Raw genomic sequence first — 56,417 nt, 5'->3', positions numbered from 1 at the left:
GTAACTGAAAATAAAGAGAAGTTACTCAGTGAAAAACCTGTAGCTTGGGACATGGGGCCAGTTTTTCCCTCTCTTTATTCAGACCTAAAAAGGAATTATACAGATTTCAATATTAAAACTAAAATCCCTACTCCAGTTAAAGAGCATGTTTCTGAAAGGGATGCTAAGTTTTTAGATAGGATATGGAATATATATGGTAGGTATGATGGCGTCTATTTGAGTGCATTAACCCATCAAGAAAATACTCCTTGGCAAGAGGTTTATTGTAAAGGGTGTAATTCTATTTTAGATGATGATACAATTTATAACCACTATAAAGAAAAATTAGATAAATCGAAAGATAATAAATAGATGAGTAGTTTTGACGAAAACTTAGCTGCAATACCGTTTCAAATTGAAGATGCTCCTACTCAAGGGGAAATTCGCAAAAGCGAATATGATAGCAAGATAATGAAAGCGGATTTTGAAGCATCGAAAAAGAATAGGTTTGATACAAATACAACACTAAGAAAGCAAATGTCTTATTGGGCAGCTGTTATTGTATCACTATGGCTAGGTTTTGTCGCTGTCGTTCTTTTATATAATAACACTCGTCTATGTTTTAGCGATGGTGTACTAAACACGCTCATTACAACAACCACAATTAACGTTATAGGTATTATTTTGATTTGTTTCAGAGACTTGTTTAACGGTAAATCAGAAGATTTAATGAAACCTGCACCAAAGAAGCTAAGAAAGGTGAAGAAAAGAACATTACTGTAACAAATCGTTTAAGAAAAAAGACGGAGTGAATATATCGCCCCGTCTTAAAACTATTGCAACCACACCTTACCTTAATTGCAATCGGTGTGCAAATTTAATAATAAATGTTTAACCGCCCTATAAGGGCATTTTTAATTTTTGAAATTATGGAAAATGATATATTAGACTTAAAAGTAAGCGAGTTATTAACTCATTTAAAAGGAATGTCTTACTTTGAAATCCGGCAAATAATTAAAAAGATAAGCGATGAGGCTGAAAAAATCTGTAAGTATTAATTCTTTTCTAATCTTCCTATTGCTGATTCGATATAAACTAATCTTGTACAAATATCACTCATTGTATAAGGAGTTTCTAAACTTTCAGTTTGTAAAACTATTTTCTCTAATAGTTCAATAATTCTTTCTGCTTGTTCTTCTGTCATATTAATTGGTTTTAGTTGATTTACTTTTAGCTTCACAGGCTGTCTTTTTTCTATGCTCGGCTATAGTCAATAATTGCATATTATCAGGACAGTCTGTGCCACCTTGCGATAAGGGGATTATATGGTCTATCTCATACCCTTTTGGGGTGTGGGTTAGATTGTGTAATTTAAGAAATTCCTTTTTATTCTGATAGCTTCTTTTTACCATATTTCCGCCATGAGAATAACAACGGTTAATGTAATAAGTGGTACAGTCAACTGTGAAAGTATCAGCTTGAGCGAAGCATGAAAGAGAAAGCGATATAAAAAGGATTAGGAGTTTCATATTCTATCCTTTAAGTAATAAAAATATGATTGACCAGAAAGATGTATTAAATAATCTATAACATTGTCGGTTCCTTCTACGTATACTACCACTTTACTCAAGTCAGGATTTTTATAATCACTATATTCTGACTGAATTATGTAGTCTTCGTATTTCGTACCTTCAATTAGTCCATAGTAAGTTGTATGTTTAAAAGCTCGATTGTTTGAGGCTTCAATCTCACGTCTTTGCAAGTCTATTTTTTCTTTATAGTACCATTCATCTATTTGTGTTGAAGTAACTTTTTCATCTAAAGATTTTTCTAAGTCGTCTACTTTTGAACTTAACTCATTTAATTGATAATATAGGTCATCTACACTATCTGTTAAATCTTTAACTTGAATATTTAGATAAATTATATATCCAATAGAACCAATTAATAGAACAAAGAATATTGATTGTTTATATGTAAAATCTTTGAACAACATAAGACGTTAAATTATTATAGACACCATTAAAATAGTTTTCATAAATTTCAATTATAGCCATATTATAATCTGAATTACTAACATAAATAAGAAACTTACAGCCATGAGGTGTTAGATATTCATATATTGAAACTTCGTTTGTTTGGTTTACTCTACTTCGAGAATTGACTTTGTAAGTAGTTGTTGTTTTATAATCTTTACCTAACCAACCATCATTAAGCATAAGGATTGTATATTGAGAAATTTTGAAAGCTTTTTCTCCAGTGCGCGTTTCAATAGACCCCATTCCTTCAAATCTTTTAGTTTGATAGTTGTAAGTTGATTTTTCAACGGAAAGAGTTAGAAACATACCTGCTTCTGGGCTTTGAGAGTAAACCCAATAAAATTGGAAGATAGTTAATATTAATAAGAACTTTTTCATAATTGTAAGGTTTAAAAATTTTTCAAATATAACTATTTCAGACGCATATATGCTTCCAGTCTAAAAAATATTTGTAGTGACCTTTGGAATATGAATATTTCAGAGGAGAAATACTTAATCGAACTCGGTAATAAAATAAAGCATTTCAGAGAGGAAAATAATCTTTCACAAGAAGATTTAGCCAATGATTGTAATATTCCTAAATCTCAAATCGGACGAATAGAAAGAGCTGAAATAAATACTACTATCCGTACATTGATTAAAATAGCTTCTGCATTAAATATACCTGTAAAGGATTTAATAGACTTCTAATTATAAATATAAATTTTATCTTTTTGTATTAGTGAAAATTGAATAGTATTTTTGCATAAAACATTATAAATGAAGATAAAAGAATATGTTACCGAATATTATATAGACGGGGAATTATATGGAGCGAGTGTTTTTAGTACCTCGTTTGAAGAAGCTCAAAAATTAGCAGACCAAAATAAAAGAGGTGAAATTGTGGTGGGTTTTATTCCGTAAAACCATTTAAACCTGCATTTCTTTTTGCACTATATTTAGTAGTGAAGCCCTGACCTGATGAACCTACAATTTTACCGTTAGCCTTAGAATTAGCTCTCCACCTCCACTTTTTATCAGAGTCGCTTTGATAAATGGTTAAAATATATTTTGCCATAACTTATTGATTTATGTAAATATAAGTGAAAATTTAACACAATTTACATAGTAGATAGTTGCACTAAATTGAAATATTATTCTTATATTTAAAGTGTAATTCATAACCGTTTAAATGTCATGTTTAACACCAACATTAAATCAATTCTCGACTTATTACAGGCTTTCCCAACGGAACAGCATTGTATAGATTATTTAGAAAATCTTATGTGGTCGGGCACTCCTGTCAGTCCTTATAATGCAGAACATAAGGTTTATAAATGTGCTAATAACTATTATAAAGACAGTGTACTTAACAAGAGGTTCAATATTCTAACTGGTACTTTTATGGAGGGTACAAAAATACCTTTACAAAAGTGGTTTATTGGGGTGTGGCTTTTGACCTCTTCAAAGAAAGGGTTGTCCTCTGTAAATTTAGCACAGCAGTTAGGAATAACACAAAAGTCGGCTTGGTTTTTAGCACATAGAATAAGGGCAGCTTTTAACATAGAGAACACCACCGATGAAAAGTTTTCTGACATCTCTATATGTGAAACGGACGAAACATTTTTTGGAGGTAAGAATAAAAACCGACACAAGGATAAAAAGGTACAGGCATCACAAGGCAGAAGCTGGAAGGATAAAACAGCAGTGACAGGGGTGTTACAAAGAGGCGAAACAGAAATAATAAACGGCAAGAAAGTACAGATAACAAACAGCAAAGTAAAATTAAGAGTAACTGTAAATACTAAAAGAGAAGTTATACAACCATTCTTAAAAGAAGTTGTAGAAAAACATGCCACTTTAATTTCTGATGAATGGCACGGGTATAAAGGATTGGATAATTATTTTGACCACCATGTAGTAGACCACGGCAAAAAGCAATATGTAGACTATGACAACCCCGAAATACATTCAAATTCAATGGAGAGTTTTTGGGGAATTATGAAACGCGGATTTAATGGGATTTACAATTGGTGGTCAAGGAAGCACATACATAGATATTGTGACGAATTTGCATTTAGGTTTAACACTAGAGCAAAATCTAATTCAGAAAGATTTGAATACCTATTACGAAATATAAAAGTAAGATTGAAATACAAACAATTAGTTTTAAATGATTGAATATTTAGAAAATGAAATCTGGAGAGATGTTTTAAATTATGAAGGGTGTTACCAAATAAGTAATTTAGGACGAGTTAAAAGCGTAGAGAGAAAAGTTAAATCCTCACGGTCAAAGACAGGATATAGGACAATCAAAGAGAAATTAATGACCCCCTTATTATCAAAATATGGATATTACAGAGTGCATTTAATGAAAGAAGGTAAGTCGTTTATAGCCATGGTGCATAGATTAATTGCTGAAGCATTTATTCCGAATCCTAATAATAAACCACAAGTGAATCATATAAACCTTATCAGAACGGATAATAGAATAGAAAATCTTGAATGGATGACTAATAAGGAAAACATGAGACATGCTTGGGATAACAATTCAGCAAATAAAGAAGCAATCAAAAAAGCTACTATTATAGCACAAGAGAGAAACAAAAAAGCAGTTATACAATACAATGTTAATATGGAGATTGTTAAAACATTCCTGTCTATAAAAGATGCATCTGAGGAGTGTAATATCAGGCACAGTAATATAGGAATGTGTTGCAGCGGCAAAATAAAAACAGCAGGAGGTTTTATATGGAAATATGTGGCTTAATTTACAATTGGTGGAGCAGAAAACATTTATTCAGATACTGTGACGAGCATGTTTATCGTTTCAATTTAAGAGGAATGACAAACAACGAACGCTTTAATTACTTATTTTTGAACTCAACAGTAAGATTAAAGTACAAAGACTTAATAGCATGAAATTAAAATCATCACAATTAATAAAACTCAACGTGAGATATGCGGTACATGAGAACGAGCTTTATTTTGATGTACTTGAAATAAAAGACTTGTTCCCCGAAAAGAAATTTCCACCCGATAAAATAAAAAGTCTTCCTATAGGCGGGGTTTATGTAAATACAATTCGGGCAGAAGATATAGAAGACATGACAGATTTTGACAAAACAATGGTTCAGTTTATGAAAGCTAAACCAAAATAAGAAAGGGGCGTATCGCCACACCCCTTAATAATCCTCCTACTTACACTTTCGTTTAGTAGGCATACTTCTCATGTAATAATCTCGACCTTGTGAAAGGTTTTGACGATAAACACGTGTGAATTTCTTTTGTTTGTTTCCTGTTGCAGCCATTTTTCTGTTAATTTTAGGCGATTAATAATAAAAGGTGATTCAGGTTCACCACTTGACCTTCTTCGTTTATCAAGTGTTGGGCAACAGAAAGCAAATTAAAGATAAGTAAAAAAGTAATCCCTCTTTAACAGGAGGGATTTTTAATTTAAAACTTAGTGCAATATTGTATATAGTTACCAAAATTTAATAGAGTTTGATTTCAAAATATCTTGCAATCTTTTTACTTCATCTATCAATTCAGGAATTACATTTCGAGCCATAGCTATAAAATCCTGATCTTCTTCTCTCATCATATCAAGTTCAATATCATATCCTCTTTCACCATCAACTCCAGTCATTATAAAACTACTTCCGCTAGTATGATCCCTTCCTTCTCTAAAAGATTTCCAGGGTCCTTTAGTAGCTTTGTTGGTTATTTCCTCTATTTTATTTAAATCAAGTTTTTCCATCAATTTATAACTTACATTTTACTGGAGGTGTGAGCATTGAGATATCATTTATCATAAAAAAGGCAGCCAAACAGACTGCCTTTTATTATAGTTAGTTGTTTTTATAAATTAAACGAAGCCCCTATTTGCCATATAAACTGATTGTTGTATTTATCAAAACCTTCTGGACTGCTTTTGTAAGTCGCAATTGGTATAGATGATTCAGTGTAAAGTCCGAATCCGTCAGTAAAGAAATAACGGAAACCTAAATGAGCCCCAAAATTATGGATGCCAAGGTTAAGCCCCGGATAAACATCAAGCTGCTCTAAACCTATTACGTCGCTTAAGTTAGCATTAAGGCGCACTTTAGCATCTACCCTGTCTACAAAATCGGCTTTCTCTCCCAGTATCTCATCGGCACCCAGCATATAACCCGCCTGAAAACCAAAAGAAAGATTATCGCCAAGACCAAAATCTACAGTGCCGGCAATACCGCTTCCGCCATCCTGAAGTGTGGCCCCTATTTGCAGTTTAGTATCTCCTTTTCCGTTAAATGCCTGTGCACTTAAAAAATTAGCCGCAAACAATGCAGCCACTACAATAATTTTCTTCATGGTATAAATTTGAGATGATTACCCTGTAAATATAAGGGAAAATCAAATTAGCCGCAATCTAAAATTAACAGGAAAAATAAGCCCTCAATAAAAAACAGTACTTTTAAGGTGATATTTTTTTTGGCCAACTGTAACAATTTAAAAAGCTATCAGTCATTATAATAAACCGGGCAACAAAAGTTGGAAAGAACAACCTCTGATATCAACCATCTGATTACACTATGCAGGGCGGGCAACCGTAATGCGCAGTTTGAGGTCTATAATATGTATTATAGGGCCATGTACAATACTGCACTTCGCATAGTAAAGGATGAACATTGGGCCGAAGATGTAATGCAGGAGTCGTTCTTAAAAGCTTTTACAAAGCTCGATTCGTTTAAAGGTGAAGTAGCCTTTGGCGCCTGGCTTAAAAAGATTGTAGTTAATCACAGCCTCGATAACTACAAGAAACTTAACCGGGATGCTATGGACCCTATAGATAATGTGTTATATAAACTTGAAGACAATGATGACGGCGAAGAGGCAAAACTGGATTTTCAGCAGCTGCAGCTGCAACAGGTAATGGGCGCCATACAGTCTTTAAACGAAAATTACCGGTTAGTACTAACCCTGCTTTTTATAGAAGGGTACGATAATGAAGAGATAAGTGAGATAATGCAGATAACGCCCGGCAATTGCCGGACAACCATAAGCAGGGCTAAGGAAAGTCTGCTTAAAAAATTACAACACCATGAATGAGGATAAAAATTTAAACGAACTCTTTAAACGCCTGGAAGGCCAGTGGGACAACCACGAGCCTGTACTGGGACACCAACAGCGTTTTTTAGACAGGCTTGACGGTAAAAAGAAAAAGCATTCGCCTATTCTTATACTGCTGCCTATTGCCGCTGCCGTACTTATATTGTTCGGGATTTTTAATGTGTACAACGAAGATGCAAACGGTAACAACAATCAGCAGGTGGCTACTGTATCGCCTAAGGTACAGGAAACCCAAACCTACTTTGCCGCCATTATTGAAAAAGAACTGGCTAAGGTAGAAAAGGAAAAAAGCCCCGAAACCCAAATGATTGTACAGGATGCCTTAGTGCAGATGAAAAAACTCGAGCAGGACTATGATAAGCTTACGCAGGAACTTATACAAAAAGGTGAAAGCAAACAGCTTATACATGCTATGATTACCAATTTACAAACACGTATTTCGTTTTTAGAAGATGTGCTTACCCGTATAGAAAATATCAAAAAAATTAAAGAAGACTACCATGAAAACGCTACCACTTAAATTGATGGCTGTACTCCTTATTATCCCTCTTTGCAGTTTTGTTACACGAGAAGTTAAAGGGAAGTACACCAAGGAAAAAAAAATACAGAAGGTATACCTTGTTAATGCAGATGCCGGACTTGAAGTAAACAACCAATACGGAAATATATATGTTACCACCTGGGACGAAAACAAAACCAGTGTAGATGTTGTTATAAAAGTATCGGGCAATAACGAAGACAAGGTAAACAAAAGGCTTAACGGTATTGATGTAGCCCTTAATGCCACAAAAGGCCTGGTTTCGTGCAAAACCCAAATAGAGGGTTCAGGATCTGGAACCAGTATAGAAATTAACTATACCATTAAAATACCACGTAAAGGTGCTATAACGCTTAAAAACCAGTATGGTGGCATAACACTGGGTACCATTAACGGAGCCTCTCAGCTTAAATGCCAGTACGGCAATATTAATGCAGGCGAACTTAACAACGGTTCAAACTATATTAACATGGAGTATTGCGACGGCAGTAGCATAACCTATATCAATAACGTTGATATTAAATGTGAATACTCAGGAGTAAACATTGCCAAGGCCAATACGGTTAATGCAAAAAGCTCTTATACCAATTTTAGTATTGACGATGTAAAAGATATTTCACTTAACGCTGAATATGGTGATGTAAAAATCAAGTCAGCAAACAGGGTGAATGTTTCAGGAGATTATGTAGGATTGCGTTTTGGCACCATTAACAAGTCTCTGTATCTTAATTCTAATTATGGCAATGTAGATATCAAGAACATTGCAGCAAGCGTCGAGACAGTTACCATAAACAGTACGTATACCAATGTAAATATCAACATGAGTGAAAACTTTAGTTTTGACTTTGATTTTTCTCTCGAATACGGTAACCTTAACGGGTACAAAGGGCTCAACTTTACCCAAAAGAATATAAAGAATACCAGTGCCCAGTATAAAGGGTATTGTAAGAAGAGTGGAACTAACAAAGTATCCATAAACTGTGAATACGGAAATATCAATCTAGGAAGTAATTAAAAAAAGTAAGTAATCTAAAACAACCATTTATGGAACAAAATCGTCTTACATTATAAGACAATCAATCATCATCATCAATCAAAAAATCAATCATCATGAAAAAACAGTTATTATTGTTAGTGGGGCTATTCACCCTGCTAACAAGTGCCGCACAGGCACAGGAGCCAATATATGGCAACGGGAAAAAAGTTAAAGAACAAAGAACAGTTACTGAATTTACATCGCTTAGGGTAGACGGGCCTTTTGAGGTACAGTTAGTATCGGGCACTACAGGCTCTATTACCCTTGAAGGATGTGAAAACATACTACAGCTTGTTGAAACTGATGTTACCGACAGGACACTTACCATACATTTACCTAAAGGCATCAATTTCAAGGCACACAAAAACAATAAGGTAAAAATTAAAATACCTTATTATACCTCACTAAACGAAGTTTATCTAAAAGGATCGGGTACCATTACTGCAAACCCTACACTTAAAACCAATATGAAGGTTATGCTTGAAGGAGCGGGAAGTATAGATCTTGACCTATATGCCGCTCAGGGAGAAGCCTGCGTACTGGGATCGGGTACTATTAAGCTTACGGGTGCCATACAGGACTTTCAGTGTAAAGTTATAGGTTCGGGCAGCCTGGAAGCTAAAAAACTTGAATGCGCTAATGTAGATGTTACCGTATCAGGTTCAGGTAATGCCGATATAGTTTGCAATAAAGCCATTACAGGAAAAATAAGCGGTTCCGGCAACGTGATTGTTGACGGTAACCCTAAAACGCAGGATTTAAAGCGTCAGGGAGGCGGTGAATTCCGAGCAGCTGCGTTTTAACCTTTTTATACTTACTTTTCATTCACTTCGAAAACCATCCCCTGAGCCGGGATGGTTTTTTTAAACCTAAGCGTTACTCAAAATCATAATATACCGGATAGCATTATCCGTATACCTGCATCCAACAAAAAAAGCCATCCTTAATAGGATGGCTTTTTAATATCGTTGGTACAAATCTATTACTTAATAAATTCTATTTTTTGAGTTTCTTCAACATTAACACTGTCAAAAAAGCCCTGCTCATTCATCCACTCATCACTAAATACTTTGCTCATATAGCGCGATCCGTGATCAGGGAATATCATGATAACGTTGCTGTTCTCATCAAACTCGCCTGCTTCAGCATATTGCTTAACAGCCTGTAATGCAGCTCCGCTGGTATACCCAACAAAAAGGCCTTCTGTTTTTGCAATGTGCCTTGCGGTGTGCGCACTGTCTTCGTCAGATACCTTAATGAATTTGTCTATTACGTCAAAATCAGTAGCAGTTGGGATAAGGTTTTTACCTAAACCTTCTATTCTGTAAGGATAAATCTCCTCGTTATCAAATTCTTTAGTTTCGTGGTATTTTTTAAGTACCGAACCAAAAGCATCAACACCTAAAATCTTGATGTTTGGATTTTGTTCCTTAAGGAAACGGGCAGCACCCGAAATAGTTCCGCCGGTACCGCTACAGGCAACAAGGTGGGTAATTTTACCGTTTGTTTGTTCCCATATTTCCGGTCCTGTAGAGTTATAGTGAGCGTCTACATTTAAGTCGTTAAAGTACTGGTTAATGTAAACAGACCCTTTAATTTCTTCGTGAAGCCTTTTAGCAACATTGTAGTAAGATCTCGGGTCATCAGCAGATACGTTAGCAGGGCAAACATAAACTTTTGCTCCCATAGCGCGTAACATATCAATTTTGTCTCTTGATGATTTAGAGCTTACTGCCAGTATGCAGTCATAACCTTTAATAATGCTAACCATAGCAACACTAAAGCCGGTATTACCCGAAGTAGTCTCGATAATAGTGTCTCCAGGTTTAAGGATACCTTTTCTCTCGGCTTCTTCAATGATGTATAATGCAATCCTGTCTTTAGTTGAATGGCCCGGATTAAATGCCTCTACTTTTGCGTAAAAATTTCCTTTTAACCCTTGTGTAACTTTATTGAGTTTAATTAGTGGTGTATTCCCAATTAATTCCAATACATTATTATAGGCTTTTATTTCTTCTTTCATAAAAAATAAGTTAGTAAGGTAAACTATATACAAAGTTTAATTGACCTCAAAACCTTGCAAATCTAACAAAAAAAATTTAATTACTCCTGAATTCCTTCCAAATCTAGTAAAAAACTATACTCTTTGGCGACCTCTTTTAAGGCTTCAAATCGGCCCGAAGCCCCGCCGTGTCCTGCATCCATATTGGTGTCAAGATACAGCTTATTGCTGTCGGTTTTTGTTGCCCTTAATTTGGCTACCCATTTGGCCGGCTCCCAGTACTGAACCTGAGAGTCGTGTAGTCCTGTTGTAACAAGCATGTTAGGATAATCCTGTGCTGTTACGTTGTCATAAGGTGAATACGACTTCATGTAATCATAATACTCTTTTTCATTCGGATTACCCCACTCGTCATACTCTCCCGTTGTTAATGGGATAGAATCGTCTAGCATAGTGGTAACAACATCCACAAAAGCTACCTGTGCGATAACTCCGTGGTACAGCTGCGGTGCCATATTTACAACAGCACCCATAAGCAGCCCTCCTGCCGATCCGCCCTCGGCATATAAGTGCTCCGGCGATGTATATTTTTGCTCTATTACATATTTAGAGCAGTCAATAAAGTCTGTAAATGTATTTTTCTTTTTAAGAAGTTTACCGTTTTCATACCATTCCCTGCCCAGGTCTTCCCCGCCCCTTATGTGTGCAATGGCATAAATAAAGCCTCTGTCTAAAAGACTAAGCCTTATGGATGAGAAATACGGGTCCATACTGGCACCGTAAGAACCATAAGCATATAACAGTAACGGATTACTGCCATCCTGCTTAATGCCTTTGCGGTAAACCATAGAGATAGGCACTTTGGTACCATCTTCTGCGGTAGCCCATACCCTTTTCTCCTCATAATTATTTTTATCAAACTTACCTCCCAGTACTTCCTGCTCTTTCCTAACGGTTTTTTCGCGGGTTTTCATATTAAAGTCGATAACCGAACTTGGCGTAGCCATAGACTGGTAGCCGTAACGCAGCACATCGGTATCAAAATCAACATTAGTAGTAGTGTAAGCTGTATAGGTTTCTATATCAAACGGAAGATAGTACTCATCTGCACCACTCCACGGGCGGATACGTATTTTATTTAGTCCGTTAGAACGTTCGCTAACCACAAGGTAGTTTTTAAAAATGTCTATACCTTCCACAAGTACATCCTCACGATGCTCAAGCACATCGGTCCAGTTTTCCATACCGGTCTTATCTTCCGGCGTTACCATAAGCCTAAAGTTAGTAGCCTTATCCTTATTGGTAACTATATAGAACTTATCGCCGTAGTGGCTAATGTCATATTCAAGGCCGCGTGTCCTTTTCTGGAAAATCTTAAATTCTCCTTCAGGCTTTTTGGCATCCAGTATCCTGTACTCGCTGGTAAGGGTACTGCTTGAACCTATTACAATATATTTTTTAGATTTCTCTTTATAAACAAAAGTGCTAAAGGTATCGTCTTTCTCATGGAAAACAAGTTCGTCTTTAGCCGTATCGTTACCCATTATATGTTTGTATATCTTTTCCGAACGAAGGGTAACAGCATCTTTTCTTGTATAGAAAAGCGTTTTATTGTCGCCGGCCCATGTAGAACCGCCTGTAGTATTTTCTATTTTAAACGGAAGCACCTCTCCGGTCGTAAGGTTTTTTACCTGAATGGTATACTGCCTTCTCGAAACGGTATCTACACCAAAAGCGGCCCATTTATTGTCTTCGCTTATGTTGATTCCGTTTAGCTGAAAGTAACTGTGGCCTTCTGCCATCTTGTTACAGTCAAACATAATTTCTTCGGGTGCATCAAGGCTTCCTTTTTTGCGGGCATAAATTGGGTAATCTTTGCCTTTTTCATAACGGGTAATATAGTAGTAGCCGTTATACAGGTAAGGGACAGAAGAGTCGTCTTCCTTAATCCTGCCTTTCATTTCCTCAAAAAGCTCTTTTTGAAACTCTTTAGTATGGGCAGTGGCATGTTGGTAATATTCATTCTCTTTATTAAGATAATCAATTACCTCCGGGTTTTCCCTCTCGTTTAGCCAGTAGTAATTATCTATCCTAACATCGCCGTGTTTTTCCAGTTTATGGGGTTTAATTGCAGCCACGGGTGCTGCTTCGGTTTCTGTCATTTTAGATTTTTTAGTTTGGTCGCATGCAAAAATAACACAAACACAACTTAAAAGTAAGTGTTTTTTCATTCTTTTAAATGATTAGCATTTAACTACGCAATTTAATATTTTTAGGTAATATTTTTTATAAATTCAAAAAAATGTTTGCACAATAATCGGTTAATAACTATATTATAGTGCATAGTATGCAAAAACACATTTAGCAATATGTGTGAACAAACTGTTAACCTCCTCCCTCTTTCTGCGTGTAAGCGTTAAAGAAGGATTAAGGCGGTGTAAAACATTTTCATTTTTTAATATTTTTGCGAACTAATTAAAAACAAAAAACAATGTTTGGAGATATTATGGGTATGATGGGTAAACTTAAGGAGACCCAGCAAAAAATGGAAGAAACAAAAAAAAGGCTTGATACCGTACTGGTAGACGAGCAAAGCAGTGACGGACTATTAAAAGTTACGCTTACGGCTAACCGCGAAATAAAATCGGTTACTGTGGCAGATGAACTGTTAGAAGATAAAGAACAACTTGAAGATTACCTGGTACTGGTTATGAACAAAGCCATTGCAAAGGCAACATCGGTAAACGAAGCCGAGCTTGGTGCTGTAGCTAAAGACGGCATGCCTAACATACCGGGTATGGACATGTTTAAATAATAACTATTATTAAAGATTTTAAAAAAAGCGCGGATTAATTATCCGCGCTTTTTTATTATACTTGCTTAACCAATAAACCATACCTATGTACCGTATAGAAACCAAAAACAATAAAACCTCTATTGAGTTTACCGTTAAGCCTGCTAATTTTTTCTATAGATTTATATTGCTGTTTTTTGCTTTAGCACCGCTGCTTACAGTAATAAGTTTTAATAGAAGAATAGCGAGTCCGTTTGCGCTTTTTATCATATTTGTAGCTTTTGGCATGTTATCTCTCTTCCTCTTCAGGCTGTTGTTATGGAATATTTATGGCAAACAACTCTACACCATAAGCAAAGCAGAATTTACTTCGATTAACGATTACGGTTGGTTTAAAGACAATCCAAAAACTATTACACCCATAACCGAATTTAATGCGGTTTTTATCGATTTAAACAAATCTTCTGAACTTTTAGAGTTCAACGAAACTAACCTGAGTACTGTTTCCAAAAAGAGTGAATGTGTTATTGCCTTTGTGGTAAATCAGGAAATACATCAGTCGGTAATAAAACAAAACCCGGAAAGCCTTAAGAAGTTTGGTTCTGTTATATCCGAAATCAAACGTGACATAATGAACCTGGAAATTTCTTTGAGTTAGATGAGAAAGAAAGTAAAATTATATATAGTAGGCTTTGTAATCCTTCTCATAATAACCGACAGATACATATGGATGCATAATAGAACCAAAGAAACATGGTTGTATGAGTCCGGGACTTATTTAGGCGATCCTATAGCAAACAATCAGGATTTTGAAATAACAGGTTCTACCGTGATATTTAAACAAAATCCTCAAAAACCTGCAGATGCAAACCTTAATCGCAAAAACAGCTTTTACTTTTCCGGCTGTTATTTTGGAAGGCTTTTTCTATATGATAAAACTAATGAAGAACTTGTAGTTTATTCACGTAAAAGTATATAACCTAAAGAAGACGAGATTGCCACGTCGTTCCTCCTCGCAATGACAACCTAAAGCCGAAACCCCAAACTATAAAGTAAGCTTCTGCAACGTTTCCATTACATAGTCGTGCATTACGCCTTTGTAATCTAAATGAGTTACAATACGCAGTTTACCTTTACCCAGCGAACTTATAAAAATGCTTTTCTGTTTTAGCTTTTCCATCAGTGTAGCCTCACTGTATTGGGGCTTTATAGAGAAAATAAGAATATTGGTTTCTACCGGCTCTACTTTTTCAACCCACGGTAATTGCTGTAAAAGATTACCTATGTCTTTTGCCTTTTTATGGTCTTCCTCAAGTCGGCCTACGTTGTGCTGTAAAGCATAAAGCCCTGCCGCTGCAAGATATCCAGCCTGGCGCATACCGCCTCCCAATATTTTTCTTACACGCAGTGCCCTGTTCATGTCTTCTTTACTCCCCAACAGTATAGAGCCCACCGGAGCACCAAGTCCCTTACTAAGGCAAACCGAAATGGTATCAAACAAATCGCCAAATTGTTTTGGGTGTTGCCTTCTTGCCACAAGGGCATTCCAAAGCCTTGCACCGTCAAGATGGTATTTAAGGTTATGAGCAACACAAACTTCTTTTATCTGCGCTAGGGTCTCAATATCATAACAGGCGCCACCGCCTTTATTTGTAGTATTTTCTAAACTAACCAAACTCGTTAACGGACTATGGTAAAAATCGGGCGGGTTAATGGCCTCCGCCACCTGCCCTGCCGTTATCATGCCCCTGTCTCCGTCAATAAGCCTGCACGATACTCCGCTGTTAAACGATGCTCCTCCTCCTTCATAGTTATATATGTGTGCATATTTATCGCATATTACCTGCTCCCCGGGGTTAGTGTGCAGTTTAATGGCTGTTTGGTTTGCCATAGTGCCCGAAGGAAAAAATAAAGCTGCCTCCATGCCAAATAAATCGGCTACGGATTGCTCCAGTTCGTTAACGGTAGGGTCCTGCTTATAAACATCATCGCCTACCCGCGCCCTAAACATATGCTGCAACATATCGTGAGATGGCTTCGTTACCGTGTCACTTACTAAATTTATTTCCATATTATGAAAAGTATAGCTTATTTTTGCAATACAAAACTACATTTATTTATGACAAATACCGAACAAATTAAAGGTATTATGGAGCGCCTTGGTGCGCTGAGGAGGTATCTTTGACATCGACAGGAAACTGATTGAGATAACCAACGAAGAAGAAAAAACCTTTGCACCCGACTTTTGGAACAACGCCAAAGAAGCCGAAATTGTTGTAAGAAACCTGCGCTCTAAAAAGAAGTGGGTAGAAGATTATGAAAAAGGCATGGCGATGGCCGAAGAGCTACAGGTGATTTACGAGTTTTTTAAAGAAGGTGACGCGACCGAAGCAGAACTGGACGAGCAGTACCAGCTTACTACAAGCCACATAGAAAACCTTGAGTTTAAAAACATGCTTAGCGACGAGGGAGATTCCCTTAGTGCCGTATTGCAGATTACAGCCGGTGCCGGTGGTACCGAAAGCTGTGACTGGGCATCTATGCTTATGCGTATGTATATTATGTGGGGAGAAAAAGAAGGCTACAAAATACGCGAGCTTAACTTCCAGGAAGGTGAGGTTGCCGGTGTAAAAACCGTTACACTGGAGTTTGAAGGCGAATATTCCTTTGGATACCTGAAGGGTGAAAACGGTGTACACAGGCTTGTGCGTATTTCTCCGTTTGACAGTAATGCCAAAAGGCATACCTCATTCGCATCGGTATACGTATACCCACTGGCAGATGACACTATCGAAATTGATATCAGCCCGGCAGACATTTCCTGGGAAACAATGCGTTCCAGTGGTGCGGGAGGACAAAACGTAAATAAGGTAGAAACTGCAGTACGCCTTCGCCACCACCCTACCGGAATTATCATTGAAAACTCAGAGACGCGTTCACAGCTTGACAATAAAACAAAAGCTATGCAATTGTTAAAATCACAGCTTTATGAAATTGAGCTTAAAAAACGTCAGGCAGTTCGTGATGAAATTGAGGCCAACAAGATGAAAATCGAATGGGGCTCACAAATACGCAATTACGTGATGCACCCTTACAAACTGGTTAAAGACGTGCGTACATCATACGAAACCAGCGACGTAGATGGCGTGATGAACGGTAACATAGATGAGTTCCTTAAAGCCTATTTAATGATGATGGGACAAAAAGGCGACGAATAGCAGGATTTATCTGTAAACTTCAAAATTAACATCCTTTCTTACAATAGGTTTACAAAATTTATTGTAAATTAGGGTGTTTTTTGTTTACAACTGTTTAATGTTGTATAACCAATAAATCCTCCCACAAATGAATCATATAGCTGACTTTTTTATACCCGAAAATGACAGCCTCAGGTTGCAAAAGCTGTATGAGTACCAAATACTTGATACCCACCCCGAGGATACTTTTGACAAGATTGCCCACCTGGCAGCTAAAATATTCAAGACCCCTTATGCCTTTGTTACTTTTGTAGACGAAGACAGGGTGTTTATAAAAGCAAATGTTAGTCCATTTGAAGGTAATGTGGTTCCGCGTGAAAAGTCGCTTTGTGGCATGGCTATCATGGATGAGGATTGCACCATTATTTATGATGCACTGGAAAACGAACAGTTAAAAGACAGCCTGCTGGTTAAAAAGAAAAACGGAGTACGCTTTTATGTAGGAGCACCACTTCGCAGCCCCGAAGGTTATTTGTTAGGAACCGTTTGTGTAGCCGACAAAAAGCCCCGCACAGCAAAAGTGAGTGCCAAAAAGCAGGAAATGCTTAAAAACCTTGCCGATATAGTGGTTAACAAGCTGGAACTTCGCCTGCGCTATAAGAACCTTTTAAAGGCACAAAACGAACTGATGAACATTACGCTTCATGAGATAAAGAATCCGTTGGCGTCCATTAAACTTGCTAACGACGTAATTAAAAAAGACCCTACCCGATGCGATAGTATGTACAACATGGTTAGGGAAAGCGTTACCCGTATACAAACCAAACTGTCTGATTTACTTAAACACAGTGAAGAGGAAGAAGTTCAGCAAAAACTAAGCATTGAAGAAACCAATTTAAGAGAGATATTTGATTCTCTGCTGGAAAGTTTTCAGCTACAGGCAAACAAAAAAAGACAAACTATTTTCCTGCATTACGGCAGCGGCATACCCCCTGTTTATATTGATCGAAAAAAGATTACTGATGTCTTTCACAACCTGTTAAGTAATGCGTTAAAATATTCCTATTACGACTCAGAAATTAACATATCCGTTAAAAGAGAAAAAGATACGGTGGAGATTGAATTTCACGATAACGGACAAGGACTCAATCAAGAAGACATAAGCAAGCTTTTTACCAAATTTGCAAAGCTAAGCGCAAAACCTACAGGCAAGGAAACCTCAAACGGACTGGGGCTTTCCATATGCAAAACAATGGTAGAAATGCATCATGGCAAAATACATGCTACAAGCCCCGGAAAAGAAATGGGAACCAGCTTTTTTGTATCGCTTCCACTTATTTATGAGGTGGAAAACGAGCCTTTTTTACCATAATTTTATACTTTACTACACTATCCGTTATAACATTTCGCTAAAGTTTTATTTGTACGAAATTTAAACTTACCTTCGAAGAAGAAAGAAGTAGAAAAAGGAGTTTATCCCCACACAAAAAACTCTTTTAGGAGGCAAAATGATTTATACCAGACCAACATCCATAATCCCGTTAAACGACGCACAAAGGTTGGAAAAACTTTATGAGTACAGGATACTTGATACTCATAGTGAAGAGGCGTTTGACAAGATTGCATTGCTGGCGGCACAAATTTTTAACACGACAAGTGCGTTTATATCGTTTGTGGACGAAGACAGGGTGTTTTTAAAGTCTAACCTGAGCCTTCTTCGTAATAATATTATAGACCGTAGGGACAGCTTATGCTCGCTTGCCATACTTGAGGATAATGTTACGGTATTTAATGATACCCATACATCTCCTGATTTAATGGAAAGCCCATATGTTGCAGGTGAAGACGGCATTCGTTTTTATGCAGGAGCGCCATTAAAATCTCCGGAAGGCTATACAGTAGGTACCGTTTGCGTGGTAGATACTGTTCCGCGTGAGGTTACCGATTCTCAGCTTGACATGCTTAAAACACTGTCTAAAATTATAGTGAATAAGCTGGAAAGCCGCATGCGCTACCGCAAAAGCATAGAGTCGCAAATAGACCTTATGAATATTGCATTGCACGAAATTAAAAACCCGTTGGCATCTATTAAGCTTGCTAATGAGATTTTAACCAAAGACACCACAAAGGTAGAAAGGATGAGCGGCATGATAAAAGCATGTGTGCTGCGTATTCAGTCAAAACTTAGTGACCTGCTAAAACAGGCCGAAGAAGACGAACACAGGCTTACATTAAATATTGAAGAAGTAGACTTAAATGAGATTTTCAATAAGCTGCTTATAAGTTTTGAATTACTGGCAAACAGGAAAAACCAGGCCATACAGCTTGAGCACGATCCTAAGCTGCCAAAAATATATGCCGACAAGGTAAAAATTGGAGATATTTTACACAATCTGGTTAGCAACGCACTAAAATATTCTTATGCAGGCACTACCATAAGGATAATTGCAACACTAGAGGATAATTTTATCCGTATAGAAGTTCAGGATGAAGGACAGGGATTAAGCCCTGCAGATATAAGCAAGCTGTACACTAAGTTTGCAAAATTAAGCTCTAAGCCAACAGGCAAAGAAAACTCAAACGGACTGGGATTATCTATCACCAAATCGTTTGTAGAGCTGCACCATGGCACTATTGAGGCAAAAAGTGCCGGAAAGGATAAAGGATCTTCCTTTATTGTTTCACTTCCGCTTAAATATGAAAAAGAAGACCTGCAGGAATATTTTGGATAGGTATCCTGCATTATAATTCAATATCTATATTCTTAAACCGAAAAGCCCGTAGGTTGGTGATTAACTACGGGCTTTTTTACTATTTATGATTTTCTATTTTTCATCTTTCTTTGCGATATATTGCATTATATCTCCCGGATTCATGATTGGAGCTGATGTTGACGAATAAACCGGACTAAAGATTAAAAGATAAACACTATCATCTTTCCTGAAAAAAGCAATATCAGACCTAAGTTTACCACTTTTCTTTTCTTCAACGTACATCCTTACATTTGGCTTATCATTAAAATATGTAGTTAGATAATTATACTCTGTACTATAAACACTAAGGGTATCATTTGAAAATATTTTTTCCATTTCACCATTTGAAGAAAAATGTATTGAATTCTTTTCCTTTATTTTAGATAACCCGGCCAGATTATATTTTAATTCATAGTATCCTCCTTCAAGAATATTATATGAAGAATTAGAGCTGTTAAAACCTTTATTTCTCTCAATTATCAGTTCACACTTTCTGTCTGCTTCACTTATTTTAATGATATGAAGTTTATACTTATCATCTATAATATAATCTCCTATAATACCTTTACCATTATAACTATAACTACCTAATAATTGATATTGAAAGCTTTCTTTTTTAAAAAACCGTTTTATTCCAATTACATCCTGTTCACTATTATAATCAAAAAACTCTACAGGCTCCATGCATGAAATAAAAAGTAATGGAATAGACAGCAATAGCAAAAAGCACTTTTTCATTGTTTAAGGTGTTTGGTTAATTCATGTAAAAATAAAAAAAAGCATACACCCTTTACAGATATATGCTTTTCAAAAAATATTATAATTATAAAACTATCCTTTAGAAAATACTGACTACATAGTAAATTATAGCAGCAAGTATAGCCGATACAGGTATGGTTAATATCCAAGCCCAAAGCAGGCTAATGGTTACCCCCCACCTTACGGCCGATACCCTTTTTGTTACACCCACACCTATAATAGAACCTGTAATAGTGTGTGTGGTAGAAACCGGAATACCAAAATGTTCGGTCGTATATAGTGTAATGGCACCTGCAGTTTCGGCAGCAACACCCTCCAGTGAGTTTACCTTAGTAATTTTAGATCCCATTGTCTTAACGATTTTCCAACCGCCGCTCATAGTACCCAAACCTATCATAACAAAACTCACAAGCGGCACCCAGCTCCAGTGATCTACAAAATAGGCAAATTTATTTTCAGCAGCTATATACGCCACTTCATGCTTTATGTTAACCTGATAATAAATAACCGCAGCACCTATAATACCCATAACCTTTTGTGCATCGTTAGCACCGTGCCCAAGGCTAAACAATGCCGATGATACCAACTGTAACCTCCTGAACCATTTATCGGCTTTAGAAGGGTTTGCTTTTCTACATATATTGAGTATGAGTATCGTTATAAAATAGGCCACCACCATACCTAATAGCGGAGCCATAAAAATAAACAGTATAATAGGTATAACCTTAGCATAGTTAACCACAGTGTTTATGTCTGCTCCCGGTATGGTAAAAGCATGCGCAAGCGCAGCACCCATAAAACCACCTATCAGCGTGTGTGAAGACGACGACGGTATACCCAGTTTCCAGGTAAGCAGGTTCCATGTTATGGCTGCAATAAGCCCGGCAAGTATAACCTCCAGTGTAATAAAATCTTCGCTAACTGTTTTTGCAATGGTGTTACCAATTTTAAACTCCCCTATCCAGTACTTAGAAATAAAGTAAGCCAGAAAGTTAAAAAAGGCCGCCCACAGCACCGCCTGAAAAGGCGTTAATACCTTAGTGGCAACGATAGTGGCGATGGAGTTTGCCGCATCGTGAAAACCATTAATGTAATCAAATATTAATGCTAAAACTATAATGATAATAAGTAGCGTCATGGTAAATCAGTTAGGGGTTTGCGGTTTATGAATGTTTTACAGCGATAGACTCTAAAACGTTCGCCACACCCTTACATTTATCTGAAGCCGATTCAAGCGCAGCAAGAACCTCTTTATACTTAATTACATTTATAGCATCAGTCTCGTTTTCAAAAATATCGGCAACTGCCTTATCAAAAACGCTGTCAGATTTGTTTTCAAGCTTGTTTATCTTCTTACAGGCATCTGCAATGCCTTTAAGGTTTTTCATGTCTTTAAGGTCGGCAACTGCACCCTGTATAAGCTGACAGGCTTCAAGGTTAATTTCGGTCATCTTTCTTATTGACTTAGTAATCTTCTCTACCTGATACAGTCTCATTCTGCTTGCTGCACCATACATATAGTCGGCCACATCATCAATTGCAGTAATAAGCGAGTAGATATCTTCCCTGTCAAAAGGTGTGATAAAGTTCTTGCTTAGTTCAAGGTTAGTCCTGTGGGCTATACCTTCAATTATGCCTTCTAACTCTTCTACTTTAGTAAAGTATTCGTCCCTTTTATTCTTAGGGGCGTTAACCGCTTCGTGCAGTGTTTCGGCAAGATGTACAAGGTTTTGTGTTGCCTGCTCAAATAGCGGGAAAAATTTCTTATCCTTCGGAACAAGAAACTGGAAGATACTGTTTATTGACATGAATAATATTTTGCGGCAAATGTACCTAACTAATGTTAAGAAATCGTTAAGTTATAATCAACCGAGTGTTATTAAAACAATACAGAAGTTACCCTTACTTTTTGCATTATTTTAAAAATCAGGAAAATAATTTTTTGGAAGATGCAAATAAACTACTGAAAATGAATTAAAAAATAGTTAACTTCAAATTTAATTTTAAGTTAGAGATTAATTAACAATAACTTAAAACTGGACATCGCAGGCAGCTTTTTTAAGTAAGTACTTTTGCAACGATTTTTAAAACTACCCCTAGTATGAAAATGAAATACAAAAAAAAGTCGATTCCTCCATTAAGTTTAATTGAGAGATTTTCTAACGAAAAGATCTTCCTAATCATTATCTTCTGCATTTTCATATTTAGTGCGCTGTTTTACAACCAGCCGCAAATTGCCATGTGGATTGGTTTCCTTACCGCTGCCTATGCAACTGTTTCTAACGACAGTATCCAGTCACTTGGTACTTTTATAGAAAGTAACAAACACCGCAAATGGTATGTACTTTGGCTATATATTGGCGCCATATTTTTAGTAACCATTGCAATTAGCTGGTTTACATTAAACGGAGACGTTACTTACGGTAGGCTTATTGATGCCGAAGATGTAAGTAAGTACCCGCACCCTGAGAACTTCTCGTTCTTTATGCTTATGGCTCCACTTGTACTGCTTATACTTACCAGGTTAAGAATGCCGGTATCTACCACATTCCTTATGCTAAGTGTATTCAGCTCAAGCTCAAGCGGTATCACATCTATGATAACAAAGAGTTTATCTGGTTATGTAATTGCTTTTGTATTATCTGTTCTTATATGGTTCTTTGGTTACAACTACATCCGCAGGAAATTTAAAGGCCGTAAAGTTCACCCTTCATGGATGGTAGCTCAGTGGATTGTGAGCGGTATCCTTTGGTCGGTTTGGGTGATGCAGGATGGTGCAAACGTTGCAGTATTCCTTCCAAGAAGGCTTGATGTAACCCAGTTTGTTATCTTCTGTGTTGTTATCTTCTTAGGTTTAGGTATATTATTCTACCTGCGTGGTGACAGGATTCAGAAAGTAGTTAGCGAAAAATCGCGTGTTAGCGATGTTAGGGCTGCTACCCTTATAGACCTTTCTTATGCACTTATCCTTATCTATAAGTTATTTATAAGTACTGTACCAATGAGTACAACATGGGTTTTCCTTGGTTTAATTGGCGGACGTGAAATAGCCATTAACCTTGCCCGTCTTAAAAAAGGCAAAAAACACAAGAACAAAGCACTTAAGATGATTGGTAAAGATTTCTCTTTTGCTGCTATAGGCCTTATCATTTCGGTTATGCTTGCAGCTACCGTTAATGAGGCTATTAAAACAGACTTACTAAACTTCTTTGGTTTATAAAATATAGTTTTGGTTAATCAATAAAAAAAGGACAGCTTTAAAGCTGTCCTTTTTTTTTATTTTTAACTTTTAAAAATTTGTAACACATTAGCTGTTTTCACTGCTAATATCAAACGTTTTCGTATTTTAGCAGCACTTAAATTACAACTATCACAAAAAAAGACATAAGTTCCATGGATATTAACTTCAATAAGAATGAAGACCACAACAAGCTTTTACTTTCCCAACTGAAACAAAAGCTGGCTAAAGTAAAGCTTGGCGGCGGAGAAAAAAGAATTGCCAAACTTCACGGCGAAGGCAAAATGACCGCACGCGAACGTATAGAGTACCTTTTAGATAAAAATACCGAAAGCATAGAAATAGGCGCCTTTGCCGGAGACGGTATGTATGCCGAACACGGTGGCTGCCCTTCTGGCGGTGTGGTAGTAAAAATTGGCTATGTAAGCGGAAAACAATGTATAGTAGTTGCTAACGATGCTACCGTAAAAGCCGGAGCATGGTTCCCTATTACAGGAAAGAAAAACCTGCGTGCTCAGGAAATTGCCATAGAGAACAAACTTCCTATTATTTATCTTGTAGACAGTGCAGGTGTGTACCTGCCAATGCAAGATGAGATTTTCCCGGATAAGGAACACTTTGGTCGTATCTTCCGTAACAATGCGGTTATGAGCAGCATGGGTATTACACAAATTGCTGCCGTTATGGGTAGTTGTGTTGCCGGTGGTGCTTACCTGCCTATTATGAGCGACGAAGCACTTATTGTAGACAAAACAGGAAGTATTTTCCTTGCAGGAAGCTACCTTGTTAAGGCCGCGATAGGCGAAAACATTGATAATGAAACACTGGGCGGGGCTACTACACACTGCGAAATATCTGGCGTTACCGATTATAAGGCAAAAGACGATAAGGATGCCCTAAACACCATAAGAAATATAGTAGATAAGATAGGCGATTTTGAAAAGGCAGGATACAGCCGTACACAACCTCAAAAGCCTGCCCTTGACCCTAACGAGATATACGGTATACTGCCTAAGCAACGTTCTGAGCAGTATGACATGATGGAAATTATTAAAAGGCTTGTTGACAACAGCGAGTTTGAAGAATACAAAGCCGGCTACGGACAAACCATCATTACAGGCTATGCCCGTATAGATGGCTGGGCTGTAGGTATTGTGGCCAACCAGCGTAAAGTGGTTAAGTCTAAAAAAGGCGAAATGCAGTTTGGTGGTGTTATCTATTCAGACAGTGCCGATAAGGCCACAAGGTTTATTGCCAACTGTAACCAAAAGAAAATACCGCTTGTATTCCTTCAGGATGTTACAGGCTTTATGGTAGGTTCTAAGAGTGAGCATGGCGGTATAATTAAAGACGGGGCTAAAATGGTAAATGCCGTGAGTAACTCGGTTGTGCCTAAGTTTACTGTAGTTGTGGGTAACTCTTATGGTGCCGGTAACTATGCAATGTGCGGTAAGGCATATGACCCTCGTCTTATTTTTGCCTGGCCAAGTGCTGAGCTTGCCGTTATGGGCGGTACTCAGGCAGCTAAGGTATTACTGCAAATTGAGGCTTCTTCGCTAAAAGCAAGAGGAGAAGAAATTACTCCGGAGAAAGAAGAGGAAATGTTTAACAAGATCAAGGCAAAGTATGATGCTCAGGTATCTCCTTACTATGCCGCTTCAAGGATATGGACAGATGCTATTATAGACCCTCTTGAAACCCGTACATGGATATCTATGGGTATAGAAGCTGCTAACCACGCTCCTATAGAAAAACCGTTTAATCTTGGCGTGATACAGGTATAATTTTTATATTTACGTCACAACCCTAAACAAAAATTATGAAACGATCTCTTATAAAAGCTGCTTTATGCTTTTTAGCACTTACTCCTGTAGTCAATGCTCAGGATGTACGTACGTTAGAACACTTTGAGTCAGAATATGTAGATGCAAGACAGGTAGATGTCTGGCTTCCGCCAAACTATGAAACCGATAAGAACATGAGCTACCCTGTACTATACATGCAGGACGGACAAAATGTACTTAACGACGAGACAGCTATGGATAACACTTCATGGCAGGCCGGGCGTACTGCACTCGATTTGATAAAGCAGGATAAGATAGGTCCGGTTATTATAGTTGCCATATGGAATACTCCAGACAGGTTTTTAGAGTATTTCCCTGAGAATGCAGCTCAATATCTTACCGATAGTGAGAAAAAACAGGTTATGGAGCTTGCGCAAAAGGATGGCTCAAATAAAAAACAGTTTTTAGGGGACGAATATCTTAAGTTTCTTGTAGCGGAATTAAAACCATATATAGATTCTCATTTCAGGACTTTAAAGGATGCTAAGAATACTGCTATATGCGGAAGTTCTATGGGCGGACTTATATCTATGTATGCCGCTTTTGAATATCCTGAGGTATTTAGTAAGGCAGCAGGCCTTTCTACACACTGGCCTGTATTTTTTGATAATAACGACACTAACCCTGCCGAAGCTATCAGAAAGTATATGGAAATGCATGTACCCGCTCCTAAATCACACCGATTCTATTTTGACCTGGGTACTGCCTCTTTAGACCAGTATTATGAAGACCATCAGCAGCAGGTTGATGCAATTATGGAAAGAAGTGGTTATGCCCAAAACGACAATTACCTTTCTCAGGTTTTTGAAGGAGAAGAGCACAATGAAAAAGCATGGCGCAATCGCTTTGATAAAGCACTATTGTTTTTATACAAATCAGATCAGTAATAAAATCTGAATATTTATCAAACCGGCTTTAAAAAGCCGGTTTTTTTTTGCTAAATTTATTGGAAACTAAGCTAAAAAACCCCCGCCATGAAACTAACTGAAAATCAGCTACAGCAACTGGCTCGCCAGTTAAGCCACCCTGAAGGAGAAACAGGTTTGGAAGTGGCTGAAATGATGAACTTTACAAACGGTAACCTAATCAATAAGGTTATAGATTCCCTTCAAATTAAGGAAGGTGATGCCGTTTTGGAAATTGGTCCCGGTAACGGAGCCCATGTAAGTTCTATCACCAAAACTCCCGATACTCTTTATTACGGAGCTGATATTTCGGAAACAATGATACATCAGGCACAAAAACTTAACGCCAGTCAGGTTAATGCCTCTTTTATACTTACAAATGGCGACACCCTGCCCTTTGAAACAGAATTCTTTAAGAAAGCATTTACAGTTAACACCATTTATTTTTGGAAAGATCCTCAGGCTTATGCTGCCGAAATAGCACGTGTTATGCAGCCCGGAGGTACACTATCTATAGGTTTTATCCCCAAAAGCACTATGATAAAAATTCCGTTTGCTAAGTATGGCTTTACAATGTATGAAGCCGCCGATGTAGAAAAATTATTAAAAGATACAGGTTTTAAAATACTCGATACCATAGAAGATACTGAGCAGGTTTTGAGTAATAATGTAGAGTATATAGATCGCGAGATCACTATTGTTACTGCGGTTTTAAAATAATCTGAAAAAAATCAGTTTTTTTAAAACCAACCGTAAACACGTTTCGTATATACTTTCATTACCAACCAAACCTTATCTTTATGAAAAAGCTAATTATCGATGTTAGCTGCGACGACGAACTTAAAAACGTTGTAGCCATAGACAAAGTAACAAACTACCTTGAGTACTATTTTGTTGCTGAGCTTTTAACCCGTAAAGGCATTGCCGTTAATGCCAAACTCAATACTGTTGTACAGGTTAGCATTACCGTTATAGAAGACGGCCTTTACATAACCTCCCTACCTCCTTTTGTATGCGATAGCGATAATGCAAGGATTTATCCTGTACTTATATCTATGGGCGAAAGCATTAAAAATGCGGGCGACCTGCACATACAGCTTTCACTGGTGCTTTTTGATGCCATGAAAGAGTTTTTACTTGAAAACTTCAAGAAGATAAACAGAAAGGAACTGGAGGAAATGAAACTTCGCATAGATCTTGATTACCTTAACAAGGTAGCCTGTGCCGTTAACGGAGACAACAGTATTCCGTTACCTGTACTGCACCCCTAAGCTGTAAACCAAAATATAGCTTAACGGGTATCCTGTTTTTTTATTGGTAACAATTTCTTACATTTCATGACTAATAGTTTATAAAACTGTTTATCATGAAAAACACCTTAATAATTGCGTTAGCCGTACTGGGCATTAACAGCCTTAGTGCACAAAACTATACCCGCAGGGACAGCCTTCAGGGCGGGCTTCGTCATGAACGTACCAGCTTTGATGTACAACGTTATGACCTTAATATAACCATAGACCCTGACAAAAGGTATATAAACGGCTATAACGACATTACTTTTAAGGTAACCGATGATACCGACAGGATTCAGCTTGACCTTTTTGAGAACATGAAAATTGAAAGCATTGTTCTAAACGGGCAGACTTTACAATACAAACGCGATAACGATGCCGTTTTCATTAGCTTCCCTGCACCGCTTAAACAAGGCAGTGAGCAAAAAATACGATTTAATTATTCCGGTAAGCCTAAAGTAGCGGCAAATGCCCCTTGGGACGGCGGTTTTGTTTTCACTAAAGATAAAACAGGCAAACCGTGGATAGGTGTTGCGGTACAGGGTACGGGTGCCAGCCTTTGGTATCCGGTAAAAGACCACCAGAGCGACGAACCCGATAATGGTGCAACCATAAAAGTCGCAGTACCTAACGGACTTATGAATGTTTCTAACGGGCGTTTTACAGGCAGCGAAGATCTTAAAAACGGTTATACCCGCTGGGACTGGGAAGTTAAAAACCCTATCAACAACTACGACATTACGGTAAACATTGCCGATTATGCCCATATACACGATAATCTTGACGGACTGGACCTGGATTATTATGTATTAAAGTACAACGAAGAAAAAGCCAAAAAACAATTTGAACAGGTTAAACCTATGATGGAATGTTTTCAGGCAAAGTTTGGCGAATATCCTTTTAAGGAAGACGGTTACAAACTTGTAGAGACTCCGTATCTGGGCATGGAACATCAAAGTGCCGTGGCATACGGTAACGGTTACCGCATGGGGTACCGTGGCGGAGACCTTTCGTTTACGGGTGTGGGGTTACTGTTTGATTATATAATAATCCATGAAACGGGACACGAGTGGTTTGGTAACAGCATTACCTCTAAGGATATTGCCGATATGTGGATTCATGAAAGCTTTACCACTTATAGTGAGACCGTGTATCTGGAATGCCTTCACGGCTACGACCAGGCTATGAAATATGTGTACGGCCAGCGTATGAGCGTTATGAACGATAAACCCGTAATAGGTGTTTTTGGTGTAAATAAGGAAGGATCAGGCGATATGTACTTTAAGGGTGCGCTTATGCTAAACACTATCAGGCATATCGTAAACGACGATGCCAAATGGTGGGCAATCCTACTTAAATATTCCGAAACCTATAAAAAACAGGTAATAGACGGACAAACGGTAATTGACTTCTTTAGTAGGGAAAGTGGTATCGACCTTCAGCCTGTATTTAACCAATACCTTCGCTATAGGAACATTCCGGAACTTGAACTAAAGCTTGAGGGCAATAAGCTACAGTACCGCTGGAAAGCCGATGAACCCGCTTTTGCCATGCCAGTTGCTGTAGATATAAACGGTAAGGAAATACGCTTACAGGGTACCGATAAATGGCAGACTCTAAAAGTGGATACAAAATCTATTAACGATATAAAACCAAAAGTAACTGAGTTTTATATTAAAGTGGATAAGGAATAAAGGAATTGTAGCCCCACAATACCAGTACGCACCTAACACACAGCCAGGGACATACAAGGTTACTGTTAATCCTGAAAAAAGGAAAGCAATAAAGAGATATTGATAATTTGGGGTTGGATAAAATTCAATATGATAATAAAGGAAAAGGGAAATTAGGTACATTAACAAATACTTACCATGAAAAAACTCAACAAACACTATATGATTGGAGCAGTTTTAATTATATTTTTATCATGCAGTTTTGTTAAACAAGATAAAAATATAATCTATCAAAGAGATATTATTGGTACCTGGCTTTTAAATAAAAAACAGGTTAATTACCCTCAGTTAACATTCTCTTCCGATAATACTTGTATTTTTACAAGTATGGGTGATACTCTTTATCGATTTAAATACGAAGTTAAAGGAAATGAGCTTATACTTGAAGATGTTCTAAAACAGGTATCAAGAAACAAAATAATTTCACTTACACGTACCACTCTTATATTTGAAAAATTAGTTGAAAATAATTCAAAGCAGGTTTACACAAGGAAGAAAGACTAATGTTAAGGGTGAATATTAACTTAATTGTTTTCGATGTAGGTTATAAAGTCAGAAACATTAAATATTTTAATGTTAATATTAAATAGTTCAAATGCTATTTTAGCTTTCTCTCTTGTTTTTTTATCATCAATTACAAATATATCACATGTTGAAGCAAATGCTACGTGATTATAATCTGAGATAATATTATCTAAGTGATGCCCTATCTTAACTGTTTCTACACCTACACCTTGAAAATCTAAAAAACTGCATAATTTAATAATCTTCGTAAAGAAATTTATATTTTTCTCGTTCCCTATAAATTTATCAAAATAATGTAAAAAGCTTTCCTGTCCATTTTTAACTGCAAATTCATTAAGAACTTCTAATGAATCAAATCGCTTATCATTCAATCTTCCAGTGTTAACTTTCAAGTCTTTTTGATAAGCTGTACGAGCATCAATATAGCTGTTATCACTTAAAATTGTTTTTGATAGATTAAATAAATTTCTAAAAAAATCAGTCATTGAAATAGTCTGGTCATTTCCTAAAAGTTTTTTAGATTGCTCTAAAGTATTAGGATATTTTTTCAATGAATCCTCATAGAATGTTTTATCATTTTCTATTGACCAAGGATTAGGAAGTTGTAAATTCATAATCGGTAATATACCCTTCAAACTCTCTAGTATATTCTCAAAATCAATTGAATCAATGTTCTTATTAGCATCTAAATATTGATTCATCGCTTCTTTGGCCTCTAAATTCAAAAATTCAATTTTATCATTTCTGTTGGTTATAAAAAGTGATTTAGAATATTTTTGAATTTTATTCAAATGACCCGAAATTCCATCTTCCCCTTCTTTAAGGTAACTCTTGTAAATATCAAGTATATGAGCGTGAGAATATGGTAAAATATATTTTGAATCATTTTTAAGAATGTTAGTTAACTTTTTATAGTTTTCAGTATTTGACTCAAGTCTAGAGTAAATAGCCCAATCCAAATATACTCTTATCATAATAAGCTCTAAATTAAAATCCCCCGTACGGGGGATTTTATTATACATATATAATTATTTGTAAAGATCAGGAATTCTATCGGAAATTGTTTTTGCTAACTTTTCTTATCTTTCTCCATATCAAACTCAAATGTATATTTTAATCGATGAGAAGTTGATATTACTTTTGGAACTATCCCATAATCTTTTGCAATTTCATCTAATATAACTGAACACTCTTCTTTGCTTGACGGTATAGATAGTGAATAAACATGTAGTGCCATAATTAAAAATTTATAGTCTCAAAACTTTATTTTAACATAATAGAATTGATGTCAAAAAATTAAACATTACGCCTCCTGTAACGATTTGTCACGTATTACCTTACCGCTAACGGTTTCGGCAAACTTAGGTACAAACAGTATCTCTTTTGGTTTTTCGAACTTGCCTAACCTTTTAAACACATCGTCTTCCAGGGCGTAAGGCTCGCCTTCTATAACAAGTACCAGTTTTTCACCAAGGGTTTCGTCGGGCATACCTTTTACAAAGTAACGCCTGTCTATATGTTCAGATAGTTTTTCTTCAATCTGTTCAGGGTACAGCTTAACACCACCACTGTTAATCACGTTATCATAACGCCCTAACCATATAAACTGTGTATCGCTTACAATCTCTACCACATCGTTAGTAACAACGGGCTCGTCGCAAATAACATAAGGATCTATTACAAGGCATTGTCTTTCATCCTGACTAATCTCCACATTAGGCAATACGGTAAACGCCTCATCTCCTATCGGTTTTGCTGCAATATGTGTGATGGTTTCGGTCATTCCGTAAGTCTCATAAATTTTGGTAGGCATACCTTTCAGTTGGTTACTAAGTGCCTGGCTTACTTTAGCACCGCCCAGTATCAGTTTTTTAACCTGCTTTAACTGCATAAGGCTGTTTTGAGCCTGTAGCGGTACCATAGCACTAAAATCATACACGGTGTCCAGCCTCTCTAACGGATGTGACACCGGAGCAATCATATCCATATCCCATCCTAATATAAAGGCACGTACCAGCATCATTTTTCCTGCTACAAACTGTGTAGGCAGGCAGTGCAGTACTTTTATGCCTTCGTCAAGGTCAAAAAATTCACCAGTTGCCAATGCCGAGTTAACCATGGCCTGTTTGTCTACCCTTATCATTTTAGGCAGTCCAGTAGTTCCCGATGTTTGCATTTCTATAAAGTCGCGGTGGTCAAACCAGTCTAATAAAAATTCGCCTACCGCTTTTTCGTGCGGTTCACCTTCTTTAATGTAAATGTAAGCAGTGCGGCACAGGTCATCTTCATTAAGATGAAAGCCATTAAGTTTAAAGCCGCTGTGTACAAAGTGATAGTCTGGGTTACTCATGTGGGGATGGTGTTTGGTTAATACTATCGTTGGTTGGCAGTTCAAGTTTACCGGTCAGTTTTTCTTTCCAGTTGTGCCAGTTATATTTCTTACTAAAGATAAATAAAAGAATCGGGAAAATGATAAAAACAGGTAACACAACGCTCAATCCCATAGCAGGTTCAGATACTTCTTTTAGTACCGAATGAGTTTGAAATGCAGTCCAGTCGGAAGTTACCAGTAAGGCAGTTATAAGGTTATTGGCTGCATGAAAGCCTAATGCCAGCTCCATACCATCGTCCATTAATGTAATTATCCCTAAAAACAGACCTGTGCCTATATAATAAATCATGATTATATAGCCCATTTTATCCACTTCAGGATTAGCGATATGCATAAGTCCGAATATTATGGATGTAATGAGCAATGCCGCCAGCCTGCTCCTTGTTTGTACGCCAATACCCTGCATAAGGTATCCCCTAAAAAGGTATTCCTCAAAACTGGTTTGCATAGGTATTAGTACTATTGACAAAGCTGCAAGTATGGCAAAAGGAACCGGTTTAAAATTCCATACATAATTATCCGGATGCGAATAGTAATCAAACAAAGTTACTGCCATTGTAAATGCCGACCATATTCCGAAAGCAAAGAAAATACGCTTCCAGTCAACCTTTTTTCTGGCGGTGGTAAGGCTGCGTATAGTTTGCTTGTGAATAAACTTTACATATAGTAACAACAGAATAAGGCCAACGGCAAGAGGCGCAATAAGATCAAAAAACACCCTATTGGCTCCTTTTTTTGCCACTTCCTGGCGCAACAGCTCCTCGGTATTTATATTTAAAAACTTTATAGCGGCATAATTAAGCACCATCATCACTAAAAAAACTAATGGTATAGGTAAATACAGTGCAAAATTAAAATCCTTGCGATGAGCCTGTTCTATAAACATGTGGTGAAATTGAGAGTTTAAAATTTGTTTGCCCTAAGTTAATTCAATTTTAAAATTATAATGCCGTTCTTTGCAAAAAAATTCATCAACCATGATTACTATATACCATAACCCCCGCTGCAGCAAATCCAGAGAAGGCCTGCAATTGCTGGAACTGGAGGGGAAACCGTTTACTACGGTAAAGTATTTAAACGAACCACTTACCAAAAACGAACTTACCACAATTATCAAAAAGCTTAATATAACCCCTATAGAGCTTGTAAGAACCAAAGAAACCGTTTGGACAGAAAACTACAAAGGAAAGCAACTTACTGATGATGAAGTAATTGAAGCCATGCTAAAGCACCTTACACTTATAGAGCGCCCTATTGTGGTAAACGGAGACAAGGCTGTAGTTGCACGTCCGGCTGAAAGAATAAAAGAAATCCTATAAAAACTTTAACATTTTTTTATTGCTTGTTCTATTAAACCTGGGGCGTTTTTTGTAGTCAAACCCGCAATAAAAGTATCATCTTCATGAAAAAAATACAATCCGCATTATTAATTCTATTACTATTAACCTCATTTACTTCATTTTCTCAAGGCAAACCCGGCAATGTTACCATAAGCGGTAAACTTATAGACCAGGAAACCAAGCAGCCTTTAGAATTTGCCACCGTAACAATACAAACTACCGATAACAATACTGTAAACGGTGCCATGACCGACGAAAAGGGATCATACAGCGTTCAGGTTCCGGCAGGTACTTACAATATAAAATTCGACTTTATATCCTTTAAATCTCAGGTTATAAGCAATAAGACAATTACAGCAGATACCGATTTGGGTTCTGTAATTATGGCTCCGGATGCCACGCTGCTTAAAACCGTTGAAATTAGGGCCGAACGCTCTACCGTAGACATCAAGCTTGATAAAAAAGTATACAACGTAGGTCAGGACATGATCGTTAAGGGTGGTACAATAAGCGATGTGCTTGATAATGTACCATCGGTAACTGTAGACGTTGAAGGTAACGTAAGCCTGAGAGGAAACGAAAGCGTTACCATTATGATAGACGGTAAGCCTTCTAACCTTTATGGTGCTAACCTTGCCGATGTACTTAGGGTACTTCCTGCCGACTCAGTAGATAAAATTGAGGTTATTACCAACCCTTCTGCCCGTTATGATGCCGAAGGTGGTGGTGGTATTATCAACATCATCCTTAAAAAAGGTAAAGCTCAGGGCTTTAACGGTTCGGTAACCGCAAATACCGGTGACCCTGCCAACCACGGTATTATGGGTAACCTTAACTTCAGGACAGAGAAATTTAATTTCTTCACTAATCTTGGCTATAACTACAGGAACAGCCCGGGTAACAGCATGACCGACTCAGAATATTTTGACGGAGACGGAAACACTACCAGTTTTATTAACGAGCGCAGAACAAACGAAAGAAAACGTAAAGGCTATAACGCAACTGTAGGTTTTGAGTGGGATATAGATACTACTTTCAGTTGGACAAACTCGGTTTCTGCAAGAAACAGTAACGGAGACAACCCTACAGATACGTACTACTACAACTATTTTGCCGACGGTACTTTTAACAACACACGTTACCGTTACAACCTTGAAGACGAGGAAGACAGAAACTTTAACTATTCTACAAGCTTCCTTAAGAAGTTTAACGGCGACGGACACGAACTTAAAGTAGACGCTACCATTTCCAGAAGTACTGACGATGAGAACTCACAAATCAGTGATATGATTTTAGGCAGTACAAATCCGGATGACAGCTCTACCGAAAGAACCCTTAATCATGAAGAGGAAAAACGCACGCTAGTACAGGCCGATTATGTATTGCCTTTAGGCGAAGAAAGCCGTTTTGAAGCAGGTTACCGTGGTAGCTTTACACAAATGGATACCGATGCCCGTGCCGAAATACTTGATGATGCCGGTGTATGGCAGCCTAACGCTAACTTTAGCAGTATGCTGGAGTATAACGAATATGTAAACGCTTTCTATGCACAATATGGTTCTAAATTCGGAGAGAAATTCTCTTACCTTCTTGGGCTTCGTTGGGAAGACTCTAACATAGATGTAAACCTTTTAAGTGCTGACGATTTCAATAAGAAAAAATACAATAACTTTTTCCCAAGTGCTTTCCTTACCTATGAGTTCTCAGAAGGAACAAGTGCAAACATAAGCTACAGCCGCAGGATTAACAGGCCAAGAGGGCGTTTTATAAACCCGTTCTCAAGCTTACAGAGTAACATTAATATATTTCAGGGTAACCCGGACCTAAATCCGTCTATGACTGATGCATTTGATATAGGCTACCTTAAAAAATGGGATAAGGTTACTTTAAGCTCTTCGGCTTACTTTAATATAACAAACGACTCTTTCCAGTTTGTAAGAAGGACTGAAGATGCTCTACCGGGAGAAACTCCGGTTACTTATGTATCGCCTATTAACCTTGCTAAAGAATACCGCTTTGGTTTTGAGCTAACGGCAAACTATAATCCGTTTAGATGGTGGAAACTTAATGCCAACTTTAACTTCTTTAGGGTTGAAACCGATGGCGATTACTCTTGGACCTACACTAACAGTGACGGAGAGGTTATTACAGACTACCAAAACTTTGATAATACTGCCTATAGCTGGTTTACAAGAGCAAGCAGTAAAATGAACCTGCCATGGAAAATTGACTGGCAGATAAACGGTACTTACAACGCACCTCAAAACACGGCACAGGGCCGTAACCTTGGAATAATGCATTTCAACACAGCATTAAGTAAAGATGTGCTTAAAGAAAAAGCTACTGTTACACTTAACGTTAGCGATATCTTTAACTCTAACAAGAGAAAAGGTTACACTAACCTGCCAACTGTTTCATCATACAGTGAATGGCAGTGGAGACAAAGACAGGTTACCCTTTCCTTCACTTACCGCTTTAACATGAACAAGCAACAACGTATGAAGGAAGAAAGACAAAACGGTGGCGGAGACGAAGATTTTAATATGGGAGGATAATCTCTTTAAACACATAAAACAAAAAAAGCAGCTTACTTAAGCTGCTTTTTTTTGTTTTATGTATGATGAGTTTTGATTGAGATTCTTCCTAATGTCGACTCGAAGGCTTGCCTGACAGGCGGAGCAAATAACAATCGTCATTATGTCATTGCGAGGAGGAACGACGTGGCAATCTCTATTTTGAGTAAAGGATTGCTTCGTCCCTCACAATGACAAACACCGCTGTCATGTCAACCGCAGGGAGACATCTCCATTCTGCAATAGTAACTTTTTCATTATCTTGCATTAAGACAAAAGAACATGAATTTTAACCTTACCCAAAAAACATGAAAGTCTTAAACTTTAAATATATACTGTTCATTTTATTAATGGGAATCTGTTCGTGTAGTTCGAGATCAGATTTCGAAAGACTACTTACTGATAAGAAATGGCTTTTTAGAAAGGACAGTATAAAAGAAGGTGAAAAATATTTAATGTACTATAAATTTGACATGAATGGAAGCTATAGAATTTTTCATCTTCCTAGTAATATTGAATATGTTATGATTGAAGAGAAGCCGGATTCCAAAAAATGGAGTTATGATAAAGAAAATAATAATTTAATTATAGGAGACACTTTTAAAGTTTTTTCTTATAATGAAAATGAGATACAAATGTTGATGAAAAGAGACAGTTTACGTGTGTTTTTATATAGACTTACTGAGGATAATTATGATCCTGAACATGGAATGAAAATTAATTGAGGTTAATTCTATAGATTGCTTCGTACCTCGCAATAACAACATTTTTGTTTGACAATCGAGTGAAGCTTCGGCATTAGGCTCCATAGCGTTAAAAAAATTACAAGCGAGGCGTTAAAAAGTATCCGCTGTTTGAGCGCAGCGAGTTCGGATACTTTAGCCAAGTGCAGTAATTTTTAGCTTAAGGAGTCATGGGCTTGACTTTTTGGTTCTTTTGTGTCAAGACAAAAGAAGAAGTAAATAATAGATTGCTTCGCTACATTACATTTCGCTCACAATAACAAACACTACTGTCATGTCGACCGCAGGGAGACATCTAAAAATTCATATTAAAAAAGACACACCCCTACCCCTCTCAAGAGGGTAACTTACTCAATCCCAAAAAAAGATTGCTTCGTGACTCGCAATGACAACACTGTTATATGACAATCGAGTGAAGCTACGGCATTAGGCTCCGTAGCGTAAAGAAAATTACAAGCGAGGCGTTAAAAAGCATCCGCTGTTTGAGCGCAGCGAGTTCGGATGGTTTAGCAAGTGCAGTAATTTTTAGCTTAAGGAGTCATAGCCTTGACTTTTTGGTTCTTTTGTGTCAAGACAAAAGAAGAAATAAAAAAAGCAGCCAAAAGGCTGCTTTATATTTGAGTTTAGTTTAGTTATGATAAAAACATTAAGGAAAAATACCTCTTTGTTTATATGCCATTTCTATACGGGTAAGTGCCTGTATGTAAGCAGCCGTTCTCCAGTCGGTTTTATATTGAACTGAAGTATTGATTACTTTATTAAAAGCATCCTCAAGTTTCTTTCTAAGCTTCACGATAACATCGTCCATAGTCCATATCTCACCGTTACGGTTTTGAAGCCACTCAAAGTAACTGCCTATTACACCCCCTGAGTTACAAAGGATATCCGGAATCATTTGTACACCGTTAGCTAAAAGTATAGCTTCACCTTCTGTATCAATTGGCCCGTTAGCACCTTCTGCAACAACTTTAGCTTTAATAGTGTTTGCATTCTCTTCGGTAATTTGGTTACCTAAAGCAGCAGGGATAATGATATCACAGTCAATACCGAAGAAATCTTCAGACGGGTAATCCTGTGTACCTTTATAACCTGTAATGGTAGCGTTATCACTTTGGTATCTCAATAAAGCCTCAGGATCTATACCTTCAGGGTTATAGATAGTACCTGTAGCATCCTGAACACCTATTAGTATAGCACCGTTTTTATGCATAAAGTGTAGCCCAGTAACCTACGTTACCAAACCCCCTGAACGATATATCTCTTACCTTCAAGAGAAGTCCCGTTAAGTTTAGCCCACGACTCCAGTGTTACAACTACACCAAAACCTGTTGCACGGTCACGGCCTTCAAGACCACCCGATCCTACCGGTTTACCGGTAACAACGTGTTGGTTTTTAGAACGCTCACTTGGAGATTTTGTAGACATATAAGTATCTGCAATCCAAGCCATCATTTGTGCGTTAGTGTTAACGTCCGGAGCAGGAATATCGTGCTCAGGGCCTATGTTATCACCAAGTGCATAAGTAAAACGTCTTGTAATTCTTTCAAGTTCTCCCTGAGAGTATAATTTCGGATCTAACTGAATACCACCTTTACCACCTCCGTAAGGAAGTCCGGCAAGAGATGTTTTCCATGTCATCCATGTAGCAAGTGCTCTTGCAGCATCGATATCTACAGTAGGGTGATATCTTAAACCACCTTTGTAAGGGCCTAGTGCATTGTTATGCTGTACCCTGTAGCCTGTAAAAACTTCAACCTGACCATTGTCCATTTTTACAGGAAAGTGAACAACGATTTCATTATTTGTAATAGAAAGGATTTTTTTTACGCTTTCATCCAGTCCCATTACGGCCGCAGCTTTTTCAAACTGGTTCTTTACATTTTCATACATGCCCACGCGACGGGGCTCTTGTGTTGTTGCCATAACAAAATTTTTACAACGTGTGTTTTTATAACATATTACCTAAAAAAGGCATACAAATATATATGAATTACCAATACGCAAAACGGTTTGATTAATAATTTTACAAAAAATAAAACCTAAAATTGTGATTGCTTCAATTTGTACCTTTTTTTAAACCTTAAAAATATCTATATCATAAAATATACCAAACTTCAACCTTTTGTAACTATTTAATTATCAGTCTGCTATAATGTCATGATTTTTTAATTAATTAAGTTATAAATAGTTCTCGCTTATTTCATATATATTTACCCCATCTAACTTAAAAAATGGAACTTTTAACTGCTTATGCCGGCGCCTGTGCCATAGGCCTTGTTTTAGGACTTATGGGTGGCGGGGGGTCTATACTTACGGTCCCCTTATTAGTATACGTAATGGGCATTAACCCGGTTGCAGCAACAGGCTATTCCCTTTTTATTGTTGGTACCACCTCGGCCTTTGGCGGAGTTCAAAACTACCTTAAAGGCAATGTAGCGGTAAAACAAGGGCTTTTTATAGCCATTCCGTCATTTATAACGGTATATTGCACCCGCAGGTATATTGTTCCTGCAATTCCGCAAAACCTTATTGAAACACAAAGCTTTACCTTACACAAAGGTACGTTTATTATGGGAGTTTTTGCCATAATAATGCTATTGGCAGCGCTTTCCATGCTTTTTAAAAAAAATAAGGCCATCGAGACTGCTGCTCAAAATAATAATACAAGCTATATCTACATATTACCCTACATTATACTAACAGGTATTACCATGGGGCTTGTAGGTGCCGGAGGCGGATTTTTAATAATACCCATGCTGGTATTTTTCGGCAATCTAAGCATGAAAAAGGCAGTAGGCACTTCACTGCTAATCATTGCTATAAACTCAATTACAGGCTTTATGGGCGACCTGCACAATACTGTAATCGACTGGCAATTTCTTTTATCCTTTACTGCCATTTCCATTTTTGGTATATTTGTGGGCACTTACCTGCACAGGTATGTAAACGAGAAGCAGCTTAAAAAAGGTTTTGGTATATTTATACTGGTTATGGCCTGCTTTATCTTCTCAAAAGAATTTTTCGGATTTTAATCAAACTACTGATATGAAAATAGAACAAATATATACGGGCTGTATTGCACAGGCAGCCTACTATCTTGAAAGCAATGGGGAAGCAGCGATTTTTGATCCGCTAAGGGAAGTGCAGCCCTATATAGACAAGGCGGCAAAAGACAATGCTAAAATCAAATATATTTTTGAAACCCATTTCCATGCCGACTTCGTTTCGGGGCACCTGGACCTTGCTAAAAAAACAGGTGCACAAATTGTGTACGGCCCTACTGCCGCACCCGAATTTGATGCCGTTATAGCAACCGATAACCAGGAGTTTAAAGTGGGTAATTATACCATTAGGGCTATCCACACTCCGGGGCATACTTTAGAGAGCACCTGCTATCTGTTAATAGATGAAAACGACAGCATACACGGCATTATAACCGGAGATACACTGTTTATAGGCGATGTGGGAAGACCCGATCTTGCTCAGGCACTAACGAGCGACCTAACTCAGGAGGTTCTTGCCTCTCACCTGTACGATTCTCTTCGCAACAAAATAATGGTCCTTCCGGATGATATTACCGTTTACCCTAGCCACGGTGCGGGAAGCGCATGCGGAAAGAACATGAGCAAAGAAACTACCGATACACTGGGTAACCAAAAGAAAACAAATTATGCCTTAAGGGCAGACATGACTAAGGAGGAATTTACTGCCGAACTTCTTGACGGACTTGGTGCTCCCCCAGCCTATTTCCCTCAAAATGTATTAATGAACATTAAGGGATATGAAAGCCTTGATACTATTCTTGAAAAAGGTGTTAAGCCTTTAACGGCTAAGGAACTGGAAGCTACTGCAACCAGTACGGGTGCAATAGTGCTTGACGTAAGGCATGAAAACGACTTTGTAAAACAACACGTCCCTAATTCTATATTTATAGGGCTTCATGGCGGTTTCGCCCCTTGGGTAGGTGCGCTTATACGCGATGTAAACCAGCCTATACTTTTAGTAACTCCCGAAGGTAAAGAGGAAGAAACCGTAACAAGGCTTGCCCGTGTAGGTTTTGATAACACCTTAGGTTTCCTTAAAGGAGGTATTGATGCATGGACAGCAGCAGGTTTTAAAACGGAAAGCATCCGTTCTATTTCTCCGGAAGAATTTGCTGAAGGACTTGCCAAAAACCCTATAACTGTGGTAGACTCAAGAAAGCCGGGCGAATACAGCGGCGGACACGTAGCCGATGCGCTTAACATTCCGCTTGATTTTGTAAACGAACAGCTTGCCGAAGTACCTAAAGAAGGTGATTATTACCTGCATTGTGCCGGCGGATACCGCTCTGTAATCATGGCATCAATTTTGAAAGCAAGAGGTTACCATAATATGATTAATGTAGAAAAAGGTTTTGGAGGAATTAAAAACACTACTGTACAGGTAGTTACAGGCCAGACTTCGTGCAGTAATTCATAAAAATAAAATAATTGTTAACACTGCTATAAGAATCTTATTTTTAGATAATTTAGCAGCTTAAATCTAAATCGGAAAACATAATGAAAAAATTCCTTGTATTTGCTCTTACTGCTGCCTTAGCCGTATCGTGCAACAAGCTTAAAGAAAACGAGTACGAAATCTCTGGTACCATAGACCCTTCCTTTAACGGTAAGCAGGTTTTCCTTAAAGAACAGGCTGAAAACCCTATGAGTCCTATGACAGCTCTTGATACAGCTGTGGTTGAAAATGGTAAATTCACATTTAAGGGAATTTCTGAAACACCAAAAGAGCGTCTTATCTTTATTGAAGGTAAAGATCAGGATGGTGCTGTTTTTGTTTATACAGAAGAAGGACATATTGCTGTAGAAGTTAATAAAGATACCCTTTTCAACTCTGTAGTTTCGGGTACGCTTAACAACGACGCTCAAACTAAATACACTAAACTTGCTAAAGAAGCAGGAAAAGGTGACAAAGAATTCCAGGAAAAAAACATGGAATTATTTAACAAAGCTAAAGCTGAAAACGATACTGTTACTCAAAACAGAATCATAAAAGAATACCAGAACATGAGCAAAGAAAACAACAAGAAATATGTTGCTTTCATAGAAGAAAACCCTAATGCTCTTGTTACAATCAAAGCTTTCCCTCCTCTATTTAATGATCAGGACAAAAAAGCTGCTGATATCCAGGCATTATACGATAAGCTTTCTCCTGAGGTTAAGGAAACTGACCTTGGTAAAAAAATTGGTGACCACCTAACTAAAATGGCTGAAATGGAAGCTGCTCAGGCTAAAGTTGCCGAAGGTACAATGGCTCCTGATTTTTCTGCTGCTACACCAGACGGAAAAACACTTTCACTAAAAGAAGCTATGGGTAAAGTTACTATTATCGACTTTTGGGCTTCATGGTGTGGTCCATGCCGTCAGGAAAATCCTAACGTAGTGGCTATGTACAACGAACTTCACGGTAAAGGCCTTAACATTATAGGTGTATCTCTTGATCAGGACGCTGCAAAATGGAAAGATGCTATCGCTGCAGATAAACTTACGTGGCAGCACATTTCTCACCTTAAAGGTTGGGAAGATCCTATCGCTAAAGAATATGGTGTAAATGGTATACCTGCAACTTTCATACTTGATGCATCTGGTAAAATTGTTGCTAAAAACCTAAGAGGCGAAGAACTTAAAGCTAAAGTAAAAGAGCTTTTAGCTCAGTAATTACAGCTTACATTATAATAAAAGCACGGATAACCTCCGTGTTTTTTTTTTGTTGTTACACTTCTTATATATTTTTTTAAATAACTTACGTTAACTATAAAAAACATCATGAAAAAATTCCTTCCAGTTGCAGTAGTACTTTTAACGCTTATGTCTTTTACAGTAATTGAAGGCATTGGAGAATATAAAATATCCGGTACCATAGACTCTTCCTTTAATGGGAAATACATGTACCTAAAAGAATCAGCACATATAGGTAATATGACTACTATAGACTCCGCTTTAATCACTAAAGGTAAATTTACTTTTAAAGGAATCTCTGAAACACCAAAAGAGTGCTTCCTTGTTATTGAAGGCAAAGAGCAGGAAGGATCTGTTATTTTATATACTGAAGAAGGAAATATTACTGTAAACGTCAATAAGGATACCTTGTTTAATTCTATAGTTACAGGAACATTTAATAACGATGTCATGCATAAGTTTAATAAACTTTCCAATGAAATTGGTAAGCTTGAAAAAACTTTTATTGATAAGAATATGGGAGAATTTAATAAGGCGGAAGTTGAAAGCGATACCGCTACTATAAACAGGGTTATTGAAGAACATCAAAACATGATAAAAGAAAACAATAGGAAATATATTGCTTTCATAGAAGAAAACACTAATGCTCTTGTTACCATTAAAGCTTTCGTTCGGTTATTCTCAGATCAGGATAAAAAATCTTCTGATATTAAACCGTTATTTGATAAACTTTCTGCACAGGTTAAAGAAACAAACCTTGGTAAAAAAATGGCTGAGCACCTAACTAAAATGGCTGAAATAGAAACTGCCCAAGCTAAAGTTGCTATAAATAAAATAGCTCCTGATTTTTCTGCTCCCACACCCAAAGGGAAAATCTTATCCCTTAAAGAAGTCATGGGAAAAGTTACAATAATCGACTTTTGGGCTTCATGGTGCGGACCTTGTCGCAAAGAAAACCCTAAGGTAGTGGCTATGTACAACGAACTTCATGATAAAGGACTTAATATTGTTAGTGTTTCTCTTGACCAAGATAAGACCAAATGGAAAGAAGCTATAAAAGCAGATGAACTTACATGGTATCAGGTTTCTAACCTTAAGGGTTGGGGCGAGCCTATCGCTAAAGAATATGGTATAAACGGTATCCCTGCAACTTTCATACTTGATGCTTCAGGTAAAATTGTTGCTAAAAACCTTAGAGGCGAAGAACTTAAAGCTAAAGTAAAAGAGCTTTTAGCTCAGTAATTACAGCTTACATTATAACAAAAGCACGGATAACCTCCGTGCTTTTTTGTTTTTACAACCAGTGGTTTATTTATTTTTAAATAAATTAGCAGTTCAATAAAATCAAATCACTATGAAAAAAATACTTGCAGTTACAGCAGTACTTTTAACCCTTATGTCTTTCAAGATGATTGAGTATAAAGGTAATGAGTATAAAATATCAGGAACCATAAGTGCCGACTTTAACGGTAAAAAAATATATCTGGCAGAGACTGTTGATAAATCCATAAAGAAACTGGACTCGGTAGTAGTAAAAAAAGGAGCTTTTACTTTTACCGGAGAATCAGAAAAACCTCAACAGCGCCTGTTATATATTGAAGACAAACTTGAGGATGGACAAATAGGTCTTTTCATAGAAAAAGGTACTATTACTGTAAAAGTAAATACTCAGGACATACCTAAATCGGTTGTAGGCGGTACACTTAATAATGATGCTTTAAACAAGCTTAACATAATAATTGCCGACTTAGGTAAAAAAGAAGAAGCTTTTAAAGATACTCATTTTGAAAACTTTAATCAGGCTAAAGCTTCGGGAGACATTGAGACCCAAAACAGAATTGCGAAGGAATATGAAGCCCTGACGGCAGAAAAAAACAAATCATATACTGCTTTTATAGAACAAAATCCTAACAGTATTATTTGTCTGGAGTTATTCCCAATAATACTTAACGATCAAAATGCAAAAGCTAAAGAGATAAAGCCGGTATTTGATAAACTGCCTGCCGAATCAAAACAAACGGAAATGGGGCAGAAAATAGATGCCTACCTTAACCAGATGCTGGTAAAAGAAAAAGCTATGGAAGCTACAGAAGTGGGTAAAAAATGTCCTGACTTTAGCGCTGCAACACCCGATGGCAAAACTTTTTCGCTTAAACAGGCAATGGGCAAAGTAACCGTTATCGATTTTTGGGCTTCATGGTGTGGCCCGTGCCGTAAAGAAAACCCTAACGTAGTGGCTATGTACAACGAACTCCACGGTAAAGGTCTTAATATAATTGGCGTTTCACTGGATAATAATGCTGCTAAGTGGCAGGGCGCTATAGATAAGGATAACCTTACCTGGTACCACATTTCTAACCTTCAGGGTTGGGATGAGCCTATCGCGAAGGAGTTCGGAGTAAGCTCTATTCCGGCTACCGTAATTTTAGATAAAAACGGTACTATCGTAGCACGCAACCTTAGAGGCGAAGAACTTAAAGCTAAAGTATTAGAGCTGTTAAACCAGTAAAATACAGCCTACATTATAATAAAAGCACGGATAACCTCCGTGCTTTTTTGTAAAAAATTTATTTATTTGTAAGTATATTTTTATAAAGCCTTTAATGTATGAAAAAAATATTTGCTTTAACTATAACCCTATTAGTCTTTTTTTCTTTTAAATATAGAACTGGTAACGAATACACAATACATGGAAGAGTTGATTCTTCTTTTAATGGTAAAAAAGTATACCTTGCACATAATAATACTTTAAGTATTATCAGAGATTCCTGCATTATAGAAAAAGGGAAATTCTTATTTAACGGTGTAACAGAAGCCCCTATAGCATATGCACTTTATTTTGAGGGTTTAGAAAGAGACAACAAAGTACTTTTGTATTTGGAAAAAGGCGATATTAAGGTAAATGTAAATAGTAAAGATATATCCCAATCAGTTGTAGGCGGTACTTTAAATAATGATGCTTTAGAAAAATACAGGTTGTTACTAAGCGACACAGAAAAAAAACACACAGCTTTTATGGAGAAAAACTCTGAAAAAGCAAGAAGGGCGGAAAAAGAAAATGACACACAGACCCTAATGAAAATTACCAATGAGTTTATGGCCTTGTATGATGAATATATAGATGCCCGTAACTCTTTTTTAGAAAAAAAACCTAACAGTATTGTAAGTGCTGATATATTATTGGAAACCTTTCTTGAAAGTGACGGGATTTCGATAACAGAAATAAAAACATCTTTCGATAAACTGGGAGCAGATGCTAAAGAATCTGAAGCCGGTAAAAAGCTGAACATCTTAATAAACAGAAAACTGGAAGGACAAATTACTATAAAGAAAATTCTTGACAGTGGCAAATTTCCTGACTTTAGCGGTCAAACACCTAACGGAAAAACACTTACACTTCAACAGGTTTTGGGCAAAGTCACTGTTATTTACTTTTGGGCATCATGGGATGAAGCGTCCCGTGAGAGAAAATCTGAATTGATAGATTTATATAATGAGCTTCATGGCAAAGGTCTCACCATTATAGGTGTATCACTTGATCAGGACAGTGAAAAATGGAAAAATGCCGTAAAGGAAGACAAGTTAGTGTGGCATAATATTTCTAATCTAAAAGGTTGGGATGATCCAATTGTTAAAAAATTAGGCATATATTCTATTCCTACTCTTATAGTTCTCGATAAGAACGGAAAATTAAGATTCCAATCTTATGCTTATTGGGATGAAGAGATTAAAATAAATATAATTGGGCTGCTTGACGAGTAGCTTTGCCTTATTTTAGCCTTCATGAAAGCAAACCTTATCATTATACAGGGAAACAACTTAAACTATAACTATAAAAACAATTATCCGGGCAGGCCTACACTTGTATTCCTGCACGACTCTTTAGGATGTGTTGAGCTTTGGAGGGACTTTCCAGAAAAGCTTGGCAAACTTACCCAATGCAATGTTTTAGTGTACGACAGGCTGGGTTACGGAAAATCGGATGCAATGCCTGATGTTCCAAGACCAATAACTTATATGGAACCTCAGGCCGATGCCTTACATGATTTGCTTGCAGCACTTAATATAAGCTCCCCTATCCTGTTTGGGCATAGCGATGGTGGCACCATAGCCCTGCTGACCGCAGCAAAGTATCCCGAAACGATAACCGCTGTTATAGCAGAAGCTGCCCATATATTTGTGGAAGAAATTACCCTTAACGGAATAAGGGACGCTGCCGAAGCCTATAAAAACACCAACCTTAAACAACGTTTGGAAAAATACCACGGCACCAATACAGATATCCTTTTTAGGGCTTGGACACAAACCTGGACACGCCCCGATTTCAGGGATTGGAATATAACGGGCTTCCTTCCTACAATTACCTGTCCGCTTCTGGCTATTCAGGGAACAGATGATGAATTCGGCAGTCTGGAACAGGTTAACGGAATAGTAAACAATGTATCCGGCAAGGTAGAAAAACAGTTACTACCCGCCACCGGACATACACCACATAAGGAAACTCCGGAAGAGACTTTACGCTTGTCCGCAGCATTTATAAAGAGTATTCAGTAATAAAATAAAACCCCTGCTAAAGCAGGGGTTATTTTATATAATCAGCTGTAATCATCAGGTTCTACATGTATAAGTATACGCCCCATACCAGGAATATCCCTTCTTAAATAGTCTTCAAGGTTATGGGCCAGCTTATGCCCTTCCTTCACCGTTATATTTGCGCTAACAATGGCATGAAGCTCCACATGGTATACCATACCCGTTTTCCTTACAAAGCACTTTTCGGTTCCCAGTATGCCGTTTACCTTTAGCGCTGCTTTCCTTATCTCTTCCACCACATCATCATACAGGTGCTCATCCATTATCTCACCCAGTGCAGGGCGGAAAATAAGATAACTGTTGTAGATAATAAATCCGGAAGCAAAAAGAGCTGCCCAGTCGTCGGCCGATTCAAATCCTTTACCGCAAAAAAGCGCTATGGAAATACCTATAAACGCCGCTATAGATGTAATGGCATCACTACGATGGTGCCATGCATCTGCCTTAAGGGCAGAGCTGTTAGTTTCCTTACTCTTTTTAAGCACCAGCCTAAAGGAAATCTCTTTCCAGATAATAATGGCACCCAATACAAAAAGCGTCCAGCTTTTCGGCAGGTCGTGTGGCGTTTGTATATTCAGTATACTCTCATAAGCAATTACTGTGGCCGCCGTAATTAAAAAGCCCACCACAATAAAGGTAATAAGCGCTTCTGCCCTTCCGTGTCCGTACGGATGGTTTTCATCAGCCGGGCGGGTAGAATATTTTATACCAAATAATACCAGTATAGAAGAAAAGATATCGGTAGTCGACTCAATAGCGTCGGCTATAAGCGCATAGGAATTACCAAAAAAACCTGCTGCGCCCTTTAGCAATGCAAGCAACGCATTGCCTATTATGCTGAAATAGGTAGCCCTTATGGCTTTCTTTACATTTGTGTTTTCTTCTAACATACAAACTAATCGGGATTGTAGTCAGAACAGTCATCGGCAGGCTTATGCACCCCGGCTCCCTGTTCATAAACAACAGAAGCACCTAAATGGCCTGCATAGCCTAATGCTGTTCCTCCCGCTATCAATAAAATTACAATTAAAACATTAATAATTAATGCATTAAATGCAGCAATATACTTTTTTAGCATCTTTATTATAAGTACCACCGTATACACTATGAGCGATACATAGCTCCAGTACTGATGATTTTGCAATACTTTGGGGTCGCATATTTTGCGCACCTCAACATTATAGGCAAGCTGGCCGCTGTAAATACCCGCCCAACCCGATATAACGCCTATAACCAGCATTACAAAAGTTAGTTTACCTAAAAATTCGCTGTTGCCTTTAGCCGAAAGCCTGAGCAGCCCCGCTGCTGACGCTAGCAGCAGGGTAACTACAGGTAAATGGACTATAAGCGGATGAAACAGTTCTGTTCTCCACATACCATTTGTATTACAGGGTTAGTCTAATATGCTAACAGAAATAGGCTCCAGCCTGTTCCCTTTCTTCTCCACTTTCACTTCAACGTTTCCGCCTTCATGAAGGGCATCAAACTCAACAGCAGCACCATCTTTAGTAAGTTGGGTATTGTCGGTAAAATAAAGCTCTAAAAGCTTATCATCGGCTGTTCTTACATAAATCTCCTTTTCGTCGGCATCCACCTCTTCGGCTTTACCTTGGTAAGTACCTGATTCTACAACGTCTGTGTCTTTGTTTTCTCCGCAAGAAGCGAATAACGATAAGCCTGCAATAGCAAGCATAGCAATACTTTTTTTCATGGTAAGTAAATTTTTAGGTTAAAAAATAAAAAGATGCCCCGTAGCCGTGCTACAGGTTATAAGTCATAAGGGCAAAAGCCCTTTCAAATCAAATTAAACAGCAGGTGGTTTTATTAGGGAAGAATAATAAATACAGCTGTACAGGTCTTTTTTATGAGTCTGAGTATTTTTTGCAACAGGCTGCACAAAAACCGTAAGCTCTTCAATATGGTTTTGAGGTAAAAACAGTACAGGGGCAGCATGATTAACAATGTTCTTAAACGGAAGCTGCATGTCGCGGCTGTCGTCGTTATCATTAAGATCGTTACCCCAGTAATGCATGGCGAGAAAATCGAGCAGGCCTATTTCCTTATCGGCTTTTTTATGCTCCATAAAATGCTGACACAGTACGGGTACTTTTAAAAATTCCCGTATGCTTAGGCAATTAAGGCTCATAAGCGAAATTAATATGTAAACAAGTGCTTTTTTCACGATACCAAAAATACTACATACACGGGGATATATAAAGACATTAACATATTTTAATGATAACTTCATGCAACTATAAAAAAATATGCTGTTATATTTATTTAGCTTCCAGCTAATTAAAAAATAGTTTTTAAAATAGCCCTAAATATGTTTGTATAGTAAGAAAACAGTACTATATTTGCACCGCATTAAACAACAATGCATGTCTAAAATGGCATGGGGAGATACTCAAGCGGCCAACGAGGACGGACTGTAAATCCGTTGGGAAACCTTCGCAGGTTCGAATCCTGCTCTCCCCACGAAATGGGTTAAAATAAGGAAAATCAAGCTTTTCCAAATTTTTCAAAAATCCGAAAAAAACGTGTAAAACCTGCAAAATCATTGATTTTGCAGGTTTTTTTATTTCCCTGCACTTCATCAGAATTTATAAACTGGTATATAGCGGAAAGCTTATCACCTCTGAAAAAATAATGGATTATATCCTTGGCAGGCTTACACCCCGTGTTAAGGTCCTCGAAGAGTTCGAATCTCATAATCGGGAAATGGCTGCCTTAATAGGTAAAGGGTATGCAGAAGGCACGCTGGACCGTTGCCTATCAATTGAAGAAGACAGAGATTAAGAAAGGAATAGATGGGAAGCTCTGGATTATCTCTTCCAGGCAAAAAACCGGCTCAGAGACAAACGTTCCTCTTTTACCGCAAGCCTTAAAAATAATTGAAAGGTATAAAGATCACCCACTTTGTCTTGAACGGGGCACTGTGCTACCTGTCTCATCGAATCAAAAGATGAATGAATACCTGAAAGAGATAGCCAACCTCTGCGGATTTCCCTTTACTCTTAATACGCACATGGCACGCAGGACTTTTGGCAGTACCGTTACACTGAACAACAATATGCCAATCCATGTGGTTAAGGAGATGTTAGGGCATGCATCAGTAAAGCAGACAGAAGCCTATGCAATTACCGAACAGGCCTCTATTGGGAGAGAAATGAGGTTATTGGATAAGCGCCTTAATAAAAAGGCGAATAAGATGTCTAAAGCCGATATTGCTATACTGGGCAAACTCGAGAAAGAGATACAGCTAATAAAAGAGAAGTATAATATACGGACAGCATAGTACCACTATAGCAAAAACAAAAAACAACCTTATCTACAAGGTTGTTTTTTTATATCCAGTTCACTGCGTACACCAGGATGATAGGAGGGTCAATACACAATATAGCCTAGCTGCTGGAGGCTTTTAAAACACTTGTGATAGGTCGGAAGGGTAATGATATGGGCCAGGCGCATAATCTGGCTGCGACTGACCTTAACTGCCTCTGCCCAATTAATTCGCTTCACCGGCGAGAATACCCGTAAAAGTCAATAAACACTACTGCTTCTAAGAATGTTCTTTACTAAGGATAAATTCCTTTCCATATATTTGTAATAAGTTGGAAAAGGACTATTCTTCTTCTTAAAACCAGATCATAATACGGTCTGCAATACTAAAAAATACGTAAAGGAAAATTGAATCACAGGTTTTACAGCAAAAATAATAATGAGAAAAACAGAATTGCAGTAGCAATAGCGACGCTCTCCCTTACGGTTATATGTTTTTCAGTGGTTATATCAGTGTATTCCGGTATTTACCTGATTGGTTTTTTAACCTTTGCGATAACCCTATCTATAGCTGCTCCGTTTTTTGATATACCCTCCTTAAAGAAAAGTGGGAGAATCATTTATTATTCATCCTTATTCCTAACTGAAAAACCTAAAAATGGTGTAGTCAAAATTCATGGGGGAACTTTATTTGATTACTGGTTCGTAATTGACAGAAAAATGAATGGCAAACAAAGGACAGATTTCATAATCCAACAGTATTTAGAAGGCCTGTTATCTTTGATGGAAGAGCATAAGCACCATAAACAAATGAGAGTTAGGGGAACAAGCTATATTATCAATGAAAGAACAGCAGAAAAAATGGGTTTTGAAATTCTTGAGACCGATCTGTTACAAAAAGCTATTATAACCTACAACTACTTCAATATTTTGATTTCAAATTCAATTGCTAAAAACAAGCTGGCATTTCCCAATTTGGGTAAGACCAAAACATTTGAGGCTGAAATTGGCCGGTTAGTTCAGAGAAAAGAATATATTGAAAGGTTACATAAATCGATGAAAAGAAGCTGTTGATAATACCTCTTGTAGCAATCGGTGCCGGATTTTAAGGGTGAAACATAAAGCTATAATTTCCCTACACATTTTGTTTAACCTATTTTATAACAAACTTTAACGGGACTATCATGGTGTTTAAAAAAGCAGAAATGCGCAACTGCAAGTGAGGCATTGAATAAAACATTAAGTATAAAGCCAAAAAGAACTGTTTTAGTTTTATACATAAAAAATAAACACAATGTAAAAAACTGGAAACCAGCACTATTACAGATACTCTTTATAATTGAACAATAGTTAATTTTCAATTATTGATTGTTAAGAAATGGGTAAAAGATATTTTGTTTAACTAATTTTGATAAAGTTTAAACAAAAATAGATAACCATGAAAAATATTACAACATTTCTGACAGCTATCTTTCTTTTAGCTCTTCACTGTGCCACAGCACAGACAGCCCGTGTACAGGTAATTCATAATTGTGCTGATCTTGCCGCACAAACCGTTGATGTATACCTGAATGGTACTATACTTCTTGATAACTTTGCCTTCAGGACCGCAACACCTTTTGTTGATGCTCCGGCAGGTGAGGCAATATCCATAGTGGTGGCGCCTGGTGACAGTTCTTCTGCTGCTGATGGTATTTACACGCTAAACACTACACTAACCGAAAACGAAACCTACATCTTGGTGGCTAATGGTATTGTCAGTAGTACCGGTTACAGTCCAAACCAGTCCTTTGAACTTTCTGTTTTCAGCGGTGCACGTGAAACGGCCCTCTCTGCCGGAACCGATATACTGGTAAATCACGGGGCTACGGATGCTCCTGCTGTGGATGCAGTAGAAACAAGTATACCGGCCGGTACTGTTATTAATGACCTCTCCTATCCTTCATTTACCTCCGACTATCTGGAACTGGCAACCCAGGACTACATACTGGATATAACAGACCAGACAGGTATGACTGTTATAGCCTCTTACCAGGTGCCTTTAGCAACCCTAAATCTTGAGGGTGCAGCGCTTACTGTTTTGGCCAGTGGTTTTCTTGATCCTTCTATGAACAGTGAGGGCCCGGCCTTTGGACTATGGGTAGCTACTGCTGAAGGCGGGGACCTGATTGAACTTCCCCTTGCCAATCAAACAGCGCGTGTACAGGTGCTTCACAATGCTGCCGACCTTGCCGCTCAAACTGTAGATGTTTATCTTAACGAAACACTCCTGCTGGATGATTTTGCATTCAGGACAGCATCTCCTTTTGTTGACGCACCGGCAGGTGAAGAGATAACTTTTAGTATTGCTCCTTCAAACAGTTCCTCAGTTAATGATAATATTTACTCGGTTAATGTAACCCTGGAGGCTGACGGAACATATATTGTAGTGGCTAACGGGATTGTAAGCGATTCAGGATACAGCCCTTCTCAACCCTTTGGCCTATTTGTCTACACTATGGCAAGGGAGATGGCATCAATGGAAACAAATACCGATGTATTAGTATTCCACGGAGCAACAGATGCCCCTATTGTTGATGTGCAGGCTGTTGGTGCAGGTACCATTGTGGATGATTTACAGTACAGCAACTTTAATGATTATTTAGAGCTACCTACAGCCGATTACATAATTAGCATAGCAACAGCAGACGGTGAAACAATTGTGGCTTCCTATCAAGCACCATTAAGCACATTGGCACTGGAAGGACAATCCCTGACGGTATTGGCAAGTGGTTTTTTAGACCCTTCGGCAAACAGTGATGGTCCGTCTTTTGGCTTATGGGCAGCCACCAGTGCAGGAGGAGCCATGCTTGAGTTACCACTTACAACCTTAAATACTAATGAGTTTGAGACAAAAAGAATCAGTGTATATCCAAACCCTGCTGCAGATAACATTACCATAACAGGATATGACTTTACTGCAAACCTTACTCACCGCGTATACGACGCTTTTGGAAGACAGGTAGTAAACACAACAGGTAACACTATAGATGTATCAGGGCTTTCTGAAGGTATTTATATAGTTAAGTCAACAAACGGAAGCATAACCCGTGAACAAAAAATAATAGTTAAAAGGTAGTACACTTTAATTCTGAACCTTGAGTACCGTACTTCTAGAGGTATGGTACTCTTTTTACTACTATGATGGTATTCTCCCAAAAATATAACGAAATAGTAAATCGAATAGCTGCAATAAATCCTGTAGTATATTCCCAAACGAGAAATTATACTAATGGCGCTGTTTCACTACTCTCGCCCTATATTTCGCGAGGTGTGGTAAGCACAAAATTTATTTATGCCGTCATACGGAATAAATATAGTGCTAAGGAATCCGAAACATTTTTAAAAGAGCTCTTATGGAGGGAGTACTTTCAAAGATTATTACAAAATAATAAAGACGTTTTCAGCCCTCTGTCCCTCCCCTCAAACTCTGAGCAGGTACTGCCTAACGCACTAATGCAGGCATCAACCGGTATAATTGCAATAGATTTTAGTATTGCAGAACTTTACAAAACAGGTTATATGCACAATCATGTACGGATGTATACGGCTGCTGTTTGCAACATGGCGGGCTATTACTACTACGCACCGGCACAGTGGATGTACTATCACCTGCTGGACGGGGATGTGGCAAGTAATTATTACAGCTGGCAATGGGTTTACGGTTTGCGCAACGGGAAAAAATACATAGCTAACCAGGAAAATATTAACAGGTTTTGCGGAACATCGCAAAAAGATACTTTTTTAGATTACTCGTATCAGGAGCTTGAAAAAGTAAACAGTATAAAAGCACTCTCTGAAAGCAGCAATGTAAGCTTTACTACCCTGCTCCCTGAAAATCAAGATTTAAAAATTAACAGTGCTCCTATACTCCTGTACAACTCGTATAATCTGGATCCGACCTGGCATTCTGATAAAGAGGTAAACCGCATTCTACTGCTGGAACCTTCGCATTTTAAAAAATACCCGGTAAGTGAAAAAGTACTGAACTTTATTTTACAGCTCGCCGGTAACATAAAAAACATACAGGTCTATGTTGGTGAATATAGTGACCTGAAAGAAAAGTACAACAACACATTTATCACAAAAGAGCATCCGTTATTCAATTACAAAGATGCCCTGACAGAACAAAGGGAATGGTTAGCCGATGATGTGACAGAAAGCTTTAGTTCCTATTCAAAATACCTTAAAACAGTAAAAAACGATTATAATGAATACTTCAGTTAACACCTATATAGTCGCGGGCGCCAGCAGCGGTATTGGTTTAGAGCTTGCTAAGATACTGGTAAAAGACAGTATGGTATACGGATTAAGCCGTACAGCAGGAGCGCTTAACGGCAATGCAAATTACAGGCATTTACCTTTTGACTTTTTATCGGACGAAAAACTACCGGAAATCTCCGGGAAAGCCAACGCCATAATATATTGTCCCGGAAGTATTACTCTCAAACCTATTGAAAGACTCTCAGTCTCTGATATAGAGAGGGATTTTGCTATAAATGCCAAAGGTGCATTTAGTTTTATAAAGAGTTATATAAACAACATAAAAAACACCCCAAACGCAGCAATATTGCTATTTAGCAGTGTCGCGGTACAAACAGGACTACCCTATCATGCCAGTATCGCTATGGCTAAAGGGGCTATAGAAGGGCTGACACGCGCTCTGGCAGCGGAGTTATCCCCAAATGTCAGGGTAAATGCCATAGCCCCTTCCCTTACCGATACTCCAATGGCACAGGCATTACTGAACAACGAAACAAAAGTTGAAGCTAACAAACAGAGGCACCCGTTAAAAAATATTGGCTCACCACAGGAAATCGCACTGTTTGCAAATCATCTCCTTACACAGTCGACCTGGATAACCGGACAGGTTTTCGGGATTAACGGAGGAATGGGAACCATTATAAAATAAAACAAGTAAACGGATTATTAAGGATGAAAAACAAGTTTTCAGAAGAGGATACCGACAGAATAATAGAGATGGCCTGGGAAGACCGAACGCCTTTTGAGGCTATTTACCATCAGTTCGGCCTGAGGGAAGATGAAGTGAAAAGCTTTATGAAAACCCACCTGAAGTTCTCCAGCTACAGGCTATGGCGAAAAAGGGTTGAAAACTGCAAAACCAAGCATACGGCAAAACGCAGCAGCGGTATTAACCGTTTTAAATGTACCCGACAAAGGTTGACCGGCAATAAAATTTCAAAGCGTTGAAAAAAGTAAAAAAACAGAATCTGCCCGTTAAAACATGTACGGTGTGCAACCGTCCTTTTACCTGGAGAAAAAAATGGGAAAAGAACTGGGACGAGGTGAAGTATTGCAGTAAAAGGTGCAGCAAAAACAAATGATGAAAAAAAACTATCATACCTTACGCCTTATACTTGGCGATCAGTTAAATATAAATCACTCATGGTTTAAAACCACTGATGATACCGTTTTGTATGTACTAATGGAAGTTCGTTCCGAAACCGATTATGTATGGCATCACATTCAAAAGGTTACTGCTTTTTTTGCTGCGATGGAAAACTTTTACCTCGAGCTTAAGAAACAGAACCATAACATAGTCTATATCAGGCTGGATGATACTGATAACCAAAATACTTTTTCAGGTAATTGCAGCGCTCTGATTAAAAAATACAACATCAGGAACTTTGAATACCAATATCCGGATGAATACCGTGTGGATAAGGAGCTTTCTGATTTTTGCACTAAACTTGACATTAGTTACAAATCCTTTGATACCGAACACTTTTATACTACCCGGGAAGAACTGGCAAATTTCTTTCAGGATAAAAAAACACTTCTCATGGAAAGCTTTTACAGGGAAATGAGAAAAAAGCACAACATACACACCAGGGGAAGTGAGCCCGAGGGAGGTCAGTGGAATTTTGATAGTGAGAACCGAAAAAAATACCTAAAAGTCACAACGCAATACCTCCCTATGTTTTCCATAATGACGTTACTGATCAACACAGCAGAATCACAAAAGCGAAAATAAAGACCATAGGCAGAA

Annotated in this window: 62 protein-coding genes, 1 tRNA gene and 2 pseudogenes (1 of these 65 cut by a window edge); 44 read left to right on the top strand and 21 right to left on the bottom strand. The window is 37.7% G+C overall.

Annotation, left to right across the window (positions count from 1 at the left end):
* The 3 genes from FUA48_RS12345 to FUA48_RS18595 all read left to right on the top strand — a co-directional run.
* A protein-coding gene (locus tag FUA48_RS12345) for a Panacea domain-containing protein (protein ID WP_147583810.1) crosses the window boundary here: on the top strand, window positions 1-351 show its 3' portion. The gene continues 120 nt to the left of window position 1, outside the view; the window shows 351 of its 471 coding nt (coding positions 121-471); its start codon lies off the left edge, out of view; the stop codon is at window positions 349-351.
* Window positions 352-762, top strand: a complete 411-nt coding sequence (locus FUA48_RS12340; RefSeq protein WP_147583809.1) for a hypothetical protein — start codon at window positions 352-354, stop codon at window positions 760-762.
* Window positions 763-908: 146 nt separating this feature from the next.
* Window positions 909-1,037 (top strand): hypothetical protein, encoded by a 129-nt coding sequence (locus FUA48_RS18595; protein WP_262712735.1) that lies wholly within the window; start codon window positions 909-911, stop codon window positions 1,035-1,037.
* Here FUA48_RS18595 and FUA48_RS18390 read toward each other — a convergent pair.
* The 4 genes from FUA48_RS18390 to FUA48_RS12325 are packed head-to-tail and all read right to left on the bottom strand — an operon-like array spanning window position 1,034 to window position 2,396.
* Complete coding sequence (locus tag FUA48_RS18390) at window positions 1,034-1,183, bottom strand: hypothetical protein (protein ID WP_168196982.1); 150 nt, start codon at window positions 1,181-1,183, stop codon at window positions 1,034-1,036. The two genes, FUA48_RS18595 and FUA48_RS18390, sit on opposite strands and share 4 nt — an antisense overlap.
* 1 nt (window position 1,184) lies before the next feature.
* A complete protein-coding gene (locus FUA48_RS18485) occupies window positions 1,185-1,508 on the bottom strand; it encodes an HNH endonuclease signature motif containing protein (RefSeq protein ID WP_205729407.1) in 324 nt (107 codons plus the stop codon).
* Complete coding sequence (locus tag FUA48_RS12330) at window positions 1,505-1,975, bottom strand: hypothetical protein (RefSeq protein WP_147583808.1); 471 nt, start codon at window positions 1,973-1,975, stop codon at window positions 1,505-1,507. Before FUA48_RS12330 ends, FUA48_RS18485 begins: the two co-directional genes overlap by 4 nt.
* Complete coding sequence (locus tag FUA48_RS12325) at window positions 1,950-2,396, bottom strand: hypothetical protein (protein WP_147583807.1); 447 nt, start codon at window positions 2,394-2,396, stop codon at window positions 1,950-1,952. Before FUA48_RS12325 ends, FUA48_RS12330 begins: the two co-directional genes overlap by 26 nt.
* Window positions 2,397-2,486: 90 nt before the next feature.
* On the opposite strand from FUA48_RS12325, the gene FUA48_RS12320 reads away from it, so the two are divergent.
* Both FUA48_RS12320 and FUA48_RS18385 read left to right on the top strand, forming a co-directional pair.
* Window positions 2,487-2,708 (top strand): helix-turn-helix domain-containing protein, encoded by a 222-nt coding sequence (locus tag FUA48_RS12320; protein ID WP_147583806.1) that lies wholly within the window; start codon window positions 2,487-2,489, stop codon window positions 2,706-2,708.
* A gap of 69 nt (window positions 2,709-2,777) precedes the next feature.
* Window positions 2,778-2,921 carry a hypothetical protein gene (locus FUA48_RS18385; RefSeq protein WP_168196981.1) on the top strand — a complete coding sequence of 48 codons (144 nt, stop codon included), beginning with the start codon at window positions 2,778-2,780 and terminating at the stop codon, window positions 2,919-2,921.
* Here FUA48_RS18385 and FUA48_RS18380 read toward each other — a convergent pair.
* Window positions 2,911-3,075: a hypothetical protein gene (locus FUA48_RS18380; RefSeq protein ID WP_168196980.1), complete on the bottom strand. Its 165-nt coding sequence runs from the start codon at window positions 3,073-3,075 to the stop codon at window positions 2,911-2,913. The two genes, FUA48_RS18385 and FUA48_RS18380, sit on opposite strands and share 11 nt — an antisense overlap.
* 119 nt (window positions 3,076-3,194) lie before the next feature.
* Here FUA48_RS18380 and FUA48_RS12315 point away from each other — a divergent pair, with 119 nt between their 5' ends.
* From FUA48_RS12315 to FUA48_RS12305, 3 genes are all read left to right on the top strand, one after another.
* Window positions 3,195-4,178 carry an IS1595 family transposase gene (locus tag FUA48_RS12315; RefSeq protein WP_147583805.1) on the top strand — a complete coding sequence of 328 codons (984 nt, stop codon included), beginning with the start codon at window positions 3,195-3,197 and terminating at the stop codon, window positions 4,176-4,178.
* On the top strand, window positions 4,171-4,767 hold the full coding sequence (locus tag FUA48_RS12310) for an NUMOD4 domain-containing protein (protein ID WP_147583804.1): 597 nt from the start codon (window positions 4,171-4,173) through the stop codon (window positions 4,765-4,767). Before FUA48_RS12315 ends, FUA48_RS12310 begins: the two co-directional genes overlap by 8 nt.
* 148 nt (window positions 4,768-4,915) lie before the next feature.
* A complete protein-coding gene (locus tag FUA48_RS12305) occupies window positions 4,916-5,158 on the top strand; it encodes a hypothetical protein (RefSeq protein WP_147583803.1) in 243 nt (80 codons plus the stop codon).
* A gap of 323 nt (window positions 5,159-5,481) precedes the next feature.
* On the opposite strand, the gene FUA48_RS12300 is transcribed toward FUA48_RS12305, so the two are convergent.
* Both FUA48_RS12300 and FUA48_RS12295 read right to left on the bottom strand, forming a co-directional pair.
* Window positions 5,482-5,757 (bottom strand): hypothetical protein, encoded by a 276-nt coding sequence (locus FUA48_RS12300; protein WP_147583802.1) that lies wholly within the window; start codon window positions 5,755-5,757, stop codon window positions 5,482-5,484.
* 101 nt (window positions 5,758-5,858) lie between these two features.
* Window positions 5,859-6,350 (bottom strand): DUF6646 family protein, encoded by a 492-nt coding sequence (locus tag FUA48_RS12295; protein ID WP_147583801.1) that lies wholly within the window; start codon window positions 6,348-6,350, stop codon window positions 5,859-5,861.
* 180 nt (window positions 6,351-6,530) lie between these two features.
* On the opposite strand from FUA48_RS12295, the gene FUA48_RS12290 reads away from it, so the two are divergent.
* From FUA48_RS12290 to FUA48_RS12275, 4 genes are all read left to right on the top strand, one after another.
* Complete coding sequence (locus FUA48_RS12290) at window positions 6,531-7,088, top strand: RNA polymerase sigma factor (RefSeq protein ID WP_147583800.1); 558 nt, start codon at window positions 6,531-6,533, stop codon at window positions 7,086-7,088.
* Window positions 7,081-7,629, top strand: coding sequence for a hypothetical protein (locus tag FUA48_RS12285; protein ID WP_147583799.1), 549 nt, complete (start codon window positions 7,081-7,083; stop codon window positions 7,627-7,629). Before FUA48_RS12290 ends, FUA48_RS12285 begins: the two co-directional genes overlap by 8 nt.
* Window positions 7,610-8,662 carry a DUF4097 domain-containing protein gene (locus tag FUA48_RS12280; RefSeq protein ID WP_147583798.1) on the top strand — a complete coding sequence of 351 codons (1,053 nt, stop codon included), beginning with the start codon at window positions 7,610-7,612 and terminating at the stop codon, window positions 8,660-8,662. The genes FUA48_RS12285 and FUA48_RS12280 overlap by 20 nt, the downstream gene beginning before the upstream one ends.
* A 95-nt stretch (window positions 8,663-8,757) precedes the next feature.
* The gene (locus tag FUA48_RS12275) at window positions 8,758-9,486 is read left to right on the top strand and encodes a head GIN domain-containing protein (protein ID WP_147583797.1); all 729 of its coding nucleotides are present in this window, start codon (window positions 8,758-8,760) and stop codon (window positions 9,484-9,486) included.
* A gap of 179 nt (window positions 9,487-9,665) precedes the next feature.
* On the opposite strand, the gene FUA48_RS12270 is transcribed toward FUA48_RS12275, so the two are convergent.
* Complete coding sequence (locus tag FUA48_RS12270) at window positions 9,666-10,706, bottom strand: PLP-dependent cysteine synthase family protein (protein WP_129751334.1); 1,041 nt, start codon at window positions 10,704-10,706, stop codon at window positions 9,666-9,668.
* 80 nt (window positions 10,707-10,786) lie between these two features.
* Window positions 10,787-12,916, bottom strand: coding sequence for a S9 family peptidase (locus FUA48_RS12265; RefSeq protein ID WP_147583796.1), 2,130 nt, complete (start codon window positions 12,914-12,916; stop codon window positions 10,787-10,789).
* 260 nt (window positions 12,917-13,176) lie between these two features.
* On the opposite strand from FUA48_RS12265, the gene FUA48_RS12260 reads away from it, so the two are divergent.
* The 3 genes from FUA48_RS12260 (at window position 13,177) to FUA48_RS12250 (ending at window position 14,458) form a co-directional block, all read left to right on the top strand.
* On the top strand, window positions 13,177-13,500 hold the full coding sequence (locus FUA48_RS12260) for a YbaB/EbfC family nucleoid-associated protein (RefSeq protein ID WP_129751332.1): 324 nt from the start codon (window positions 13,177-13,179) through the stop codon (window positions 13,498-13,500).
* Window positions 13,501-13,585: 85 nt separating this feature from the next.
* Entirely contained in the window at window positions 13,586-14,137 is a 552-nt protein-coding gene (locus FUA48_RS12255) for a hypothetical protein (protein WP_147583795.1), read from the top strand.
* A complete protein-coding gene (locus FUA48_RS12250) occupies window positions 14,138-14,458 on the top strand; it encodes a hypothetical protein (RefSeq protein WP_147583794.1) in 321 nt (106 codons plus the stop codon).
* A gap of 66 nt (window positions 14,459-14,524) precedes the next feature.
* Here the strand turns inward: FUA48_RS12250 and FUA48_RS12245 are convergent, their stop codons facing one another.
* Window positions 14,525-15,550 (bottom strand): threonine aldolase family protein, encoded by a 1,026-nt coding sequence (locus tag FUA48_RS12245; RefSeq protein ID WP_129751329.1) that lies wholly within the window; start codon window positions 15,548-15,550, stop codon window positions 14,525-14,527.
* Between the two features lie 48 nt (window positions 15,551-15,598).
* Between FUA48_RS12245 and prfB the strand changes: the two genes are divergently transcribed.
* From prfB to FUA48_RS12230, 3 genes are all read left to right on the top strand, one after another.
* Window positions 15,599-16,697, top strand: a protein-coding gene (gene prfB / locus FUA48_RS12240; protein WP_147583793.1) for a peptide chain release factor 2 whose coding sequence is annotated in 2 segments (ribosomal slippage) — window positions 15,599-15,661 and window positions 15,663-16,697 — 1,098 coding nt in all. Because the reading frame shifts where the segments join, the coding sequence is not laid out codon by codon here.
* Window positions 16,698-16,824: 127 nt separating this feature from the next.
* A complete protein-coding gene (locus FUA48_RS12235; RefSeq protein ID WP_147583792.1) occupies window positions 16,825-18,048 on the top strand; it encodes a GAF domain-containing sensor histidine kinase in 1,224 nt (407 codons plus the stop codon).
* A gap of 136 nt (window positions 18,049-18,184) precedes the next feature.
* Complete coding sequence (locus FUA48_RS12230; RefSeq protein WP_129751326.1) at window positions 18,185-19,408, top strand: GAF domain-containing sensor histidine kinase; 1,224 nt, start codon at window positions 18,185-18,187, stop codon at window positions 19,406-19,408.
* 93 nt (window positions 19,409-19,501) lie between these two features.
* On the opposite strand, the gene FUA48_RS12225 is transcribed toward FUA48_RS12230, so the two are convergent.
* The 3 genes from FUA48_RS12225 to FUA48_RS12215 all read right to left on the bottom strand — a co-directional run bounded on the left by FUA48_RS12225 (window position 19,502) and on the right by FUA48_RS12215 (window position 21,996).
* Window positions 19,502-20,167 (bottom strand): hypothetical protein, encoded by a 666-nt coding sequence (locus tag FUA48_RS12225; RefSeq protein WP_147583791.1) that lies wholly within the window; start codon window positions 20,165-20,167, stop codon window positions 19,502-19,504.
* 100 nt (window positions 20,168-20,267) lie between these two features.
* Window positions 20,268-21,326 carry an inorganic phosphate transporter gene (locus FUA48_RS12220; RefSeq protein ID WP_147583790.1) on the bottom strand — a complete coding sequence of 353 codons (1,059 nt, stop codon included), beginning with the start codon at window positions 21,324-21,326 and terminating at the stop codon, window positions 20,268-20,270.
* A 25-nt stretch (window positions 21,327-21,351) separates the two neighbouring features.
* Window positions 21,352-21,996 (bottom strand): DUF47 domain-containing protein, encoded by a 645-nt coding sequence (locus tag FUA48_RS12215; RefSeq protein ID WP_147583789.1) that lies wholly within the window; start codon window positions 21,994-21,996, stop codon window positions 21,352-21,354.
* Between the two features lie 299 nt (window positions 21,997-22,295).
* Here FUA48_RS12215 and FUA48_RS12210 point away from each other — a divergent pair, with 299 nt between their 5' ends.
* From FUA48_RS12210 to FUA48_RS12180, 7 genes are all read left to right on the top strand, one after another.
* A complete protein-coding gene (locus FUA48_RS12210; RefSeq protein WP_240732452.1) occupies window positions 22,296-23,408 on the top strand; it encodes a hypothetical protein in 1,113 nt (370 codons plus the stop codon).
* A 173-nt stretch (window positions 23,409-23,581) separates the two neighbouring features.
* Window positions 23,582-25,210, top strand: coding sequence for an acyl-CoA carboxylase subunit beta (locus FUA48_RS12205; RefSeq protein WP_147583787.1), 1,629 nt, complete (start codon window positions 23,582-23,584; stop codon window positions 25,208-25,210).
* A 35-nt stretch (window positions 25,211-25,245) separates the two neighbouring features.
* Window positions 25,246-26,157, top strand: coding sequence for an alpha/beta hydrolase (locus FUA48_RS12200; RefSeq protein ID WP_147583786.1), 912 nt, complete (start codon window positions 25,246-25,248; stop codon window positions 26,155-26,157).
* 87 nt (window positions 26,158-26,244) lie between these two features.
* Entirely contained in the window at window positions 26,245-26,895 is a 651-nt protein-coding gene (locus FUA48_RS12195) for a class I SAM-dependent methyltransferase (protein WP_147583785.1), read from the top strand.
* An 80-nt stretch (window positions 26,896-26,975) separates the two neighbouring features.
* A complete protein-coding gene (locus FUA48_RS12190; RefSeq protein WP_147583784.1) occupies window positions 26,976-27,446 on the top strand; it encodes a hypothetical protein in 471 nt (156 codons plus the stop codon).
* Window positions 27,447-27,541: 95 nt separating this feature from the next.
* The gene (locus FUA48_RS12185; RefSeq protein ID WP_147583783.1) at window positions 27,542-29,161 is read left to right on the top strand and encodes a M1 family metallopeptidase; all 1,620 of its coding nucleotides are present in this window, start codon (window positions 27,542-27,544) and stop codon (window positions 29,159-29,161) included.
* A 177-nt stretch (window positions 29,162-29,338) separates the two neighbouring features.
* A complete protein-coding gene (locus FUA48_RS12180; RefSeq protein ID WP_147583782.1) occupies window positions 29,339-29,704 on the top strand; it encodes a hypothetical protein in 366 nt (121 codons plus the stop codon).
* Between the two features lie 20 nt (window positions 29,705-29,724).
* Here FUA48_RS12180 and FUA48_RS12175 read toward each other — a convergent pair whose 3' ends face one another.
* From FUA48_RS12175 to FUA48_RS12165, 3 genes are all read right to left on the bottom strand, one after another.
* On the bottom strand, window positions 29,725-30,747 hold the full coding sequence (locus FUA48_RS12175) for a hypothetical protein (protein ID WP_147583781.1): 1,023 nt from the start codon (window positions 30,745-30,747) through the stop codon (window positions 29,725-29,727).
* Window positions 30,748-31,028: 281 nt separating this feature from the next.
* Window positions 31,029-32,075, bottom strand: coding sequence for an AMP-binding protein (locus FUA48_RS12170; RefSeq protein ID WP_147583780.1), 1,047 nt, complete (start codon window positions 32,073-32,075; stop codon window positions 31,029-31,031).
* Window positions 32,068-33,003, bottom strand: coding sequence for a CPBP family intramembrane glutamic endopeptidase (locus FUA48_RS12165; RefSeq protein WP_147583779.1), 936 nt, complete (start codon window positions 33,001-33,003; stop codon window positions 32,068-32,070). Before FUA48_RS12165 ends, FUA48_RS12170 begins: the two co-directional genes overlap by 8 nt.
* Window positions 33,004-33,094: 91 nt before the next feature.
* Between FUA48_RS12165 and arsC the strand changes: the two genes are divergently transcribed.
* From arsC to FUA48_RS12150, 3 genes are all read left to right on the top strand, one after another.
* The gene (gene arsC / locus FUA48_RS12160; RefSeq protein ID WP_147583778.1) at window positions 33,095-33,436 is read left to right on the top strand and encodes an arsenate reductase (glutaredoxin); all 342 of its coding nucleotides are present in this window, start codon (window positions 33,095-33,097) and stop codon (window positions 33,434-33,436) included.
* An 83-nt stretch (window positions 33,437-33,519) separates the two neighbouring features.
* Complete coding sequence (locus tag FUA48_RS12155; protein WP_147583777.1) at window positions 33,520-36,012, top strand: outer membrane beta-barrel family protein; 2,493 nt, start codon at window positions 33,520-33,522, stop codon at window positions 36,010-36,012.
* A 491-nt stretch (window positions 36,013-36,503) separates the two neighbouring features.
* On the top strand, window positions 36,504-36,755 hold the full coding sequence (locus FUA48_RS12150; protein ID WP_147583776.1) for a hypothetical protein: 252 nt from the start codon (window positions 36,504-36,506) through the stop codon (window positions 36,753-36,755).
* 664 nt (window positions 36,756-37,419) lie between these two features.
* Here FUA48_RS12150 and FUA48_RS12145 read toward each other — a convergent pair.
* Window positions 37,420-38,696: pseudogene (locus tag FUA48_RS12145) on the bottom strand (Glu/Leu/Phe/Val family dehydrogenase).
* 308 nt (window positions 38,697-39,004) lie between these two features.
* Between FUA48_RS12145 and FUA48_RS12140 the strand changes: the two are divergent.
* The 7 genes from FUA48_RS12140 (at window position 39,005) to FUA48_RS12110 (ending at window position 47,047) form a co-directional block, all read left to right on the top strand.
* The gene (locus FUA48_RS12140) at window positions 39,005-39,805 is read left to right on the top strand and encodes a sulfite exporter TauE/SafE family protein (RefSeq protein WP_147583775.1); all 801 of its coding nucleotides are present in this window, start codon (window positions 39,005-39,007) and stop codon (window positions 39,803-39,805) included.
* A gap of 13 nt (window positions 39,806-39,818) precedes the next feature.
* Complete coding sequence (locus FUA48_RS12135; RefSeq protein ID WP_147583774.1) at window positions 39,819-41,234, top strand: MBL fold metallo-hydrolase; 1,416 nt, start codon at window positions 39,819-39,821, stop codon at window positions 41,232-41,234.
* A gap of 80 nt (window positions 41,235-41,314) precedes the next feature.
* The gene (locus tag FUA48_RS12130) at window positions 41,315-42,472 is read left to right on the top strand and encodes a TlpA disulfide reductase family protein (RefSeq protein ID WP_147583773.1); all 1,158 of its coding nucleotides are present in this window, start codon (window positions 41,315-41,317) and stop codon (window positions 42,470-42,472) included.
* A gap of 108 nt (window positions 42,473-42,580) precedes the next feature.
* Window positions 42,581-43,735 (top strand): TlpA disulfide reductase family protein, encoded by a 1,155-nt coding sequence (locus tag FUA48_RS12125; RefSeq protein WP_147583772.1) that lies wholly within the window; start codon window positions 42,581-42,583, stop codon window positions 43,733-43,735.
* Window positions 43,736-43,847: 112 nt separating this feature from the next.
* Window positions 43,848-45,002 (top strand): TlpA disulfide reductase family protein, encoded by a 1,155-nt coding sequence (locus FUA48_RS12120; protein ID WP_147583771.1) that lies wholly within the window; start codon window positions 43,848-43,850, stop codon window positions 45,000-45,002.
* 98 nt (window positions 45,003-45,100) lie between these two features.
* Entirely contained in the window at window positions 45,101-46,255 is a 1,155-nt protein-coding gene (locus tag FUA48_RS12115) for a TlpA disulfide reductase family protein (RefSeq protein ID WP_147583770.1), read from the top strand.
* Between the two features lie 21 nt (window positions 46,256-46,276).
* The gene (locus tag FUA48_RS12110) at window positions 46,277-47,047 is read left to right on the top strand and encodes an alpha/beta fold hydrolase (protein ID WP_147583769.1); all 771 of its coding nucleotides are present in this window, start codon (window positions 46,277-46,279) and stop codon (window positions 47,045-47,047) included.
* Between the two features lie 41 nt (window positions 47,048-47,088).
* Here the strand turns inward: FUA48_RS12110 and FUA48_RS12105 are convergent, their stop codons facing one another.
* The 4 genes from FUA48_RS12105 to FUA48_RS12090 all read right to left on the bottom strand — a co-directional run bounded on the left by FUA48_RS12105 (window position 47,089) and on the right by FUA48_RS12090 (window position 49,232).
* On the bottom strand, window positions 47,089-47,976 hold the full coding sequence (locus FUA48_RS12105; protein WP_147583768.1) for a cation diffusion facilitator family transporter: 888 nt from the start codon (window positions 47,974-47,976) through the stop codon (window positions 47,089-47,091).
* A 5-nt stretch (window positions 47,977-47,981) separates the two neighbouring features.
* A complete protein-coding gene (locus FUA48_RS12100) occupies window positions 47,982-48,461 on the bottom strand; it encodes a DUF2231 domain-containing protein (RefSeq protein ID WP_147583767.1) in 480 nt (159 codons plus the stop codon).
* A gap of 18 nt (window positions 48,462-48,479) precedes the next feature.
* A complete protein-coding gene (locus tag FUA48_RS12095) occupies window positions 48,480-48,797 on the bottom strand; it encodes a hypothetical protein (RefSeq protein ID WP_147583766.1) in 318 nt (105 codons plus the stop codon).
* Window positions 48,798-48,890: 93 nt separating this feature from the next.
* The gene (locus tag FUA48_RS12090; protein ID WP_147583765.1) at window positions 48,891-49,232 is read right to left on the bottom strand and encodes a hypothetical protein; all 342 of its coding nucleotides are present in this window, start codon (window positions 49,230-49,232) and stop codon (window positions 48,891-48,893) included.
* Window positions 49,233-49,483: 251 nt separating this feature from the next.
* Between FUA48_RS12090 and FUA48_RS12085 the strand changes: the two genes are divergently transcribed.
* The 9 genes and pseudogenes from FUA48_RS12085 (at window position 49,484) to FUA48_RS18645 (ending at window position 56,402) form a co-directional block, all read left to right on the top strand.
* A tRNA-Tyr gene (locus FUA48_RS12085) sits at window positions 49,484-49,564 on the top strand.
* A gap of 295 nt (window positions 49,565-49,859) precedes the next feature.
* A pseudogene (locus FUA48_RS12080) lies at window positions 49,860-50,384 on the top strand (site-specific integrase); the annotation flags it as partial.
* Between the two features lie 392 nt (window positions 50,385-50,776).
* Window positions 50,777-51,442, top strand: a complete 666-nt coding sequence (locus tag FUA48_RS12075; protein ID WP_147583763.1) for a hypothetical protein — start codon at window positions 50,777-50,779, stop codon at window positions 51,440-51,442.
* A gap of 364 nt (window positions 51,443-51,806) precedes the next feature.
* On the top strand, window positions 51,807-53,486 hold the full coding sequence (locus tag FUA48_RS12070) for a T9SS type A sorting domain-containing protein (RefSeq protein WP_147583762.1): 1,680 nt from the start codon (window positions 51,807-51,809) through the stop codon (window positions 53,484-53,486).
* A gap of 62 nt (window positions 53,487-53,548) precedes the next feature.
* Window positions 53,549-54,634 carry an FAD-binding domain-containing protein gene (locus FUA48_RS12065; protein WP_147583761.1) on the top strand — a complete coding sequence of 362 codons (1,086 nt, stop codon included), beginning with the start codon at window positions 53,549-53,551 and terminating at the stop codon, window positions 54,632-54,634.
* Window positions 54,618-55,319, top strand: coding sequence for an SDR family NAD(P)-dependent oxidoreductase (locus FUA48_RS12060; RefSeq protein ID WP_147583760.1), 702 nt, complete (start codon window positions 54,618-54,620; stop codon window positions 55,317-55,319). The genes FUA48_RS12065 and FUA48_RS12060 overlap by 17 nt, the downstream gene beginning before the upstream one ends.
* A 23-nt stretch (window positions 55,320-55,342) precedes the next feature.
* The gene (locus tag FUA48_RS12055; RefSeq protein ID WP_147583759.1) at window positions 55,343-55,618 is read left to right on the top strand and encodes a TIGR03643 family protein; all 276 of its coding nucleotides are present in this window, start codon (window positions 55,343-55,345) and stop codon (window positions 55,616-55,618) included.
* Window positions 55,615-55,752: a DUF2256 domain-containing protein gene (locus FUA48_RS12050; protein WP_129751064.1), complete on the top strand. Its 138-nt coding sequence runs from the start codon at window positions 55,615-55,617 to the stop codon at window positions 55,750-55,752. The genes FUA48_RS12055 and FUA48_RS12050 overlap by 4 nt, the downstream gene beginning before the upstream one ends.
* Window positions 55,749-56,402: a cryptochrome/photolyase family protein gene (locus tag FUA48_RS18645; RefSeq protein ID WP_317130688.1), complete on the top strand. Its 654-nt coding sequence runs from the start codon at window positions 55,749-55,751 to the stop codon at window positions 56,400-56,402. The genes FUA48_RS12050 and FUA48_RS18645 overlap by 4 nt, the downstream gene beginning before the upstream one ends.
* The last annotated feature ends 15 nt before the right edge of the window (window positions 56,403-56,417 follow it).

It is taken from the genome of Flavobacterium alkalisoli (assembly GCF_008000935.1).
GTDB classification, from domain to species: domain Bacteria; phylum Bacteroidota; class Bacteroidia; order Flavobacteriales; family Flavobacteriaceae; genus Flavobacterium; species Flavobacterium alkalisoli.
This window is presented reverse-complemented; position numbering and strand designations above follow the sequence as displayed.

Bases quoted from the DNA above. Each gene is read 5' to 3' on its own strand.
- FUA48_RS12180 (WP_147583782.1), top strand. From the start codon at position 29,339: ATGAAAAAACTCAACAAACACTATATGATTGGAGCAGTTTTAATTATA.
- FUA48_RS12250 (WP_147583794.1), top strand. From the start codon at position 14,138: ATGAGAAAGAAAGTAAAATTATATATAGTAGGCTTTGTAATCCTTCTC.
- FUA48_RS18390 (WP_168196982.1), bottom strand. From the start codon at position 1,183: ATGACAGAAGAACAAGCAGAAAGAATTATTGAACTATTAGAGAAAATA.
- FUA48_RS18385 (WP_168196981.1), top strand. From the start codon at position 2,778: ATGAAGATAAAAGAATATGTTACCGAATATTATATAGACGGGGAATTA.
- FUA48_RS12175 (WP_147583781.1), bottom strand. From the start codon at position 30,747: ATGTATAATAAAATCCCCCGTACGGGGGATTTTAATTTAGAGCTTATT.
- FUA48_RS12340 (WP_147583809.1), top strand. From the start codon at position 352: ATGAGTAGTTTTGACGAAAACTTAGCTGCAATACCGTTTCAAATTGAA.
- FUA48_RS12185 (WP_147583783.1), top strand. From the start codon at position 27,542: ATGAAAAACACCTTAATAATTGCGTTAGCCGTACTGGGCATTAACAGC.
- FUA48_RS12320 (WP_147583806.1), top strand. From the start codon at position 2,487: ATGAATATTTCAGAGGAGAAATACTTAATCGAACTCGGTAATAAAATA.
- FUA48_RS12285 (WP_147583799.1), top strand. From the start codon at position 7,081: ATGAATGAGGATAAAAATTTAAACGAACTCTTTAAACGCCTGGAAGGC.
- FUA48_RS12170 (WP_147583780.1), bottom strand. From the start codon at position 32,075: ATGAGTAACCCAGACTATCACTTTGTACACAGCGGCTTTAAACTTAAT.
- FUA48_RS12200 (WP_147583786.1), top strand. From the start codon at position 25,246: ATGAAACGATCTCTTATAAAAGCTGCTTTATGCTTTTTAGCACTTACT.
- FUA48_RS12325 (WP_147583807.1), bottom strand. From the start codon at position 2,396: ATGAAAAAGTTCTTATTAATATTAACTATCTTCCAATTTTATTGGGTT.
- FUA48_RS12235 (WP_147583792.1), top strand. From the start codon at position 16,825: ATGAATCATATAGCTGACTTTTTTATACCCGAAAATGACAGCCTCAGG.
- FUA48_RS12105 (WP_147583768.1), bottom strand. From the start codon at position 47,976: ATGTTAGAAGAAAACACAAATGTAAAGAAAGCCATAAGGGCTACCTAT.
- FUA48_RS12265 (WP_147583796.1), bottom strand. From the start codon at position 12,916: ATGAAAAAACACTTACTTTTAAGTTGTGTTTGTGTTATTTTTGCATGC.
- FUA48_RS12255 (WP_147583795.1), top strand. From the start codon at position 13,586: ATGTACCGTATAGAAACCAAAAACAATAAAACCTCTATTGAGTTTACC.
- FUA48_RS12330 (WP_147583808.1), bottom strand. From the start codon at position 1,975: ATGTTGTTCAAAGATTTTACATATAAACAATCAATATTCTTTGTTCTA.
- FUA48_RS12230 (WP_129751326.1), top strand. From the start codon at position 18,185: ATGATTTATACCAGACCAACATCCATAATCCCGTTAAACGACGCACAA.
- FUA48_RS12310 (WP_147583804.1), top strand. From the start codon at position 4,171: ATGATTGAATATTTAGAAAATGAAATCTGGAGAGATGTTTTAAATTAT.
- FUA48_RS12150 (WP_147583776.1), top strand. From the start codon at position 36,504: ATGAATGGAAGCTATAGAATTTTTCATCTTCCTAGTAATATTGAATAT.
- FUA48_RS18380 (WP_168196980.1), bottom strand. From the start codon at position 3,075: ATGGCAAAATATATTTTAACCATTTATCAAAGCGACTCTGATAAAAAG.
- FUA48_RS12070 (WP_147583762.1), top strand. From the start codon at position 51,807: ATGAAAAATATTACAACATTTCTGACAGCTATCTTTCTTTTAGCTCTT.
- FUA48_RS12300 (WP_147583802.1), bottom strand. From the start codon at position 5,757: ATGGAAAAACTTGATTTAAATAAAATAGAGGAAATAACCAACAAAGCT.
- FUA48_RS12130 (WP_147583773.1), top strand. From the start codon at position 41,315: ATGAAAAAATTCCTTGTATTTGCTCTTACTGCTGCCTTAGCCGTATCG.
- FUA48_RS12120 (WP_147583771.1), top strand. From the start codon at position 43,848: ATGAAAAAAATACTTGCAGTTACAGCAGTACTTTTAACCCTTATGTCT.
- FUA48_RS12140 (WP_147583775.1), top strand. From the start codon at position 39,005: ATGGAACTTTTAACTGCTTATGCCGGCGCCTGTGCCATAGGCCTTGTT.
- FUA48_RS12225 (WP_147583791.1), bottom strand. From the start codon at position 20,167: ATGAAAAAGTGCTTTTTGCTATTGCTGTCTATTCCATTACTTTTTATT.
- FUA48_RS12270 (WP_129751334.1), bottom strand. From the start codon at position 10,706: ATGAAAGAAGAAATAAAAGCCTATAATAATGTATTGGAATTAATTGGG.
- FUA48_RS12315 (WP_147583805.1), top strand. From the start codon at position 3,195: ATGTTTAACACCAACATTAAATCAATTCTCGACTTATTACAGGCTTTC.
- FUA48_RS12055 (WP_147583759.1), top strand. From the start codon at position 55,343: ATGAAAAACAAGTTTTCAGAAGAGGATACCGACAGAATAATAGAGATG.
- FUA48_RS12100 (WP_147583767.1), bottom strand. From the start codon at position 48,461: ATGTGGAGAACAGAACTGTTTCATCCGCTTATAGTCCATTTACCTGTA.
- arsC (WP_147583778.1), top strand. From the start codon at position 33,095: ATGATTACTATATACCATAACCCCCGCTGCAGCAAATCCAGAGAAGGC.
- FUA48_RS12295 (WP_147583801.1), bottom strand. From the start codon at position 6,350: ATGAAGAAAATTATTGTAGTGGCTGCATTGTTTGCGGCTAATTTTTTA.
- FUA48_RS12095 (WP_147583766.1), bottom strand. From the start codon at position 48,797: ATGAAAAAAAGTATTGCTATGCTTGCTATTGCAGGCTTATCGTTATTC.
- FUA48_RS12125 (WP_147583772.1), top strand. From the start codon at position 42,581: ATGAAAAAATTCCTTCCAGTTGCAGTAGTACTTTTAACGCTTATGTCT.
- FUA48_RS12220 (WP_147583790.1), bottom strand. From the start codon at position 21,326: ATGACGCTACTTATTATCATTATAGTTTTAGCATTAATATTTGATTAC.
- FUA48_RS12305 (WP_147583803.1), top strand. From the start codon at position 4,916: ATGAAATTAAAATCATCACAATTAATAAAACTCAACGTGAGATATGCG.
- FUA48_RS12210 (WP_240732452.1), top strand. From the start codon at position 22,296: ATGAAATACAAAAAAAAGTCGATTCCTCCATTAAGTTTAATTGAGAGA.
- FUA48_RS12065 (WP_147583761.1), top strand. From the start codon at position 53,549: ATGATGGTATTCTCCCAAAAATATAACGAAATAGTAAATCGAATAGCT.
- FUA48_RS18645 (WP_317130688.1), top strand. From the start codon at position 55,749: ATGATGAAAAAAAACTATCATACCTTACGCCTTATACTTGGCGATCAG.
- FUA48_RS18485 (WP_205729407.1), bottom strand. From the start codon at position 1,508: ATGAAACTCCTAATCCTTTTTATATCGCTTTCTCTTTCATGCTTCGCT.
- FUA48_RS12190 (WP_147583784.1), top strand. From the start codon at position 26,976: ATGAAAAAGCTAATTATCGATGTTAGCTGCGACGACGAACTTAAAAAC.
- FUA48_RS18595 (WP_262712735.1), top strand. From the start codon at position 909: ATGGAAAATGATATATTAGACTTAAAAGTAAGCGAGTTATTAACTCAT.
- FUA48_RS12060 (WP_147583760.1), top strand. From the start codon at position 54,618: ATGAATACTTCAGTTAACACCTATATAGTCGCGGGCGCCAGCAGCGGT.
- FUA48_RS12245 (WP_129751329.1), bottom strand. From the start codon at position 15,550: ATGGAAATAAATTTAGTAAGTGACACGGTAACGAAGCCATCTCACGAT.
- FUA48_RS12155 (WP_147583777.1), top strand. From the start codon at position 33,520: ATGAAAAAAATACAATCCGCATTATTAATTCTATTACTATTAACCTCA.
- FUA48_RS12115 (WP_147583770.1), top strand. From the start codon at position 45,101: ATGAAAAAAATATTTGCTTTAACTATAACCCTATTAGTCTTTTTTTCT.
- FUA48_RS12205 (WP_147583787.1), top strand. From the start codon at position 23,582: ATGGATATTAACTTCAATAAGAATGAAGACCACAACAAGCTTTTACTT.
- FUA48_RS12110 (WP_147583769.1), top strand. From the start codon at position 46,277: ATGAAAGCAAACCTTATCATTATACAGGGAAACAACTTAAACTATAAC.
- FUA48_RS12195 (WP_147583785.1), top strand. From the start codon at position 26,245: ATGAAACTAACTGAAAATCAGCTACAGCAACTGGCTCGCCAGTTAAGC.
- FUA48_RS12090 (WP_147583765.1), bottom strand. From the start codon at position 49,232: ATGAGCCTTAATTGCCTAAGCATACGGGAATTTTTAAAAGTACCCGTA.
- FUA48_RS12215 (WP_147583789.1), bottom strand. From the start codon at position 21,996: ATGTCAATAAACAGTATCTTCCAGTTTCTTGTTCCGAAGGATAAGAAA.
- FUA48_RS12260 (WP_129751332.1), top strand. From the start codon at position 13,177: ATGTTTGGAGATATTATGGGTATGATGGGTAAACTTAAGGAGACCCAG.
- FUA48_RS12135 (WP_147583774.1), top strand. From the start codon at position 39,819: ATGAAAATAGAACAAATATATACGGGCTGTATTGCACAGGCAGCCTAC.
- FUA48_RS12275 (WP_147583797.1), top strand. From the start codon at position 8,758: ATGAAAAAACAGTTATTATTGTTAGTGGGGCTATTCACCCTGCTAACA.
- FUA48_RS12280 (WP_147583798.1), top strand. From the start codon at position 7,610: ATGAAAACGCTACCACTTAAATTGATGGCTGTACTCCTTATTATCCCT.
- FUA48_RS12165 (WP_147583779.1), bottom strand. From the start codon at position 33,003: ATGTTTATAGAACAGGCTCATCGCAAGGATTTTAATTTTGCACTGTAT.